Annotated in this window: 53 protein-coding genes and 2 tRNA genes (2 of these 55 only partly in view); 25 read left to right on the forward strand and 30 right to left on the reverse strand. The window is 24.5% G+C overall.

Going from position 1 to position 57,671, the window contains the following annotated elements:
- The 4 genes in view from metE to H0H66_RS02610 are tightly spaced (at most 52 nt apart) and all read right to left on the reverse strand, a layout consistent with a single transcriptional unit that may run on beyond the window.
- Window positions 1-1,663, reverse strand: partial view of a 5-methyltetrahydropteroyltriglutamate--homocysteine S-methyltransferase gene (gene metE, locus H0H66_RS02595; protein WP_185857879.1) — the 5' portion only. It extends 635 nt beyond the left edge of the window; 1,663 of the gene's 2,298 nt are visible here — the first part of the coding sequence; the start codon lies at window positions 1,661-1,663; its stop codon lies beyond the left edge, outside the window.
- A gap of 52 nt (window positions 1,664-1,715) precedes the next feature.
- A complete protein-coding gene (locus H0H66_RS02600; protein WP_185857880.1) occupies window positions 1,716-2,900 on the reverse strand; it encodes a putative sugar nucleotidyl transferase in 1,185 nt (394 codons plus the stop codon).
- A 6-nt stretch (window positions 2,901-2,906) separates the two neighbouring features.
- Entirely contained in the window at window positions 2,907-3,161 is a 255-nt protein-coding gene (locus H0H66_RS02605) for a type B 50S ribosomal protein L31 (RefSeq protein WP_185857881.1), read from the reverse strand.
- A 2-nt stretch (window positions 3,162-3,163) separates the two neighbouring features.
- Window positions 3,164-4,267 (reverse strand): 3-oxoacyl-ACP synthase III family protein, encoded by a 1,104-nt coding sequence (locus H0H66_RS02610; RefSeq protein ID WP_185858250.1) that lies wholly within the window; start codon window positions 4,265-4,267, stop codon window positions 3,164-3,166.
- Window positions 4,268-4,336: 69 nt separating this feature from the next.
- Between H0H66_RS02610 and H0H66_RS03125 the strand changes: the two genes are divergently transcribed.
- From H0H66_RS03125 to H0H66_RS02635, 6 genes are read left to right on the forward strand one after another with little or no spacing between them, the layout of a single operon-like run.
- Complete coding sequence (locus H0H66_RS03125; RefSeq protein WP_262887074.1) at window positions 4,337-4,513, forward strand: class I SAM-dependent methyltransferase; 177 nt, start codon at window positions 4,337-4,339, stop codon at window positions 4,511-4,513.
- 29 nt (window positions 4,514-4,542) lie between these two features.
- Window positions 4,543-5,076 (forward strand): ubiquinone/menaquinone biosynthesis methyltransferase, encoded by a 534-nt coding sequence (locus H0H66_RS02615; protein ID WP_262887077.1) that lies wholly within the window; start codon window positions 4,543-4,545, stop codon window positions 5,074-5,076.
- Window positions 5,077-5,098: 22 nt separating this feature from the next.
- Window positions 5,099-6,613, forward strand: coding sequence for a GH3 auxin-responsive promoter family protein (locus tag H0H66_RS02620; RefSeq protein WP_185857882.1), 1,515 nt, complete (start codon window positions 5,099-5,101; stop codon window positions 6,611-6,613).
- Window positions 6,614-6,660: 47 nt separating this feature from the next.
- Window positions 6,661-6,924, forward strand: coding sequence for a 30S ribosomal protein S15 (gene rpsO, locus H0H66_RS02625; protein WP_185857883.1), 264 nt, complete (start codon window positions 6,661-6,663; stop codon window positions 6,922-6,924).
- A gap of 50 nt (window positions 6,925-6,974) precedes the next feature.
- Entirely contained in the window at window positions 6,975-9,113 is a 2,139-nt protein-coding gene (locus H0H66_RS02630; RefSeq protein ID WP_185858251.1) for a polyribonucleotide nucleotidyltransferase, read from the forward strand.
- A 6-nt stretch (window positions 9,114-9,119) separates the two neighbouring features.
- Window positions 9,120-9,983, forward strand: coding sequence for a sigma-70 family RNA polymerase sigma factor (locus H0H66_RS02635; protein ID WP_185857884.1), 864 nt, complete (start codon window positions 9,120-9,122; stop codon window positions 9,981-9,983).
- Between the two features lie 2 nt (window positions 9,984-9,985).
- Here the strand turns inward: H0H66_RS02635 and H0H66_RS02640 are convergent.
- From H0H66_RS02640 to H0H66_RS02650, 3 genes are all read right to left on the reverse strand, one after another.
- A tRNA-Arg gene (locus tag H0H66_RS02640) sits at window positions 9,986-10,059 on the reverse strand.
- Window positions 10,060-10,076: 17 nt separating this feature from the next.
- On the reverse strand, window positions 10,077-10,838 hold the full coding sequence (tpiA, locus tag H0H66_RS02645; protein ID WP_185857885.1) for a triose-phosphate isomerase: 762 nt from the start codon (window positions 10,836-10,838) through the stop codon (window positions 10,077-10,079).
- A 64-nt stretch (window positions 10,839-10,902) separates the two neighbouring features.
- A complete protein-coding gene (locus H0H66_RS02650; protein ID WP_185857886.1) occupies window positions 10,903-11,382 on the reverse strand; it encodes a nucleotide modification associated domain-containing protein in 480 nt (159 codons plus the stop codon).
- 39 nt (window positions 11,383-11,421) lie between these two features.
- On the opposite strand from H0H66_RS02650, the gene folP reads away from it, so the two are divergent.
- From folP to H0H66_RS02675, 5 genes are all read left to right on the forward strand, one after another.
- Window positions 11,422-12,255, forward strand: coding sequence for a dihydropteroate synthase (folP, locus tag H0H66_RS02655; RefSeq protein WP_185857887.1), 834 nt, complete (start codon window positions 11,422-11,424; stop codon window positions 12,253-12,255).
- Between the two features lie 54 nt (window positions 12,256-12,309).
- Window positions 12,310-13,068 carry a diadenylate cyclase gene (locus H0H66_RS02660; protein WP_238785049.1) on the forward strand — a complete coding sequence of 253 codons (759 nt, stop codon included), beginning with the start codon at window positions 12,310-12,312 and terminating at the stop codon, window positions 13,066-13,068.
- A 32-nt stretch (window positions 13,069-13,100) separates the two neighbouring features.
- A complete protein-coding gene (locus tag H0H66_RS02665; RefSeq protein WP_185857889.1) occupies window positions 13,101-14,402 on the forward strand; it encodes a UDP-N-acetylmuramoyl-tripeptide--D-alanyl-D-alanine ligase in 1,302 nt (433 codons plus the stop codon).
- Between the two features lie 70 nt (window positions 14,403-14,472).
- Complete coding sequence (gene pdhA, locus H0H66_RS02670) at window positions 14,473-15,477, forward strand: pyruvate dehydrogenase (acetyl-transferring) E1 component subunit alpha (protein ID WP_185857890.1); 1,005 nt, start codon at window positions 14,473-14,475, stop codon at window positions 15,475-15,477.
- Between the two features lie 13 nt (window positions 15,478-15,490).
- A complete protein-coding gene (locus H0H66_RS02675; protein ID WP_185857891.1) occupies window positions 15,491-16,663 on the forward strand; it encodes a dihydrolipoamide acetyltransferase family protein in 1,173 nt (390 codons plus the stop codon).
- Here the strand turns inward: H0H66_RS02675 and H0H66_RS02680 are convergent.
- Together H0H66_RS02680 and H0H66_RS02685 are read right to left on the reverse strand one after the other, a co-directional pair.
- A complete protein-coding gene (locus H0H66_RS02680) occupies window positions 16,660-17,376 on the reverse strand; it encodes a DUF475 domain-containing protein (RefSeq protein WP_185857892.1) in 717 nt (238 codons plus the stop codon). The genes H0H66_RS02675 and H0H66_RS02680 overlap by 4 nt on opposite strands.
- Before the next feature lies 1 nt (window position 17,377).
- On the reverse strand, window positions 17,378-19,210 hold the full coding sequence (locus H0H66_RS02685) for an ABC transporter ATP-binding protein (RefSeq protein WP_185857893.1): 1,833 nt from the start codon (window positions 19,208-19,210) through the stop codon (window positions 17,378-17,380).
- A 123-nt stretch (window positions 19,211-19,333) separates the two neighbouring features.
- Here H0H66_RS02685 and secD point away from each other — a divergent pair, with 123 nt between their 5' ends.
- Window positions 19,334-22,099: a protein translocase subunit SecD gene (gene secD / locus H0H66_RS02690; protein WP_185857894.1), complete on the forward strand. Its 2,766-nt coding sequence runs from the start codon at window positions 19,334-19,336 to the stop codon at window positions 22,097-22,099.
- Window positions 22,096-22,362, forward strand: a complete 267-nt coding sequence (locus H0H66_RS02695; protein WP_185857895.1) for a Sec-independent protein translocase subunit TatA/TatB — start codon at window positions 22,096-22,098, stop codon at window positions 22,360-22,362. Before secD ends, H0H66_RS02695 begins: the two co-directional genes overlap by 4 nt.
- A gap of 3 nt (window positions 22,363-22,365) precedes the next feature.
- On the opposite strand, the gene H0H66_RS02700 is transcribed toward H0H66_RS02695, so the two are convergent.
- The 3 genes from H0H66_RS02700 to H0H66_RS02710 are packed head-to-tail and all read right to left on the reverse strand — an operon-like array spanning window position 22,366 to window position 26,142.
- On the reverse strand, window positions 22,366-24,495 hold the full coding sequence (locus tag H0H66_RS02700) for a peptidylprolyl isomerase (protein WP_185857896.1): 2,130 nt from the start codon (window positions 24,493-24,495) through the stop codon (window positions 22,366-22,368).
- Window positions 24,492-25,769: a hemolysin family protein gene (locus H0H66_RS02705; protein ID WP_185858252.1), complete on the reverse strand. Its 1,278-nt coding sequence runs from the start codon at window positions 25,767-25,769 to the stop codon at window positions 24,492-24,494. The genes H0H66_RS02700 and H0H66_RS02705 overlap by 4 nt, the downstream gene beginning before the upstream one ends.
- 1 nt (window position 25,770) lies before the next feature.
- Window positions 25,771-26,142, reverse strand: coding sequence for a hypothetical protein (locus tag H0H66_RS02710; protein WP_238785050.1), 372 nt, complete (start codon window positions 26,140-26,142; stop codon window positions 25,771-25,773).
- A gap of 203 nt (window positions 26,143-26,345) precedes the next feature.
- Here H0H66_RS02710 and H0H66_RS02715 point away from each other — a divergent pair.
- A tRNA-Phe gene (locus tag H0H66_RS02715) sits at window positions 26,346-26,418 on the forward strand.
- Between the two features lie 15 nt (window positions 26,419-26,433).
- Here H0H66_RS02715 and H0H66_RS02720 read toward each other — a convergent pair.
- Genes H0H66_RS02720 through H0H66_RS02735 form a run of 4 tightly spaced genes read right to left on the reverse strand, consistent with a single transcriptional unit; the run spans window position 26,434 to window position 31,147 of the window.
- Complete coding sequence (locus H0H66_RS02720; protein ID WP_185857897.1) at window positions 26,434-26,934, reverse strand: OmpH family outer membrane protein; 501 nt, start codon at window positions 26,932-26,934, stop codon at window positions 26,434-26,436.
- Between the two features lie 22 nt (window positions 26,935-26,956).
- Window positions 26,957-29,419, reverse strand: coding sequence for a BamA/OMP85 family outer membrane protein (locus tag H0H66_RS02725; protein ID WP_238785051.1), 2,463 nt, complete (start codon window positions 29,417-29,419; stop codon window positions 26,957-26,959).
- A gap of 60 nt (window positions 29,420-29,479) precedes the next feature.
- Window positions 29,480-30,211 (reverse strand): isoprenyl transferase, encoded by a 732-nt coding sequence (locus H0H66_RS02730; RefSeq protein WP_185857899.1) that lies wholly within the window; start codon window positions 30,209-30,211, stop codon window positions 29,480-29,482.
- Between the two features lie 48 nt (window positions 30,212-30,259).
- The gene (locus tag H0H66_RS02735) at window positions 30,260-31,147 is read right to left on the reverse strand and encodes an NAD kinase (RefSeq protein ID WP_185857900.1); all 888 of its coding nucleotides are present in this window, start codon (window positions 31,145-31,147) and stop codon (window positions 30,260-30,262) included.
- Window positions 31,148-31,276: 129 nt separating this feature from the next.
- Between H0H66_RS02735 and H0H66_RS03110 the strand changes: the two genes are divergently transcribed.
- The 4 genes from H0H66_RS03110 (at window position 31,277) to H0H66_RS02750 (ending at window position 33,352) form a co-directional block, all read left to right on the forward strand.
- Window positions 31,277-31,489 carry a hypothetical protein gene (locus H0H66_RS03110; protein WP_238785052.1) on the forward strand — a complete coding sequence of 71 codons (213 nt, stop codon included), beginning with the start codon at window positions 31,277-31,279 and terminating at the stop codon, window positions 31,487-31,489.
- 71 nt (window positions 31,490-31,560) lie between these two features.
- Window positions 31,561-32,196: a hypothetical protein gene (locus H0H66_RS02740; protein WP_238785053.1), complete on the forward strand. Its 636-nt coding sequence runs from the start codon at window positions 31,561-31,563 to the stop codon at window positions 32,194-32,196.
- Window positions 32,197-32,207: 11 nt separating this feature from the next.
- Window positions 32,208-32,912, forward strand: coding sequence for a pseudouridine synthase (locus H0H66_RS02745; RefSeq protein WP_185857901.1), 705 nt, complete (start codon window positions 32,208-32,210; stop codon window positions 32,910-32,912).
- A 17-nt stretch (window positions 32,913-32,929) separates the two neighbouring features.
- Window positions 32,930-33,352 (forward strand): type II 3-dehydroquinate dehydratase, encoded by a 423-nt coding sequence (locus tag H0H66_RS02750; protein ID WP_185857902.1) that lies wholly within the window; start codon window positions 32,930-32,932, stop codon window positions 33,350-33,352.
- Here the strand turns inward: H0H66_RS02750 and yihA are convergent.
- Genes yihA through H0H66_RS02775 form a run of 5 tightly spaced genes read right to left on the reverse strand, consistent with a single transcriptional unit; the run spans window position 33,333 to window position 37,040 of the window.
- Complete coding sequence (gene yihA / locus H0H66_RS02755; protein WP_238785054.1) at window positions 33,333-33,938, reverse strand: ribosome biogenesis GTP-binding protein YihA/YsxC; 606 nt, start codon at window positions 33,936-33,938, stop codon at window positions 33,333-33,335. The genes H0H66_RS02750 and yihA overlap by 20 nt on opposite strands.
- Window positions 33,913-34,707: an alpha/beta fold hydrolase gene (locus tag H0H66_RS02760; RefSeq protein ID WP_185857903.1), complete on the reverse strand. Its 795-nt coding sequence runs from the start codon at window positions 34,705-34,707 to the stop codon at window positions 33,913-33,915. The genes yihA and H0H66_RS02760 overlap by 26 nt, the downstream gene beginning before the upstream one ends.
- A gap of 48 nt (window positions 34,708-34,755) precedes the next feature.
- A complete protein-coding gene (locus H0H66_RS02765) occupies window positions 34,756-35,490 on the reverse strand; it encodes a ribonuclease III family protein (RefSeq protein ID WP_185857904.1) in 735 nt (244 codons plus the stop codon).
- On the reverse strand, window positions 35,480-36,739 hold the full coding sequence (gene fabF, locus H0H66_RS02770; protein WP_185857905.1) for a beta-ketoacyl-ACP synthase II: 1,260 nt from the start codon (window positions 36,737-36,739) through the stop codon (window positions 35,480-35,482). Before fabF ends, H0H66_RS02765 begins: the two co-directional genes overlap by 11 nt.
- A gap of 31 nt (window positions 36,740-36,770) precedes the next feature.
- Window positions 36,771-37,040, reverse strand: a complete 270-nt coding sequence (locus H0H66_RS02775; protein WP_185858254.1) for an acyl carrier protein — start codon at window positions 37,038-37,040, stop codon at window positions 36,771-36,773.
- A gap of 91 nt (window positions 37,041-37,131) precedes the next feature.
- Between H0H66_RS02775 and pckA the strand changes: the two genes are divergently transcribed.
- Window positions 37,132-38,715, forward strand: a complete 1,584-nt coding sequence (gene pckA / locus H0H66_RS02780) for a phosphoenolpyruvate carboxykinase (ATP) (RefSeq protein ID WP_185857906.1) — start codon at window positions 37,132-37,134, stop codon at window positions 38,713-38,715.
- Between the two features lie 8 nt (window positions 38,716-38,723).
- Here the strand turns inward: pckA and H0H66_RS02785 are convergent, their stop codons facing one another.
- Window positions 38,724-39,326 carry a riboflavin synthase gene (locus tag H0H66_RS02785; RefSeq protein WP_185857907.1) on the reverse strand — a complete coding sequence of 201 codons (603 nt, stop codon included), beginning with the start codon at window positions 39,324-39,326 and terminating at the stop codon, window positions 38,724-38,726.
- 46 nt (window positions 39,327-39,372) lie between these two features.
- On the opposite strand from H0H66_RS02785, the gene pdxA reads away from it, so the two are divergent.
- Window positions 39,373-40,413, forward strand: a complete 1,041-nt coding sequence (gene pdxA, locus H0H66_RS02790; RefSeq protein ID WP_185857908.1) for a 4-hydroxythreonine-4-phosphate dehydrogenase PdxA — start codon at window positions 39,373-39,375, stop codon at window positions 40,411-40,413.
- Here pdxA and H0H66_RS02795 read toward each other — a convergent pair.
- Both H0H66_RS02795 and atpD read right to left on the reverse strand, forming a co-directional pair.
- Entirely contained in the window at window positions 40,408-40,644 is a 237-nt protein-coding gene (locus tag H0H66_RS02795; RefSeq protein ID WP_185857909.1) for a F0F1 ATP synthase subunit epsilon, read from the reverse strand. The genes pdxA and H0H66_RS02795 overlap by 6 nt on opposite strands.
- A gap of 4 nt (window positions 40,645-40,648) precedes the next feature.
- The gene (atpD, locus tag H0H66_RS02800) at window positions 40,649-42,157 is read right to left on the reverse strand and encodes a F0F1 ATP synthase subunit beta (RefSeq protein ID WP_185858255.1); all 1,509 of its coding nucleotides are present in this window, start codon (window positions 42,155-42,157) and stop codon (window positions 40,649-40,651) included.
- Window positions 42,158-42,238: 81 nt separating this feature from the next.
- Between atpD and H0H66_RS02805 the strand changes: the two genes are divergently transcribed.
- Together H0H66_RS02805 and H0H66_RS02810 are read left to right on the forward strand one after the other, a co-directional pair.
- Window positions 42,239-43,180: a bifunctional riboflavin kinase/FAD synthetase gene (locus H0H66_RS02805; protein WP_185857910.1), complete on the forward strand. Its 942-nt coding sequence runs from the start codon at window positions 42,239-42,241 to the stop codon at window positions 43,178-43,180.
- Window positions 43,161-45,809, forward strand: a complete 2,649-nt coding sequence (locus H0H66_RS02810) for a PD-(D/E)XK nuclease family protein (RefSeq protein WP_185857911.1) — start codon at window positions 43,161-43,163, stop codon at window positions 45,807-45,809. Before H0H66_RS02805 ends, H0H66_RS02810 begins: the two co-directional genes overlap by 20 nt.
- On the opposite strand, the gene leuB is transcribed toward H0H66_RS02810, so the two are convergent.
- The 4 genes from leuB to H0H66_RS02830 are packed head-to-tail and all read right to left on the reverse strand — an operon-like array spanning window position 45,803 to window position 50,060.
- Window positions 45,803-46,867: a 3-isopropylmalate dehydrogenase gene (gene leuB / locus H0H66_RS02815; protein WP_185857912.1), complete on the reverse strand. Its 1,065-nt coding sequence runs from the start codon at window positions 46,865-46,867 to the stop codon at window positions 45,803-45,805. The genes H0H66_RS02810 and leuB overlap by 7 nt on opposite strands.
- The gene (gene leuD, locus H0H66_RS02820) at window positions 46,864-47,463 is read right to left on the reverse strand and encodes a 3-isopropylmalate dehydratase small subunit (RefSeq protein ID WP_185857913.1); all 600 of its coding nucleotides are present in this window, start codon (window positions 47,461-47,463) and stop codon (window positions 46,864-46,866) included. The genes leuB and leuD overlap by 4 nt, the downstream gene beginning before the upstream one ends.
- Window positions 47,438-48,832 (reverse strand): 3-isopropylmalate dehydratase large subunit, encoded by a 1,395-nt coding sequence (gene leuC, locus H0H66_RS02825; RefSeq protein ID WP_185857914.1) that lies wholly within the window; start codon window positions 48,830-48,832, stop codon window positions 47,438-47,440. Before leuC ends, leuD begins: the two co-directional genes overlap by 26 nt.
- A gap of 1 nt (window position 48,833) precedes the next feature.
- Entirely contained in the window at window positions 48,834-50,060 is a 1,227-nt protein-coding gene (locus H0H66_RS02830) for a 2-isopropylmalate synthase (RefSeq protein ID WP_185857915.1), read from the reverse strand.
- A gap of 146 nt (window positions 50,061-50,206) precedes the next feature.
- Here H0H66_RS02830 and H0H66_RS02835 point away from each other — a divergent pair, with 146 nt between their 5' ends.
- Window positions 50,207-51,808, forward strand: coding sequence for a hypothetical protein (locus H0H66_RS02835; protein WP_185857916.1), 1,602 nt, complete (start codon window positions 50,207-50,209; stop codon window positions 51,806-51,808).
- A 371-nt stretch (window positions 51,809-52,179) separates the two neighbouring features.
- Complete coding sequence (tyrS, locus tag H0H66_RS02840; RefSeq protein WP_185857917.1) at window positions 52,180-53,454, forward strand: tyrosine--tRNA ligase; 1,275 nt, start codon at window positions 52,180-52,182, stop codon at window positions 53,452-53,454.
- Window positions 53,455-53,456: 2 nt separating this feature from the next.
- On the opposite strand, the gene era is transcribed toward tyrS, so the two are convergent.
- Entirely contained in the window at window positions 53,457-54,347 is an 891-nt protein-coding gene (gene era, locus H0H66_RS02845; RefSeq protein ID WP_185857918.1) for a GTPase Era, read from the reverse strand.
- Between the two features lie 14 nt (window positions 54,348-54,361).
- Window positions 54,362-56,980, reverse strand: a complete 2,619-nt coding sequence (clpB, locus tag H0H66_RS02850) for an ATP-dependent chaperone ClpB (protein ID WP_185857919.1) — start codon at window positions 56,978-56,980, stop codon at window positions 54,362-54,364.
- 90 nt (window positions 56,981-57,070) lie between these two features.
- Here clpB and prfB point away from each other — a divergent pair, with 90 nt between their 5' ends.
- Window positions 57,071-57,671, forward strand: the 5' portion of a protein-coding gene (gene prfB / locus H0H66_RS02855; protein WP_185857920.1) for a peptide chain release factor 2. 506 nt of this gene lie beyond the right edge of the window; 601 of the gene's 1,107 nt are visible here — the first part of the coding sequence; it begins with the start codon at window positions 57,071-57,073; its stop codon lies beyond the right edge, outside the window.

Genomic DNA, 57,671 nt, shown 5'->3' on the forward strand with positions numbered 1-57,671 from the left:
TTAATTTTTTAGTTTTAGACTGAGCAAAACATATCCATTTAACAGTCATATCTTCAATACGAGTAACATCTCCATAAATAATAGGAGGTTTAACACATCGACTACCATAACTTTGAACCCATCCATTTTCAGTAGAAAGTATTCCTTTTAATTTATTGGAAAAATATTCAACCATATCAGTTCTTTCAAATTCTCCATGAACCAATACATCTAAATCTATTTCTTCTTGTTTTTGAATAACATCTATAATAAAATTTTTAATTTTTTCATCATATTTATCTCTACTCAATTCGTTGTTTCGAAATCTTTTTCGAAGATTACGTATTTCTTTTGTTTGAGGAAAAGATCCTATAGTAGTTGTAGGAAATAAAGGAAGATTAAATTTTTTTTTCTGTTTTTCTTGTCTAATATAAAAAGGATTATCTCTTTTTATGTCTTGGTCTTTTATTTGATTTGCTCTTTCTCTTATTTTTTGATCATAAAAAATATAAGAAGATTTTTCTAATAAATCAATATTGTTAAGTAATACACTTTTATCTCCTTTTACAATTTTTTCTAAATCATTTAATTCATAAATTTTTTGCCTAGCAAAAGACATTCTATTTTTGATATTTATCGGAATCGAATTCTCGTATTCAATATCTATAGGAACATGTAAAAGAGAACAATTAGGAGCAATCATAATTCTATTTTCTCCTATCATTTCAATCGATTTTTCTATCTTATTAATAGAATAAGCATAATTATTTTTCCATATATTTCTTCCATCAATAAGCCCTAAAGATAAAATCATTTTTGACTTTTTTGAAAAGAAAGAAAGTATTTTTTCCAACTGATTTGAATCTTCTACTAAATCTATATGTAAAGCTTGAACAGATATTTCTTGCAAAAGAGATATATTTTCTGATATTCCATCAAAATAAGAAGTTAACATAATATTAATTCCAGAACAAAATTTAGATATTTCTCCATAAGCATATTTAAAAACTTTTTTATCTTTTTCAGACATATCTAAAACTAAAATAGGTTCATCCAACTGAATCCAGTTGACTCCTTCATCTTTTAATTTTTTAATAATTTTTATATAAATAGGAATAATATTTTCTACTAAATCCATTCTATGAAAGGATTTTTCTTTTTCTTTTCCTAAAAATAAATAAGAAATAGGTCCAATTAATACAGGTTTAATTTTTTGTATAGATTTCAGTACTTTTTTAGATTCCTCTAATTCATCAAATATTTTATTAGAAAAAATAGAAAATTTATGATTTTTACTAAATTCTGGAACAATATAGTGATAATTGGTATTAAACCATTTTGTCATTTCCATGGCTTTAATATCCCATTCATTTTTTTGAAAACCTCTAGCCATAGAAAAATATAAATCAATATTATTATGAATAACTGGAATAGAAAGATAAGATTCTGGTATTACTCCTAATAATAAGGACATATCCAAAACATGATCATAAAAACTGAAATCATTGCATGGAATTAAATCTAATCCTGCTTTTTCTTGTATTTTCCAATTTTCTTTTCTTATATTTTTCCCTACTTGAAATAAAGTATGAGAATTAATTTTATTTGACCAATAAGCTTCACAAGCTTTTTTTAACTCTCTTCGTACCCCTATACGGGGATAACCCAAATTGTGTTTCAGCATAAAATAACTTTTATTAAAATTCAAATTTTATTTCCACTCACATTTAAATTAACTAAATATCCAACAACTGATATAAATATTCTAAAATTTTTTTGTCTAAAACAGAAAAGTTTATATTCCTTCTCTTCATCATAATTTCAGACGTTTCACAAATTTTATTAAAAGGAATTCTTTTTTTACTTTGAATCCCTCCGAAAGAAAAAGAAGGAATATACCTAGAAGGAAATCCGTATCCAAAAATGCTACCTCCTACACCTACAATCGTAGCTGTATTAAATTGAGTATTAATTGCTGATTTAGAATGATCACCCATTATGACTCCAATAAATCGTAAATCGATAGGAATAAAATCTTTTTTTTCATAATTCCAAACTGTCACTTTTCGATAATCATTTCTCAAATTAGAAATATTGGTTCCAGCTCCTAAATTACACCACTCTCCCAAGATAGAATTTCCTAAAAATCCATCATGAACTTTATTAGAATAGGAAAAAATAACAGAATTAAAAATTTCTCCTCCTACTTTACAAAAAGTTGAAATAGTTGTTCCTCCATATATTTTTGATCCAACATTCAACGTCGTGTTTTTTCCAATATATACTGGACCTCTGATTACAGATCCTTCCATAATTTGGACTCCTTTTTCAATATATATAGGCCCATATTGAGCATTTAATACAACATTATTCGTTTGTATATCCTCCTCCAAAAAAATTCTATCCCGACCAATAATATAATTTTTACCCAACAAAGAAAAAGATTTTTTTCCTTTTGTGAAAAACAAAAAATCTTTTTTTAGTACACTTTCATTATTTATAAATATATCCCATGGATATTGAATATGAATAACTTTTTTTATATGATATGTTTTTTTATACTTTTTTAAAGACAAAACATCTTCTTTTCCTAAAAGGAAATTTTTTTTTATAGCAATTATTTTTTCTTCAAAAAAAACAGTTTCATTTTCTTTTAAAGAAAAAAGAATTTGAATTAATTCTTCATTAGGGAGATATGAAGAATTAATTAACAATATATTCTTAAAATAGAAAGATTTTTTTTTTGAATATTTCTTGGAAAGAAATGGTTGTGTAATAACATGATCTACACTTTTTCCCAAATATTTTTCCCATCTCTCTTTTATTGTAAATAAACCCAATCGAATTTCCGATACAGGTCTAGTCAATGTAATGGGAAATAACTTTTTCCATTCTATTCCATCATATAGTATGAAATTCATAATTCACTATAATTTCTTATATTTTTCATATTTTTTCTTAAATTTTTCAGCTGGACCTGTTTTTCCCAAAAATTTTTTTTCTCCTGTAAAAAACGGATGCGAATAACTAGATATTTCCATTTTATATAATGGATAATCTATTCCATCTAAATGGATAGAATCTTTTGTTGTTACTGTAGATTTACAAATAATTATTTTCTCATTATTAATATCTTTAAAAACAACAGGTCTATAATTTTCTGGATGTATTTTTTTTTTCATATTTATTGTTTTTGTTTTGGAAAACGGTAAATCATTCCATTTATATTCATTCCAGCGCCTAAAGAAACCATAAGAATTCTATCTCCAGGTTCAATTTTATGAGGAGGCATTTTTCCTTTAAGAATTAAATCTAATAAAGTAGGAACTGTAGCAACAGAAGAGTTTCCAAATTTCTGGATTGTCATAGGCATAATTTTTGACAAAAAATCTTTATTTAAAGATGTATAATTGTATAATTTCAATAATCTTTTTAAAATTGCATAATCCATTTTAGCATTAGCTTGATGAATTAAAATTTTTTTTATCTCCTTGATATGTAAATTTGTATGATCTAGTATGTTTTTTATCATATTTGGAACTTCTGTTAATGCATATTCATAGATTCTTCTTCCATTCATTCTGATATTAACTAAAGATTTTTTATAATTGGGATTTAAAGAAGGTCCATTCATTAAATAATATAATTCTTCATCATTATTACATTGAGTATCATAATGAATGATTCCATAGTTTTTTTCTTCTGAATATTCTATAGCAGAGAGAACAGCAGCTCCTGCCCCATCAGAAAAAATCATTGCATTTCTATCATGTGGATCTATAACTTTAGATAAAGTTTCAGAACTTGTAATCAATATATTTTTAGCATATTTAGATCGTAAAAGCTGATCTGCAAGAATCATTCCTTCTATCCATCCTGTGCAACCAAAAATCATATCATATGGCCTACATTTTTTATTTTTTATTTTAAGTTTGTTTTTTACTCTAGCAGCTATAGAAGGCACCAAATCAGACTGACAAGAAATAGGATGAACATCTCCATAATTATGAGCTGATATAATATAATCTATTTTTTCTTTATAAAGTTTAGAACTTTTTAAAGCTATTTTTGCTGCAATAGCAGCAATGTCTGAATTTAATAATCCTTTATTTATGTATCTTCTTTCCTCTATTTCTGTTATTTTTTGAAATTTATTAATAATTTCTTCATTGGATTTTTTAATTTTTAATCCTTTTTTATCGTAAAATTTATGTTTCATAAAATGATCTCTTTTTATCACATTATTGGGTAAATAATGTCCTGTTCCTGTAATAATGGATCTAATCATTTCTATACTAATCATTTTAAAATTTAGAAAATAAATTTTTTTTAATTTAAAGGTAAATTCCCAAATATTATGAACAAATATTATCCTTCTTCAAAAGAAAAAAAACTAAAAGATATGTTTAATCATATTGCTAATAAGTACGATTTAATCAATCATATATTGTCTTTTGGGTTCGATTTTCTATGGAGAAAAAAAATAGTTCATTTATTATACAATTTTAGTAAAAAAAAAATTCTAAAATACTAGATTTAGCCACGGGAACTGGAGATTTAGCTATATTATTAGCTAATAGATTCCAACATGCTAATATTACAGGATTAGATCCATCTGATAAAATGCTGAAAATAGCGAAGAAAAAAATCAAAAACAATTTTTTTGAAAAAAGAATTCACATTATTCAAGGATATTCACAAAATATTCCATTTAAAAATGAAACTTTTGATATAGTTACCATTGCTTTCGGAATACGAAATTTTCAATATCTTCATCATTCTATTCGAGAAATATATAGAATTTTAAACCCTTCAGGAATTTTAGCAATTCTAGAATTTTCTAACCCTTCTAATTATTGGATAAAAAATATTTATCATTTATATTTTCACTTGATAAAAAAAATTGGGAATTTTATTTCCCATAATCGTTATGCTTACAATTATTTACAAGAATCCATATTTTCTTTTCCTTATTACAATAATAACATGAATAAACTTTTAAAAAATCATAAATTTAACCCAATTTATATACAAGAATTAACTTTTGGAATTGTTTCTATTTACATAGCCAAAAAAAATGAAAAAAATTTATTTTAATAAACTTTAATATTTTTTCATAATGATAAAGTATTTATCTGAATATTTTACATCTTTTTTTCTTAAAAAAAGAATGAAAAACATAGAATTTTTTATGCGTTATCCAGTAGAAATACAAAGTAAACTCATTCATCAATTGATTTTATATGCAAAAAACACAGAATTTGGAAAAAAATATGGATTTTGTGATATCAAAAAATATCAACAATTCTCTGAAAGAATTCCAATATTTAGATATTCTGATTTACAATCTTTTATATATAGAATTCGTAAAGGAGAAAAAAATATATTATGGCCAGGACAAGTAAAATGGTTTGCCAGATCTTCTGGAACAACAAATACAAGAAGTAAATACATACCCATCACAAAATTATCTATGAATACATGTCATTATAAAGCAGGAAAAGATATGTTATCCATATACATTCATAATCATCCTGAAACAAAAATTTTTTTAGGAAAAGCTGTTCGTTTAGGAGGAAGTTACAAATTACATAAAAAATATAACACATTTTATGGTGATTTATCTTCTATTTTAATTAAAAATATGCCTTTCTGGGTTGAAAATATTTGTGTTCCTGGAAAAAAAATAGCTTTAATGAGTGAATGGGAAAAAAAATTAGAAAACATAGTCAAAGAAACAGGACATCAAGATGTTAGGATTTTATTAGGGGTTTGTTCTTGGCTATTGATTTTTTTAAAAAAACTATTACAAGAATTTAATAAAAAAAAAATTGATGAAATATGGCCTAATATTGAGGTAATATTTCATGGAGGAGTAAGTTTGATCCCTTATATTTATCAATATAATAAATTATTTGAAAAATCTATCAATTATTACGATATATATAGTGCTTCAGAAGGTTTTTTCGCTATACAAGATCAAAAAAAGGATAAAGACCTCTTATTATTATTAAATCATGGTATATTTTACGAATTCATTCCAACAGAAGAAATAAATAACACAAATCCTAAAATATTTCCTATTGAAAAGGTAGAATTAAATAGAAATTACGCTCTTGTTATTTCTACTAATGCAGGATTATGGAGATACATAGTTGGAGATACTGTTAGATTTACTAGTTTATCTCCATACCGAATTTTGATTTCAGGAAGAACAACACATTATATTAATTCTTTTGGTGAAGAATTAATTGTTGAAAATGCAGAAAAAGCTTTAAATCAAGCTTGTATGAAAACAAATTCTATTATTCATGAATACACAGCAGGTCCAGTATATATGAATCAAAATAATTCTGGAGCTCATGAATGGATTATAGAATTTAAAAAGAAACCTCATGATTTAGGTATTTTTAAAAAAATTTTGGATAATGAATTAAAATATTTGAATTCAGATTACGAAATTAAACGATACAAAAATATTGTTTTAGGGCCTCCTATTATATATGTAGCTAGAAATGGTTTATTCTATGACTGGCTAAAAAAACATAAAAAATTAGGAGGTCAACACAAAATTCCTCGTTTATCCAATGATAGGAGATATATCGATTCTATTCTTAAAATGGAAAAAGAATAGAAATTAGTTTCAAAAAAATATTTTTATCTTTATAGTTTTATTTTATTATGACAGTAGAAAAAAAAAAAGAAATATTTAAAAGTTATGGAACATCTGTTTATGATACAGGTTCCTCTCAAGTTCAAGTAGCTTTGTTTACTTATCGGATCAATCATTTAAACCATCATCTAAAAAATAATAAAAAGGATTTTAATACAGAAAGAGCTTTAGTAAAAATGGTGGGTAAAAGAAAAAAATTGCTAAAATATATAGAAAAACATGATATTAATAATTACAAAAATATAATTAAACATTTAGGATTAAGAAAATAAAATCAATAAAATATTTCTTATATCAGTTATATTTTATGAAAAAAAAAAATATGCCAGATCTAATAAAAGAAACCATATCTATGGAAGATGGCCCCTCTATCATTATAGAAACAGGAAGATTAGCAAAACAAGCAGATGGAGCAGTTATTGTTCGCGCAAAAAATACAATGCTTTTATCAACTGTGGTCATTTCTAATGAAATAAAAAATGAAACCAATTTTTTACCTCTAACTGTAGATTATAGAGAAAAATATTCTGCTGGAGGTAAAATTCCCGGAGGTTTTATCAAAAGAGAAGGAAGACCTTCTGATGAAGAAATTTTAACAATGAGATTAGTGGATCGTGTTTTAAGACCAACATTTCCAGATTCTTTTAAAAAAGAAATACAAATTATGATTTCATTGCTTTCATATGATAAAACTGTTTTACCAGACGGTTTAGCTGGTTTAGCTGCATCAGCTGCTTTATCAGTGGCAGGTGTTCCTTTTAATGGCCCTATATCAGAAATTCGTATTATACGTTTAAATGGAAAATTTATTATTAATCCAGGGCTAGATCAGTTAAAAGAAGCAGATATAGATTTAATAGTAGGAGGATCCAATCATTCTGTTATTATGATAGAAGGGGAAATGAAGGAAATCAAAGAAAGTGAATTTTTGGAAACTGTAATAAAAGCCCATAAAGCTATAAAACCACAAATAGAAGCTCAAATCCGTTTAATTAATAAATTATCAAGAACCCGTGTTTTTTTTGATGATCAAAAATCAATAGATTCTGATCCAGAAAATGAAATGTTAAAAAAAGAACTTTTTTTATTTTCATATGAAAAAATTAAAAAAATTTATCAAAATTATATAAACAAAAAAACTAGATCTATTCAAGAAAAAATGGTACTAGATGATTTTAAAAAAAATTTTTTAACAGAAGAAAAAAAAGATAAAAAAGAACCGATCATTAACCAATTTTTTGAAGAAATTAGAAAAAATATAACTAGAGATTTAATTTTCAAAAAAGGAATTCGATTGGATGGTCGAACTGATAAACAAATACGTCCAATATCTAGTTTTGTTGATTATTTACCTGGAGTACACGGTTCTGCTTTATTTTCAAGAGGAGAAACTCAATCTTTAACGACAGTCACGTTAGGATCATCTTTAGATGCTAATAAAATTGATAATGTTATTATGGAAAATCAAGAAAAATTTTACTTACATTATAATTTTCCGCCTTTTTCAACAGGAGAAATACGTTCTATAAGAGGAGTTTCTAGACGTGAAGTAGGACATGGAAATTTAGCTCAACGTGCATTAAAAAATATTATTGTCAATAATCCATATACAATTCGTGTAGTTTCGGATATTTTAGAATCTAATGGATCATCTTCTATGGCAACAGTTTGTGCTGCAAGTTTAGCATTGATGGATGCTGGTATTCCTATAAAAAATCCTGTTTCTGGAATTGCTATGGGTTTGTTTATAGAAAATGAAAAAAAAATTATCATATCGGATATAACAGGAGAAGAAGATCATTTTGGAGATTTAGATTTCAAAATAACAGGAACTAAATGTGGAATGACAGCTTGTCAAATGGATGTGAAAACTATGGAAGGAGTAACATATGATTTAATGAATCAAATTTTAATGCAAGCTCTAGAAGGTCGTATTTTTATTTTAAAAAAAATGTTAGAAACTTTACCTAAATATAGACAAAAAAAGAAACCTAATGCTCCAAAAATATATACTTTCAATATTCCAAAAGATTTTATAGGTTCAGTTATAGGTACTGGGGGAAAAGTTATTCAAGAAATACAATCATGTACAAACACAAATATATTAATTGAAGAAAAAGGAGATTTAGGGTATATTGAAATCATTGGAAAAGATGATGAAAAAATAAAGGAAGCAATTAATAGAATTAAAGAAATTGCTTTTGTCCCTGAATTGGGAAAAGTATATAAAGCAAAAGTAAAATCTATAAAATATTTTGGTGCTTTCGTTGAAATTTCTAAAGGAGTAGAAGGTCTATTGCATATTTCGGAAATAGGATGGAAAAGATTGAATAATATAGAAGAAGAGTTGCATATAGGAGATATTATTGATGTTAAATTTATGGGAATGGATGAAAAAAATAAAAAAATGAAACTCTCTAGAAAAGTTCTTTTACCTCGTCCTGTAAAAAAAAATGAATAAAAAAAAATGAGACAACTTAAAATAACCAAACAAGTCACAAATCGAGAATCTGAATCATTAGATAAATATCTTCATGAAATAGGAAAAATACCATTATTAACTCCAGAAGAAGAAGTAGAATACGCTCGTCAAGCAAGAGAAGGAGACGCCTCTGCCATCAATAAACTAGTCAATGCAAATTTACGTTTTGTTGTTTCTGTAGCTAAACAATATCAAAATCAAGGATTAAGTTTATGCGATTTAATTAATGAAGGCAATTTAGGTTTGATAAAAGGGATATTACGTTTTGATGAAACTAGAGGTTTTAAATGCATTTCCTATGTTGTTTGGTGGATTAGACAAGCAATTTTACAAGCAATTGCTGAACAATCACGTTCTATTAGACAACCTACAAATAAATTAGCTTTATTAAATAAAATATTGAAAACTCTTGCTCAATTAGAACAAGAATTACAAAGAACTCCTTCTGCAAGAGAAATAGCAGAATATTTACATATGAATGAAAAAGATGTTGAAGAATCTATAAAAAATTCAGGAAGACATGTTTCAATGGATGCTCCATTAATAGAAGGAGAAGATTCTAATTTGTATGATTTAGTTCGATCCGATGAATCTCCTCGTCCAGATGAACATCTAGAAAAAGAATCTTTACGTAAAGATATAAAAAGAATTTTAGAGACTTTAAGTGAAAGAGAACGTCGTGTTATTATTTTGCATTTCGGATTAAATGGATCTCCTCCAATGACTTTAGAAGAAGTCGGACAATCTTGCGATTTAACAAGAGAACGTGTTCGACAAATTGAAAGTATAGCTTTAAAAAGATTAAAACATTCTTCTAGAAGTAAAATTTTAAAACCTTATTTGGGATAATACGACCTCGAAGGGATTCGAACCCATAACCTTCTGATCCGTAGTCAGATGCTCTATCCAATTAAGCTACGAGGCCAATATATAATAGTATTATTATGATTGGACTATTTTCAAAAATTTCTCCATTTCCAGAGAAGATCTACCTATAAGTCCACCATCTATATCTTTTTGATTAAAAAGGTCTTTTGCATTAAGTTCATTAATACTTCCTCCATATAAAATAGATATTTCATCAGAAATACTTTGACCATATTTATTAAAAAACAAAGAACGAATAAACTCATGCATTGTTTGAGCTTGTTCAATAGTAGCGGTTTTTCCTGTTCCAATCGCCCATATTGGTTCATATGCTATATAAAAATATTTCATTTCATCTGAAGAACAATGAAAAACAGTTTCTTTTAACTGACTTTTAATAACTTCAAATTGTTTATTTTTAGATCTTTCTAAAGAAGATTCTCCCACACAAAAAATAATATCTAAACTATATTTTAATGCCATTTTTATCTTTTTTGATAAAAGATCGTTTTTTTCAAAAAAAAATTTCCTACGTTCACTATGTCCTAAGATCACTTTTCGTATTCCTAGAGACTTCAGCATAAAAGCAGAGACTTCTCCTGTATAAGAACCTTTATCACTCTGATGAATATTTTGAGCCGCAATATTTAACGTTGTTCCTTGTAAAATTTGATTAGAAATGTGTAAAAAAGGAAAAGAAGGAGATAAAATAATTTCTTTATTATCATGATTAATTTTCCTTTCAAAAACAATTTTTAAAAAATTTCTAATAAAAGAAGTCGTTTCATGAAAATCATAATTCATTTTCCAATTTGCAATGACAACTTTTTTTCTCATTTTTTTACAAAAAAATTTTCATAAATATAAATAGAAAAAATTGTAATTTTAAATTCAAAGATGGTTATTCTAATAATAAAATGATTTGGGTTAGTATTTTAAAACAAAATTTTTCTAATTCTTTAATTTCTGGATTTTGTTTTAAAAATAAAATTTTATCTAAGAAATGATTTATAGAAAACTTATTTAAAATTTTGTTCATACAACAAAAATTGGTATAATTTTTTATTTGATCCCATTTTTTATTATAAATCGAAATCACATCATTATTTGATATTTTATGAAAATTAGATATGAAAAAAATATCCAGTTTTATTAATAGAATTAATAAATAATTTATTATATCTATATACGTATCTATAATTATTTCGTTTTTAACTTTTTGATATCCTTTTGATTCGATATTTTTGATACGAATTATTTTAATTAAAATTTGATCTATTATAGAATTATTATGAAAAAATTTCCATGATAATCCATAATCTTTTAATTTTTCCAAAAAAAGTTTTCTACATTTCTGAATAATAAAATCAATAGAATTCATATCATATAATTTTAGAACAAATTACAATAAAGTTGGGTTATGATAATTAATTGTGCAGGAACATTATTGCATTTAAAAGAACCAAAAATAATGGGAATAGTTAATTTAACTCCCGATTCATTTTATGATGGGGGAAAATTATATACTGAATATAGTGTATTACAACACGTCGAAATTTTATTAAATGAAGGTTCAGATTTTATAGATGTTGGAGGTTGTTCTACTCGACCCGGATCCAAATTTGTAACGGAAAAAGAAGAAATCAAAAGAATAACAAAACCTATTCGTGCAATTATAAAAAATTTCCCAAATGTTCAAATATCTATAGATACTTTTCGAAGTGAAGTAGCTAGAATAGCGGTAGAAGAAGGAGCTGTTATCATAAATGACATATCAGGAGGAAAATTAGATAAAAATATGTTTCCCTTGTTAGGAAAACTTAAAATTCCATATATATTAAATCATATGAAAGGAACCCCTGATAATATGCAAAAAAATCCATTTTATCATGAAAATATCATAACAGAAATAAATAATTTTTTCTCTGAAAAGATTTACTATTTAAAAAAATATGGAATTCAAGATGTAATTTTAGATCCTGGATTTGGTTTTGGAAAGACACTAGAACAAAATTTTAAATTATTAAAACATTTATCTTTATTAGGATTTCAAGATTATCCAATTTTAATTGGTATTTCCAGAAAATCGATGATGAAACTCATTTTAGATATCTCTTATGAAGAATTATTAAATGCAACTTCCATTATTCATACTATAGCACTTTTAAATGGAGCCAAATTTTTGCGAGTACATGATGTTAAAGAAGCTGTAGAATGCATAAAATTAGTACAATATTATAAAAAAATTTTATAATTCATTAATACTTGTATTATTTTTGCTTAAGTTCTTTTTTCATTGTTACATTTGTTGAAAATTTCTTTCATTGATATTTTAGACATTTTTTTGGTAACCATTATTTTATTTCAAGTATACAGACTGGTTTATAGAACTGCAGCTTTAAATATTTTTTATGGTATTATTGCTACTTTTATTTTTTGGAAAGTAGTCGAAATTTATAAAATGAGATTTCTTAGCGTTGTGATAAGTGCTTTTTTTAAAGGGGGTTTTTTAGCTTTAATCATTGTATTTCAACCGGAAATTAGAAAATTTTTACTCATAGTAGGAAGCCGAATATTTTTCAAAAAATTTATATTTTCTCTTTTTAACAAACCAGGAATATCGATTAAAACTGAAACGATAGATAGTATTGTAAATGCTTGTGCTATTTTTTCAGGAGATAAAACAGGAGGTTTAATAGTAATTCAATTACATCAAGATTTAAAAGAATTTATTCAAAATGGAGATGAAATGGACGCTAAAGTTAATATTTCTATTTTAGAAAGTATTTTCTATAAAAATAGTCCATTACATGATGGTGCTGTAGTGATTATAGGAAATAAAATAATAAAAACAAGAGCTATTCTTCCCGTTTCTTACAATAAAGAAATTCCATCTCGTTTAGGATTACGACATAGAGCTGCCATTGGTTTATCTGAAAAAACAGATGCTATATGTCTTGTGATATCCGAAGAAACAGGTTATATCTCTTACATTAAAGATCAAAAAAGAACGGTTATCACCAATATTAATAATTTAAAAATGAAACTTGAAGAAGACTTGCTTTAATGAGTTATTTAATTTTCAATTAATATGATTTTATGAAAATTCAAAATATATATAAATTATATACCACTTCTTCTGGGATAGAAATAAATAGTAAAAAAGTTAAAAAAGGATCCATTTTTATAGCGTTGAAAGGAAAAAATTTTGATGGGAATCAATTTGCAGATGAAGCAATTTCGAATGGAGCAATATTAGCTATAGTTGATAATAAAAAATTTGCTTCCTACAAAAAAAGAATTGTTTTTGTATGCAATACATTATATTTTTTACATGAGTTAGCAACTTACCATAGATATCAATTACATCACATTCCTATTATAGCTATAACTGGAAGTAATGGAAAAACGACAACAAAAGAACTTATTACATCCATTCTTTCTAAGAAATATCAAAAAGTACACTGTACTAAAAATAATTTTAATAATCATATAGGAATTCCATTAACTATACTTTCTATGCCTATGAATACACAAATATCAATTATGGAAATTGGAGCAAATCATGAAAAAGAGATAGAAAAAATGTGTAATATTATTAATCCAGATTATGGATATATTACAAATTTTGGAAAAGCTCATTTAGAAGGATTTAAAAGTATAGAAGGAATAATACGTAGTAAATTAGAATTATATGATTTTTTAAAAAAAAATAAAAAGATAGTGTTTATCAATGGAGATGATCCTATCCAATTATCTAATAGCATAGGAATGAATAGATATATTTTTTCAGGAGAGGAAAAAATAAAATCGAATATAAATGTTAAATACTTATATGTAAAAAATAATTTGAAATCTTCTTTATACATTAAAAATATCAAAATTATTTCCTCTTTAATCGGAAATTACAATTTATATAACATAGCTTCAGCTGTAACTATTGGAATATATTTCAAAGTTTCTTTAGAAAAAATAAAAAAAGCAGTAGAAGAATACGTTCCTAATAATTATCGTTCTCAAATTTTGAAAAAAAATAATGTAAAAATTATTATAGATTGTTATAACGCAAACCCAACTAGTATGATAAAAGCTCTTACTTTTTTTAATCATATTAAAGGATACAAAATAGTAATACTAGGGGATATGTTAGAATTAGGTTTTTTTTCTAATTATGAACATGAAAAAATTATTTCTTTTCTAAAAAAAAGTAGTATTAATATAGCTTTTTTAATTGGAGATATTTTTTTTAACACGAAAGAAACTTCCGATAAAATAAAAAAATTTATTAACAAAAAAAATTTTGTGAAATGTATGAAAAAATATTCTATTCGAAATACGGATTATATTCTTATTAAAGGATCTAGAAAGATTGCCTTAGAAAGCTTAATTTGTTTAATTTAAATTCTTTTTCTTTGTATTTTGAATCCTAAAGATTAAATTTGTATACAATAATTTCATAAAATTTTTTTTCATGAAAAAAATAACCACAGAAACCTATATAAAGTGGTTTAAAAATATGTATTTATGGAGAAAATTTGAAGATAAATGTCGTTCTTTATACTTAAAACAAAAAATCAGAGGATTTTTACATTTATATAATGGACAAGAAGCGGTTCCTGCTGGATTAACCCATGCAATGAATTTGTCTAAAGATAAAATTATAACCGCTTATAGATGTCATATTTTACCCATTTCAATGGGAGTTGATCCAAAAAAAGTCATGTCTGAACTTTTAGGGAAGAGAACAGGAACTTCTCGTGGAATGGGAGGATCTATGCATATTTTTAGCAAGAAACACCGATTTTATGGAGGACATGGAATTGTAGGAGGACAAATTCCATTGGGAGCTGGAATTGCTTTTGCTGACAAATATTTTAGTAGAGAAGCTGTCACTCTAACTATTATGGGAGATGGAGCAGTAAGACAAGGATCTTTACATGAAACATTTAATATGGCTATGATATGGAAACTCCCTGTTGTATTTATATGTGAAAATAATAAATATGCTATGGGAACTTCTGTCAAAAGAAGTAGCAATATAGAAGAAATTTATAAAATTGGAAAGGCTTATGGAATGCCTTCTTATCCTGTAGATGGAATGGATCCTGAAAAAATAGCACAATCTGCTTCTATAGCTATAGAAAAAGCTAGAAAAGGAGAAGGTCCTAGTTTTTTAGATGTTCAAACATATAGATATAGAGGTCATTCTATGTCGGACTCCGAATTATATCGGACTAAAGAAGAAGTTTATTTGTATAAAAAAAAAGATCCTATTTTAAAATTAAAAAATATGATCATACAAAATAAATGGGAAACTATCGAAAATTTGAATACAATAGAAAATGAGGTTAAAAAAAAGATAGAATCCTGTGTTGAATTTGCCGAAAGATCAGATTTTCCTTCGTTAGAAGAAATGTATGATGTAGTTTATTATGAAAAATGTTATCCTTTTTTAGATAAAGTTTTATCTTCATAAAAAATTTAAAATCATGGCAGAAATAATATCCATGCCCCAATTAAGTGATACTATGAAAGAGGGGACTGTAATTAAATGGAATAAAAAAATAGGAGATAAAGTTTCAGAAGGTGATATTTTAGCTGAAATCGAAACAGATAAAGCGACTCAAGATTTTGAAATAGATGTTAATGGCGTTTTACTTTTTATTGGAGTAAAAGAAGGAGAAACTACACATGTCAATGATATATTAGCTATTATAGGTCATGAAGGAGAAGATATTAGTCATATTATTTCAAAATACAAAAAAAAAGAACCGGAAAATAAGAAATTTGAACTTAAAGAAAATATTTTAGAAAAAGATAAAAGAATATTTATTTCTCCTGTAGCAAAAAAAATGGCTAAAAAAATAGGAATTTCTATCAATGATATTAAAGGAAGTGGAGAACATGGAAGAATCATTAAAAGAGATATAGAATCTTACAACAAGATTAACCTAGAAAAACTAGAAAAAAAGGAAGAAAAAACCATAACACCGGCTCATTCTTCTATAAGAAAAAAAATAGCTGAACATTTAACTTATTCTAAATTTTCAGCTCCTCATTATTATTTATTTAGTGAAATCAATGTGGATAACTTAATTGAGTTTAGAAAAAATTTAAATAATAAACTATCTTTAGAAAGTAAAATATCATTTAATGATATAATTATTAAAGCCGTTGCTCAATCTTTAAAAAAACATCCTGATATAAATGTATCATGGAGTGATGAAAAAGTCATAATGCATCCATATATTCATATTGGAGTAGCTGTATCTATAAAAGATGGATTGATCGTCCCAGTTATTAAAAACGCAGATCAAAAATCATTATTGCAAATTTCTAAAGAAATTAAAGATAAAGCATTTCGTTCAAAATCAAAAAAAATACAACCAGAAGAAATCGAAAATAGCACTTTTACTGTTTCCAATTTAGGAATGTATGGAATCGAATCTTTTACTTCGATTATTAATACACCTAATACATCCATATTATCTGTAGGATCGATTATGACACGTCCAGTCATTAAAAATTATAAAATTGAAATAGGAAATGTAATGAAAATTACATTATCTTGTGATCATAGAATTATAGATGGAGCTATAGGAAGTGAATATATTCATTCTCTTAGAAATTTTTTAGAAGATCCTATAACTCTATTATTTTAATTTTTATTTATTATTCTTTTAATCCATGAAAAAAAAATAGGCAATAAAAATACAGAAAAAGTAAATAAAGAAAACATTTTTTCTGAAAATAAAAATGAAAATGAATTAGGAATATATTTTTTTGAAAAAAAAACAAGTTTAATTCCGAGAATAATAATGACAAAAAAGGCTGAATGTTTCAATTCAGGATATTTTTCCATTAGTTGAACAAAAAATTTTGCAATCAATCTCATTGATAAAATACCTATACATACACCTAAAAAAATTAATATAAAGTTTTCTGATAAAGCAACAGAAGCAAAAATATTATCAATAGAAAAAGCTAAATCCATTATTTCTATCATAACAATGACTTTCCAAAAAGAATCTTGTGTTTTTCCTTTTTTGAAATGATTTGATGTATAATTTTTTTTGTAAAAAAAATGATTCAATCCAATGAAAATCAAGTATATCCCTCCTAATAGTTTTAACCACCATATTTGGATTAATATAGAACTAAATAATAGACATAAACTACGGAAAAAATAAGCACCAATAATTCCATATTTTATAGCTTTTTTTCTATATTCTTTTTTAATATTTATAATCATAGAAGCCAGCATAGCTGCATTATCTATAGACAAAATACTTTCTATTAGAAATAAATTTCCTATAATAGAAATTGATGAAACAGGATGGTTGATAATTTCTGTAAAATATTTTACAATATTCATTTTAAAAGCTTTGTAAAGCCATTAACTTACTATAAGTTCCTTTTTTTGAAATCAAAGTATCATGATTTCCTTGTTCTATGATTTTTCCTTTTTCTAACACAATAATATGATCTGCCTTTTTTATCAAGTAAGAAGATAATTTGTGAGCTATGACAAGGGATGTTTTATTTCTCATTATTTTATTTAATGTTTTTTGAACTTTAATTTCAGATTCTGTATCTAAGGAAGAAGTCGCTTCATCTAAAATCATAATTGGAGGATTTTTAAATACAACTCTAGCTATACTAATTCTTTGTTTTTGACCTAAGGATAATTTATTTCCATTGTAGCCTATAATTGTATCATACCCTTTTGGTAGTTTTTTTATAAAACAGTGTGCATTAGCAATTTTAGCTGCTTGTATAACGGAATTGGTTGATATTTTTTTTTCTTCTCCTAATGCTATATTATTGAAAATCGAATCATTAAAAAGAACTGGTTCTTGAGTTACAATACCCAATAATTTTCTGTAGTCTTTAATTTTTAAATATTTAATGTTAGTTCCATCTATCGTAATTTTTCCAGATGTTACATCATAAAAATTGGCTAATAAATTAGCAATAGTAGATTTCCCACTACCAGATCTCCCAACTAAAACTATACTTTTTCCTTTTTTTAAAGAAAAACTTAAATTTTTAATCAATATCAATTTTTTATAACTCAATGATACATTTTGAAATGAAATTTCATTTTTAAAATGAAAAATAGATTTATATCTAATTTCTTCATTTGAAATAGATTTAGTATTTAGTATTTCCACAATACGTTCTGCTGCTGCCCTTCCTTTTTGTATATTGGATATAGAATTTACCAAACTTTTCGCGGGGTTAATTATTTGAAAAAATAGACCTATAAAAGGAAAAAGTGTTTCTGGGGACATTCCTTTTTTTTCCAAAAAGAGTTTTCCTCCATACCAAATAATTAAAATCATTATAATCGAACCTAAAAATTCACTCATAGGGGAGGCTAATTCTTTTTTTCTATTAACACGAGCAGAAAGAATTTTTTGATATTCAGAAACATCTTCAAAACGTTTTTGCATTTTGTTTTCAGCGTTGAAAACATTTATAATTTTAGTAGAGTTTAAAGTTTCTTCTATAATAGAAAATAATCTACCCAATTGATTTTGAGCTCCTCTTGCATCTTCTTTTAAACTATTTCCTATAATAGATAAAAAAGCCCCCATTAAAGGAAGTAATAGAAAAACAAATAATGTTAATTGATAACTCATCAAAAATAAAGTTAGTAAATGAAAAGAAACCATAATAGGAGAACTAATTAAATTAGCCAAAGAACCAACAATAGAAACCTCTACTTCATTTACATCATTGGATAGTCTGGACATTAAGTCTCCATTTCTTTTATTTGATAAAAAAATTATGGGAATAGAAAGTATTTTTTTGTGAAAATCGTTTCGAATATTTCGAACAATAGAAGTTTTTATTCCTATTAAGAAATATTCCGCTAAATATCGAAAAATATTTCGAATTAAAAAAATAAAAATGATAAAAACACAAAGTATAGCTAAAGTATTTATTTTTCCATATTTATATGATAATATTTCTATATAACCATGAAAATAGTTGACTATAAAATCAAAAAATATATCAAAAGAATTAAAAAATGTTGTTTTATTTTTGTATTTAGAAGATTCAAGTAAAATACTCAATACGGGGGAAATTGATATGATAGATATAACTGAAAATAAAGAATATAGAAAATTACATAATATATTAATAATATAATGATATTTGTAGGGTTTTGAATAAGCTAAAATTTTTTTGAGTGCATTCATTCAATTTTCTTAATCCCAATGCAATAAAGATAAAAATAAAAATTTTTTAATCTATTAATAAAATAATAATTTCACATATTAATTTTATATTATTCCATTTTATGAAAATCGATAAAAATTAAAATGTCTGCAAGAAACTTTTTGACGATTTTTATAACCGCAATATTAACTGCTATTTGTTTGTATTACATATCCATAAATATCAAAAATTATACATTCAAAAAAAACAATAAAAAAACTTTAAATCTAGGATTAGATTTAAAAGGAGGAACCAGTATGGTTTTAGACATTTCTGAAAAAGATTTATTAAAAAAATTATCTGAAAATTCTCAAAATTCTGCTTTTTTAAAAGCATTAGAAAATGCAGATCATAAAAAAAAAGAAGAACCAAACAAAGATTATTTATCGCTTTTCATAAATTTCTTTCATCAAGAAATCATTAATAAAAAATTAAATATTAGTTTATCTTCTCAAAACTTATTTGGAAACAAATCAAATATTGAATACATTGATTCGAATAGTTCTGATTTTGAAGTAGAAAGATTTTTAAGAAAAAAAATAGAATCATCTATAATTTCTATTCAAAATATTTTAATATCCAGAATCGATAAATTTGGAATCATACAACCTAATATACAAAGAATTAAAAATTCAAACAGAATTTTAATAGAATTGTCTGAAATCAAAAATATAGATAGAATAAAAAATATTTTAGAAAAAAAAGCGGAATTACATTTTTTTGAAACTTATAGTTTACAAGAATTTATTTCACATTTTAATACAATAAACAAATTTTATGATAAAAAACATTATGAAATCAAAAAATCTTTTATAGATATTTTAAATATTCCTCTTATTAGACATTCAAATGCAGTTGGATTGGTTCATATTAAATATAAAAACATCATAACCCATTTTTTAAATTCTTCGGAATTTAAAAAATCTTTACCCTATCATTTACATGATGTAAAATTTTTGTGGGGATATAAAAAATTAAATAATTTTTTTCAATTATTTGCTGTAAAAATCAATCATAATGATGAAGAAAGATATTATTCTATAAACGGAGATATGGTCACTCGTGCTTACAAATCTTTTGGCCCTTTAAATGAAATATCTATAAATATCAAAATGAATACAGAAGGGACTAAAAAATGGAAAATATTTACAGAAAAAAATATCGGAAAAAGCATCGCAATAGTACTAGATAATTTAGTTTATGCGGTTCCTGTAGTAAAATCGGTCATTTCAAATGGAATGTCTCAAATATATGGACATTTTTCAATGCAAGAATCTAATGATTTGATTAATGTATTAAATACAGGAGAATTGCCAACTTCGGTAAAAGTTATTCAAACTGATATTATAGGTCCTTTTTTGGGACAAGAATCTATTCAAAAAGGAATCATTTCTTTTTTCATTGCCTTATTTTTTATATTTATTTGGATGTTTGTTTACTACTCTATTCCAGGATTATATGCTGGTATTATTTTACTGTTCAACATAATATTTATTTTTGGAATTATCATTTCTATGAATGCTGTATTGACTTTTCCAGGTATTGCAGGAATTATATTAACATTATCCATGTCTATGGATGCTAATATTCTTTTTTATGAAAAAATTAAAGAAAACATAAAAAATAAAATTTCTATATTGAGATCTATTCATAATAGTTATACCCTACAAGGAGCTTTATCGTCTATTATAGATGGACAAATCACTACTTTATTATGTGGAATTATTTTATTCTACTTTGGAGTGGGACCAATACGAGGTTTTTCTACTACATTAATTATTGGTATTATGGTATCTATGTTTACTTCCACTTGTTTAGGAAGATTATTTTTAGAATCGCATTTTAAAAAACATAAAATAATTATTTTTAGAAAAAAAATATTATTTTTTGTTTTGAATAAAATTCAAAATATACGATATGATTTTTTATCCAAAAGAAAATGGACTTATATGATTTCTTCTACAATGATCATTATTAGTATACTTTCTTTTTTTTTAAAAGGATTCAATCTTGGATTAGATTTTGTTGGAGGACGTTCTTACGTCATTCTTTTTGATCGTAAAATAGTTCCTGAAAAAATTTCAGAAATTTTGTCAAAAACATTTATAGAAAAAGGAAAACCTTCTTTTCCTAGGGTACAAACGTTTGGTCATGATAATCAATTAAAAATAGTAACAAAATATAAAATTTTGGAAGAAAATAATGAAGTTGACGAAATCATTTTAAAAAAAATTTTTTTAGCTTTAAAAAATTTTTTTCCTATTAATTTTGAGGATTTTAAAAACATTAAAAATAATAAATCATTAGGTATTTTATCTATTGAAAAAGTAGGACCTACAATGGCTAAAGATATGATCTATAAGGCTTTTATTTCCATTATATTATCTTTAATAGGAATTTTTACATATATCTTTATAAGATTCAAAAAATGGCAATTTGGATTAGGAGCAATAATTTCTTTAATTCATGATTCAATTATTGTACTTGGAGTGTTTTCTTTTTTTCATCAAAAATTTCCTATACTAGAAATAGATCAAACTTTTGTAGCCGCTTTATTAACAATAATTGGTTATTCTATTAATGATACCGTAATAGTTTATGATAAAATTCGAAAAATTTCAAAAAAAACATCATCTTTGATGTTGATGAAAGAAACCATAAATAAAGGTATTTCTAGTTCTCTTAATAGAACTATAAATACTTCTTTTATTACTTTATTAGTAGTTTTAATTATTTTTTTATTTGGTGGAAAAGTTCTTCATAGTTTAATGTTGGCTTTATTTATTGGAATTAGTGTTGGGACTTATTCTTCTATATTTATAGCTCCATCTATAGTATATGATTGTTGTAAAAAAAATATAACAAAATGAAAAATTTTTTATTTATTAGCATAGAAGAAAGTTTCTTTATTATTTTTATAGCTATACTTGTTTTTGGTCCTAAAAAAATACCGGATATAGCTCGTGGATTAGGAGAAGGAATACGATATTTAAAAAATGCTAAAACAAAAATTAAAGATGAGATTATTAAAAATACTCATAATAATGATCAACCCATAAAAAGAAAAAAAATTTCTAATTACAGAGAAAAAAAAATGAATACACCTCCTTATTCTATAAAACGAAATCATTAAATGTCATATATTTTTTCTATAATCTATAATATTAGATTTTTTTATTAATACATCTCCTATTTTTTCTAAAATATTTTTTCTTAAGTTGGCATTTAAAGATTCTATTTCTGAAGAAAAATAAGAAAGCTTTTTAGATGTATTAAAACGTTTTAATGGTCTTATAAAAAAAACACCTCTTTCTCCTAATATTGGGTTAGAAGTTTCATGTAATTTTGATGAAAAAGCATACCCCACTACTTTGGGGTCTTTATAATTTTCGATTATAGATTGATAAAAATTGATTTTATGAAATTTATTTATTTTTTTAGAAAAAAGAAATGCTATTTTTTCTAAATCCATGTGTTTATTTTTGATCATATTAGATAAATAACAATCTATTTTTTGATGAATAAGAAAAGGAATTATATTGTTTCTTATTTCCTCAATAGGATATCCTTTTTTTTGAATTTTAGATAAAAAAACTATGATATAGTCTTTATTTGAAGTGGAAAAAAGTTTTATATCTCCTTGTTTTCTATTTTTTTCATAAGACCAATTTATAATTTCCTTATCCAATTCAGTATTTAAATCCGGAATGTTCCATTGATAATTTTTTATTTCTTTTAAAAAAAGAGTTTCATATCTTTTTTTTCTTGCATTATTAATAAATGTATTTAGATTGGAATTTTTATTTTTTTTCATAAACTGAACAGTTTTTTGATAAAGTAAACCTTCCGTTTTTTTTGATGGAATTAGTGTCTTGATTATTATAGAAAATTGATAAACAGGTTTTATATCTTTTACATCATCAATTCTAATAATATGGTATCCAAATTTTGTTTCAGTTAAACCTATTGTTCCTTTTTTATTTTTTAAAGAAAAAAAATTAAATGACCCCTTCCCTTTAAATGCTTCATTTTGTTCTTCATATTTGATCCATCCTAAATTACCTTTATTTTTTTTTGCATTGATGACATCATCAGATTTTTCTATTGCTAAAGAACTGAATTGATATGGATTTTTAACGACAACATCATATATTTTATTTGCAATTTTTTTAGCTTGTTTTTTGGTCCTATTTTTAGAAAAATGTATAGATTTATTATGAGAAATCAATATATGACTGCATAAAACAGAATTATATACCATTTTCTTTCCAGTTAATTTAGCCATAATATAAATATTGTTATCTTTAACAGGACCAAACATACTCCCTACTTTATTATTATTTTTAACAAAATCTTGCAAAACAAGAGGAAGATGTTTTTTTGAATAAAAATTTGAATCAAAAGGTTTTTCAGAGTGATTAGAAACAATAGTGGAGTTATGATTAGAAAATTTAAATTTATTAAATAATTTTTGGATTTTGAAATCCATGTTTTTTTCATCATCTAATGATGGAACAGAGCGAAAAATTACAAAACTCAGATTTCTTAAATTTTCTTTTTTGTAAAGAAATTTATTTTTTTTAATAAAATTATAAATATCATGACTTTTGATAATGTGACATTTTTTATTTATTTCTGAATAAGGAATAAATATATAATCAATGACAGAAAATAAATTTTTATCTCTATAATTTAATAGAGCTTCAACAAAAGAAGTATTTAATCCATACATCAACATTTCTACATATTTTTTTGCAACAATTCTTTTTAGAATACTATTTTTTTCATAAGACCAAATATTTTTTTCTAATTCTATCTGAGGTGTTAAATTTGAAGGCAATTTTTCCAAATTTTTCAAATAAAACTTGAATTTTTTCATATTCATTTTTCCTTTTTCATTTTGAAAATCAACAATTTTACTATATATGGATTGTTGTTCTATTCCTTTCCAAAAATCTTTATTCGTACTTTTTATTCCTATTTTTTTTGCTTGTTGATTTAATACTTTTTCGTGAACTAATAATTTCCAAGCATCATTTTTTAAATAATGATCAGGTTCGTTTTCACGAAATCGTTTCAAAAATTGAAAAGAATCAAGATATTCTTTTAAATAAATATTGTCTTTATTTACTTTTCCAATAATATTCGGATTTTTAGTAAAAAATTTTAATAAAATATTAGGATCTAATATGAAAAATATTAAAGATATACTTATAAAAAGTAAAACTAACCATGTATTTTTTCTTATTTTTTCTAAAAAACTCATTTTAAAATTATTTTTTTAAGAAAAACTTCTTCTATTTTATTTTTAGATACCTTTCTAATTTCAATAAAAAAATTTTTATTCATAACAATTTTATCGCCATGTCTCGGAATATCTCCTATATAAGTGACAATCAACCCCCCTAAAGTTTCATACTTATCAGATTGAGGAAGATTCAAATCATATTTTGCATTAATAAAATCAATTTCTAAACGTGCAGAAAATAAAAATTCATTATCATTTAATTTATTATCTAATAATAAATTTTCATCATGTTCATCTTTAATATCTCCTAAAAATTCTTCTAATATATCTTCTATAGTTATCATTCCTGCAGTTCCACCATACTCATCTAATACTATAGCTATACTTCTTTTTTTTTTAATTAAAAGATCCATAATTTCTCTAACAGGAGTTGTAACATAAACTAATTCTACTGATCTAATTATAGAATCAATATTTTTTGGTTTTTTCAATAATTCTAAATAATGAATATAACCTATGATATTATCTATATTATTTTTATAAATTACTATTTTAGATAACCCACTATTAGTAAAAATATTTATGATCTTATCTATAGAAGAAAATACTAAATTGGAAGATACTATTTCTTTTCTAGGAACCATACATTCTCGTGCCTTTTTTTCTGAAAAATCCAAAGCCTTATGAAAAATTTCAATTTCTGATTCTACAAACCCTTTTCCTTTTACATTTTTTTCGATATTTTCTGATAAAAAATAGATTAAATCTTCTTTGTCAAAAAATTTTTTTTTATCATTTTCTTGTTCTCCTAAAATTTTTAAGAATACATTAGAAATACAAATAATAAAATTTGTAATAGGAGAAAGTATTTTATATATTACATACATAGGGACAATGAATAAACTCAACAATTCATTTGAATACACACTAAATATTATTTTGGGGATAAATTCTCCAATAATCAAAATAATAGTGGCAGAAAAAACTGTTTCTACAAAAATCATCCATAAAGAATTATCTAAAAATTCTTTTGGAAAAATAGATAAAAATAATTTCCCCATATAAATACCATATATTACTAAAGATATGGTATTTCCAATTAACATTGTAGTAATAAATTTTTTAGAATTACTAATACTTTTTGAAAGAAGTTTAGAATGAAAAGATCCTTTTTTATTTTCTTTTTCTAATTCTATTTGAAATAAACTAGACGAAATCAAAGCCATTTCCATTCCAGAAAAAAAAGCAGAGATAAGTATAGTAATAAAAACTACACTAATATGAAAAATTATGTTATTTAATAGGAAAAGTCCCACTAATATTTTTTAATATAATTTTTTTTAAATCTTCAGAAGCTTCTATTCCATTTGTTGCATGCAGTATAATTCCATCTGAATTGGATACGATTTTTGTATATTTTTCATTAAATATTTTTTGATTTTTACTATCCCAAAAAATTTCATCAGTTTTTAAAAAATCACCTTTATCATTCATAATGATAATATTTCCTTTAATGTGATAAAATATTTTATCAACTGACTTAACCCAATTTGCACTAAGATAAGTATATTTGTTTGTATTTTTTTTATCATAAATAAATAAATTCAAACCATTTGGAAACAAAGTATAAAGAGCATATTCTTTAATAATAGGAGAATAAATCAAAAATTTTAATATTCCTTCTTCTTTATAAAAAAGACTTGTTTTAATAAAAATATTTTTAGGCGTTTCTTTTCTATTTTTTTTTATTATTAAAGGTTCTTTAGTTTCTCTATTTACACAAGAAAATAGAACAATAAATAATAAAAAAATATAATAATAAAATTTACTACTGATTATTTTATTGTACTTTTGTTTTCATGTTTTTTGGTATCTTAGCTCAGTTGGTAGAGCAAAGGACTGAAAATCCTTGTGTCCCCGGTTCGATTCCGGGAGATACCACTAATTAACTTGTATTTAATTTAATCCTAATTCTCTTTTAACTGCTTCAGTAATATCTTCTCCTTTATTTAATAATACTCCTTTTCCAGGACTACAATCATCCACTCTTATAATATTTTTATCTTTATTTATAACTTTATGGATAGCGTTCTCTATTTTTTTATATATAGGATTTAATAGTTTATTTTGTTTTTTAGTTAAATCATCTGAAGCTGTTTTTTGGTAAGCATGAGCTCTTGCTTGCAAAATTTCTAGTTCTTTTTTAAGAATAGGGTTTTTATTTTTTTGAAATCTTTCTGCTTTTTTATGAAACTCTTTTGATAACTTGTTTAATATATTTTCATGAATTTTACTAATTCTATCTAATTCTTTTTGAGCTGTAGAAAATTCTGGCATTTTTTCGATCAAAGCCATGCTATTAAGACAAACTATTTTTTGATGACATTCCTCAGAATATGAATAATATCCAAATAAAAATAGAAATAATAAAAAATAAAAAATTGTATTTTTTTTCATATAATTTTTGTGTTTTTATTCGTTATAAATCTTTTCCTACTATAAAATGTGTTTTCCATTTTGTTTTATTGAAACCATTAACTATATCATGATCTATAGGATATCCGAAATCGATTCCTAATAAACCTATTGGAGTAAAAAATAAACGAAATCCAAATCCAAAAGATTTATTCATAACGATTGGATTAAATTTTTGATAAGAATCACTCACATTTCCTCCTTCTATAAAAAAATTTGTCCAAATTTTAAAACTAGATAAATTTTTTATTAAATAACGTATTTCAAAAATAAATTTATTATAGATCTTACCTCCATTGTTTAAAATGGAATTTTTATTAGAATATCCTCTTAATGGAATGTGATCTATATCATATAATTTTGATCCTAATAAATTATTAGGAATTCCACCCATATAAAATTTTTGAAACGAAAATAATTCTTTTGAATCATTATATTGGCCTAAATAACCCAATTCTCCCCCAGCTTTCAATATCATATTATCTATAATTTTTTGATAAAAGAATAAAATGATTTTTAATTTAAAATACTCCATCCAATCCTTATCTTTTTTATTAAAAATCGAAAATGGAAGTGTAAACATACTATCAAATTGTATTTGAGATCCTTGTAATGGAAAAAACATATCAGGTTTTATTGAAAGTCTTTGCAATGAAATTAGATAACTAAGTTTATGTAATTGACGTTTTTGATCTAACTTAGAGGAAGTTTCTTTATCAAAAAGATAATTTTCGTAATCTATAGACGTCAAAATTTTAGAAAATGGATCTAAAAAAATTAAATATTTGTTTAAATAAACGGAAATATCTTTTTTTTCTAAAAATTGTTTTTCTTCATGTAATATTTTAGGATCTTTATATATTTGAGACAAAAAATCTAAATCCTCTTCACTTCTTATTTTTTTGATGGAATATTGACTTTTCAAAGTAAGAGAAGTTGGATGATTCTTTTCGATCCAAGGTTCTGTAAAAGAAAATCCATAAGATGTAAAATCTTTTCCTAATTGACTATGAACAGTTAATTTTTGTCCATCTCCTTGAGGAATAGGATTCCAAAAATGACGATTCAAAATATTTTGAATAGAAAAATTTCCAAAATTTAACTTAAAATTTCCAATCAATTTTCTAAAATCTCTTCCTCCAAATCCTCCATGAAACTGGAATTCATTGGTATTTTTTTCTACAACATGCCATTCTATATCTATTAATCCATTATTTTCATGGGATTGAATTTTATGATATATTTTTTCAAAAAGATTTAAATTTTCTAAATGTAATAAACTATATTTAATTTGATCCATAGAAAAAAGATCTCCCGGAGAAGTTTTTAATTCTCTTCTAATAACATGATCTTTAGTTATTGAATTACCAAATATATAAACTTTATTTATGTATACAGGTTTATTTTCTTTTATTATAATTTCCAAATCTATTTTTTGATCTAAAATTCTTTTTTCTATAAAAGAAATATGAACAAATAAATAACCTAAATTTAAATAGTGATATAAAATACTATCAGGATAAGAAGAATTTAAAATATTTTTTTTAATTCCAATTGGATTATATACATCACCTGTTTTATACAAAAAAATTTTATTCAAAAAATCTTTTTTTAACTTATTATTTCCTAATATATTCACATTTCCTAAATAATATTTTTTTCCTTCTATAATTTTTATCTTGATTCCATAATTACCTGATTTTTTTTTCCATATAGAATCCAAATAAACTTTGACATCAATAAATCCCATGGATCTATATTTATCAATAATATTTTTTAAATATTCTTTTACATTTTCTTGAATAAAAAGAGGTTTTTTAATCATATAAATTATGTAAAAAAAATTTTTTTTACTCATTAATTCGATCAATTTCTTATCTTGAATTATTTGATTCCCATCAAATAATATTTCTTCTATTTTAATTTTTTTTCCTTTATTGACGGATAAATATAATATGTTCTTATTTTCATGATCCTTTTTCATTTCACTTTTTATATCTATTTCATGATATCCTTGTTTTGTATAATATTCTTGTATATTATTTTTAACAGTTTGAATCCAATCACCAGAAATTTTATCTCCAATTTTGATTTTTTGTATAATCGGAAATTTATCTTTTTGAATTCCTTTTACTTTGATTTCATGAATTTCTTCCAAATCTTCTAATTCAAAAAATAAGTCAATTTCATTTTTATATATATTTTTTTTATAAATAGATATATTTTTAAAAAAATTACTTTTCCACAATTTTCTTATAGCATCATCCGTTTTATAAACATTAACTGATTCTCCAGGAAAAATACCTGATAATTCAGAAATAAAACGACTATCATATTTTGTTTTTCCTATAATATGTATTTCTCTCACAATAAAAGGAACACTACTTTTATTTTTATGATGATAAAAATTATGATTAATAGAATAATTATCATGGTTTAATGAGTGTACTTTTTGAAAATGTTGCATAATTATTAATAAATAAAAAATGCAGCTTATAAAAATGTTTTTTTTCATGAATGTAAAAAATTATTTTACGTTTCCAAAACGACGTTTTCTTTTTTGATAATTTATTATAGCTTCGAAAAAATCTTTTTTCCTAAAATCTGGCCATAAAATATTTGTAAAATATAACTCTGCATAAGCAGACTGCCAAAGTAAAAAATTACTAATACGTTGCTCTCCACTTGTTCTAATAATTAAATCTACATCGGGTAAATCTTTAGTGTACAAATGGTTTTTAAAAAAAGAATAATCGATATCTTTTAGTGAAAACAAACCATTGCATATTTTTTTAGCAATGTTTTTTGTGGCTCTCAAAATTTCTTCTCTAGCACTATAACTCAATGCTAAAACGAGAGTTACAGATGTATTATGTTTCGTTTTTCTCATGAAAAAAAATAATTCTTTTTGAATAACTTCAGAAAATCTTTCAAGATCTCCTATAGTCATGATTTTTACATTTTTTTCATGGATTTCTTCCAAATTAACTTTTAAATTAGTATGAAATAAGTGCATTAAACTATCTATTTCCTGTTTAGGTCTATTCCAGTTTTCTGAAGAAAAAACATATAAAGTTATATAAGGGATTCCTAATTCTTTACATCCATTTATAGTATCAATCACAGATTGTATAGCTTTCTCGTGACCAAATGTTCTTAATTTACCTCTTTTTTCAGCCCATCTACCATTTCCATCCATAATAATAGCTACATGATGAGGTATATTGTTATAATCTATTTTTTCTAATAATTCTTTCATAAAATCATAAATACCCCTCTTACAAATATATAATAAGATTTTTGATATTTAATTTCTTTGATCCATCCCCCATAAAAGTTTTTCTCTCAATGTTTTATAATATGTATTTTTTCCTTCCTGAATAAGATATATATAAAAGGGAGCTTTTTGAATATATAATTCGTTTTTTTGATTCAAAGAAGTCAATCTTGTATCCATAGATAAAGAATAATATTTTACACGACTATGTATTTTTAAATAAATTTTTTGATGATCCGATATGATTAATGGACGTGAAAATAAATTATGTGGAGATATAGGTGTTAAAACAAAATTTTTATTTTCTGGACTAATAATAGGACCTCCACAACTTAAAGAATATCCGGTAGATCCAGTCGGTGTAGAAATAATTAATCCATCCGCCCAATAAGAAGTTAAAAATTCATTATCTATATAAACATCTATAGTGATCATCGAAACCATTTCTTTTCTAAGAATAACGATTTCGTTCAATGCAAAATTAAAAAATTTATTATAATTGGTTATAGAAGTTTCTAATGATAATAAACTTCTGGGCATAATATAAAGTTTTTTATTAAAGATTTGATCTATTTTTTTTATAAAAACATCTTTATTAAAAGTAGCTAAAAAACCTAAATTTCCTGTATTAACTCCAACTATAGGAATACCAGAATCTCTGATTAATGTAATAGCGGATAATATGGTTCCATCTCCACCGAAAGTAAACATCAAATTGAAGTCTTTAGTTGTTAATTCTTGATAATGAGAAAATACAGGAAAATTTAAATTTTTTAGTTCTTCAAAAGAAGATAAAACATTCAAAAATGATTTTTCAATATGAATTTCTATTGAATGACGATATGCATAGCCTATAAACTGATTCAAATATGGTATATTTTTTTTGGAAAATTGTTGTCCATATACGGCTATTTTCATTTTGAAATTTTCTTATAAAAAAAAACTATATAAAAACTGAAAATTACGAAATTAATTGTTTCATTATAAAATAATAAGTTTTTATTAAATTTGTGCTTCTCAAAATATGCTTATTAAAAATTAAAATATATGAAAAAATCTTCGTTTCCGGCAAAAATATTATTATTTGGAGAATACGGAATTTTGATAAACTCAAGTGGACTTTCGATCCCCCATAATATTTATAAAGGAACTTTAAAGATTCATTCTGAATTTAACAAAGATATTTTATATTCCAATTATGAAATTGGAAAATTTTATAATTTTTTATTCGAAAAAAAAAACAAATTTCAGCAAAACTAAATTTAAATAAACTATATAAAGATATACAAAAAGGAATATTTTTTCATTCAAATATTCCTAAAGGATATGGAGTGGGAAGTTCAGGAGCGTTAGTCGCTGCTATTTATGATAAATATGCAAAAAATAAGTTAAGAAAATGTTTCACAAAACATATCATAATATTAAAAAATATATTTAGTCAAATGGAATCTTTTTTTCACGGTCAAAGTTCTGGAATTGATCCTTTAATTTGTTATTTAAATAAACCTTTACTTATTCGATCTAAAACGGATATTTCCATAATAGATATTCCAAAAAAAAATCAAGGAAAAGGAGGTATTTTTTTATTAAATTCTGGAATTCCTAGTCAAACTAATTATATGATCAAATTTTTTTTTAGAAAACTAAAACATGATAAATTCAAAAAAACTATCATTGTCGAATTTTTAAAATATAATGAAAAATGTATTGAAGCTTTTTTAAAGAAAGATTTTCAAATTTTGTTGAAAAATATAAAACTATTATCCATTTGGATTTTTAATCATTTTCGATTTATGATTCCCCATAATTTTTTGAAAATATGGAAATATGGAATATATAATAATATTTATTATTTAAAACTATGTGGTTCTGGAGGAGGGGGATTTATTTTAGGTTTTACACCAAATTATGATTTATCTCGAAATAAATTGAAACAATATGCGATGGAAATACTTTTTCATTTTTAATTCATTTTTTTATGCATCACAAAATTAGATTAAACCATTACTTATCTAATGCAGGAATTTCTTCCAGAAGAAAAGCAGATCAATTAATTCAATCTGGAGCAATAGAAGTTAATGGTAAACCTGTTTTCAAATTAGGAACTGTTATTTCTACAAAGGATGTAGTTAGATATTTTGGATCCAAAATTAAATATCAAAATAAAATTTATTTATTGCTGAATAAACCTAAAGGTTTTATTACAACGACACGAGATCAATTTCACAGAAAAACAGTCATGGATTTAATTCCCTGTTTTTATGGATATAGAATTTTTCCTGTAGGAAGACTAGATAATTCTACCACAGGTGTTTTACTTCTAACAAATGATGGATATATAGCTGAAAAATTAACTCATCCTAAATATCGCATAAAAAAAATATATAATGTATCATTAAATAAAAAAATTAAAAATGAGGATTTAGATAAAATAAGAAAAGGAAAAATCTATCTAAAAGAAGGAAAAGTCAAAGTTATTTTTATAAAAAAAAACGCTTCTAATCAACTAGAAATCGGATTATACATAGGATGGAATCGGGTCATAAAACGAATATTTAAAAAACTCAATTATCAAGTCACTCGATTGGATCGAATTAATTTTGGCGGACTTTCCAAAAAAAATATTAAAATAGGAAACTGGTGTCTTTTGAAAAAAAAAGAAATAGAAAATATTACTAAATAAATAATAATAATTATTCCATGAAACAAATAACCATTATTAATGGTCCTAATTTAAACCTTTTAGGAATAAGAGAACCTGAATTATACGGAAATGAAAATTTCTTAGATTATCTTAATAAATTAAAAAAAAAACTTTCTTATGAAATAGATATTAGTTATTATCAAAGTAATAGTGAAGGAAAAATTATAGACATTCTACAAAATGTAGGATTTAAATCGGATGGAATTCTACTTAACGCAGGAGCTTACTCTCATACATCTATAGGAATTTCGGATGCTGTAAAATCCATTTCCATTCCTGTCATAGAAATCCATATTTCTAACATTTATTCTAGAGAATCTTTTAGAAAAAAATCGTATCTTTCTCCTGTTTGCAATGGTACTATTTTTGGTTTTGGATTAAAATCTTATGAATTAGGAATTATAAGTTTTTGTTTATGATATAAAGATCATTTAATTTTTTGATGTATCGAATTATCTCATTAATTCCATATTTATTTTTAACGGATACTGTAAACCACATAGGCATAAAACAACCATTTTTATTCATTTTATTAATATAAAAAGAAATATTTTTATTAAAAAGTCTATAATTTTTTAATTTATCTATTTTTGTAAACACAATACAAAAACGCATTTTTGTATCATTTAATTTTTGTATGAAATTTAAATCGATTTCTTGTATAAGAAATCGACAATCTATTAATAAAAATGAAAAAACAATATTTTTTTTATGAAAAATATAATCTGTAATTAATTTTTGTGTTTTTTTTTTATTTTTTTTTACATAAAAAAATCCATAACCTGGAAAATCTATTAAATACCATTTATGATTTATTAAAAAATAATTTATGCCTTGTGTTCTTCCAGGGCAAGAAGAAATCTTCGCTATTTTTTTTTTAGCTATGCTATTTATTAAACTAGATTTTCCGACATTAGAACGTCCCATAAAAGCATATTCTGGAATATGATGATTATGATTTATGTCTTTAAAACTGCCTTTAAATTTTACAGAAAAAATTTTCATGATTAAAATCAAATTTAGAAAGCCATTTTTCCAATATATTTATGAATATTTTGGGGTGTTCCATCATCGGAACATGTCCACATTTATCTATCCAATATAATTCTGAATGAGGTAGTAATCTATGAAATTCTTTCGCTACTTCTGGAGGCGTGACATGATCTTGTTTTCCCCAAATTAAACAAATAGGTTGATGAATCACAGATAAATCTTTAGACATATTATATTTCATTGCACTTTTTGCCATATATAAAGTTTTAATTCCTTTTTTTTTATCATTTACAATATGAAAGACTTCATCAACTAATTCTTTGGTAGCTATATTAGGATCATAAAATACTTCTTGTGATTTTTTCCTAATATATTCATAATTTTCTCTTTTCGGAAAAGCATCTCCAAAAGCTTTTTCGAACAAACCGGAACTTCCTGTTAAAACTACAGAATGTACTAAATCTATTCTTTTTTTTGCTATGATTAAAGCAATATGTCCACCAAGAGAATTTCCTATTAAAGTCGCTTTTTTAATTTCTATTGCCATTAAAAATTGAGTGATATATTTAGATATATTATAGATATTAGTCAAAAACAATGGCATATTATAAAGAGGCAATGAAGGAATGATGACTTGATAACCTTTTTTTGGAAAAAAATCCAAAATAGCTTTGAAATTGCTTAACCCCCCCATTAAACCATGAAGCAAAATCAAAGGGTGACCTTTTCCTTTCTTTATATGAGGAAACTTTTTTTCTTTATGATCAATAAGATTAAGCATAACATCATAGAATTTTCTTTTTCCTTATTTTTTTTTATGTTTATGTTTTTATTTTTGACATTGTTTCTGAACAATAAAATAAGCTTCTTTAGCCGCAATTTCTTCTGATTTTTTTTTAGAAGAACCCTTTCCTTTAGTTTGAATTCCACATTTTGATATTGTACATTCAGATAAATAAATAATTTTATTTTTACTTGAATCTTCTCTAAAAGTTTTAAAGTTTATAAAAAACTTATTTTTTTGAGACCATTCTATAATCCATACTTTATAACTAAAAATTTCATTTTGTAACTTATATATATTTACATGAATATGTAAAATTTTTTTATGTATAAAATTTTCACACGCTTGATATCCTAACTCCAAATAAATGAATCCTATTAAAGCTTCAAGTGTATTCCCCAGTATATTATTATCAAATATCATAGATTTATCGGAAAAAATATTATCAATAGATAATTTCCTAGAAATTTCATTTAAATTTCTTCTACATACAATTTGAGATCGTATTTGAGTTAATTCACCTTCTTTTTTTTCAGGAAATTTTTCATACAAAAAATGTGATATGATAGAATTTAATATAGAATCGCCCAAAAATTCTAATCTTTGAAAATTAATAGAATAACTTTGATTAAAGTTTCTTTTTTTTGTAGAAAAACTATATATAAATGTTTCCTTTAAAAATTTTGTATTTTTAGGACAAAAACCTAATATTTTTATCAATACACTAATTAATACAGAATCGTTTTTTTTTTCAAAAAAAGTGCTATTATCAGATAACATTTATTTTTTTAAATAAAATACAAACATTATGTCCTCCAAAACCGAAAGTATTGCATATACTAATTTTGACTTCTTTTTTTATTGCTTGATTTGGAGTTAAATTAATTTTGGGGTCTATATTTTCATCTACATGAAACAAGTTTATAGTTGGAGGAATAATCCCTTTTGTTAAAGGAAGAATAGAAGCGATTGCTTCTATTGCCCCAGCAGCCCCTAATAAATGTCCCGTCATAGACTTTGTTGAATTAATATTTATATTATATATATTTTCATGAAATACTTCTTGAATAGCTTTTATTTCTGCAATATCTCCTAATCTGGTAGATGTTCCATGAGAATTAATATGATCTACTTTTTTAGATTCAATATTGGCATCTTGAATCGCAGATTTCATAGCTAAAACAATTCCTTTTCCTTCCGGATGAGGAGCTGTAATGTGGTAAGCATCACCAGACATTCCTACTCCTCCTATTTCAGCATATATATTAGCTCCTCTTTCTTGAGCATGTTTATATTCTTCAAGAATAAGACATCCAGCTCCTTCTCCTAACACAAATCCATCTCTATTTTCATCAAAAGGACGTGATGCTGTTTGATAATCTTCATTTCTTGTAGATAAAGCATGTAAAGCATTAAAACCACCTACTCCACTTTGTGTAATAGCGGCTTCAGATCCTCCAGTAACCATAATATCAGCTTTTCCTAAACATATTAGATGGTAAGCATCTACAATTGCATTAGAAGATGATGCACAAGCAGATACCGTAGCATAGTTAGGACCATGAAGTCCATAATTCATAGAAATAAAACCAGCAGTAATATCTATAAGCATTTTTGGAATAAAAAACGGACTAAATCTAGGATATTTTCCACCATGTACATAATCGGAAATAGATTCTTCTAAATTCAAAAGACCTCCAATTCCAGACGCCCAAATAACTCCTATTCTTTCTTTTTTTTCTTTTGAAAAATTGATTCCACTATTTTTTATCGCTTCTTCAGAAGAAATAATGCCATATTGTGCACAAGGATCTAATTTTCGTATTTCTTTTTTATTGAAAAAAATACTGGGATTATAATTTTTTAATTCACAAGCAAATTTAGTCTTATATTTTTTAGTATCAAAATAAGTAATAGGAGCACAACCATTTTTTCCGTGAACAAGAGAACCCCAAAATTCTTCAACAGTATTTCCGATAGGAGTAATAGACCCAATTCCAGTAACGACTACTTTTTTTAATTCCTCCATATACATAATAAATACATAAAATGCATTTGTTTCAATCCGTTTTTTTTTCTTCTTCGCTATTTTTTTCCATTAAAAGACTTTCTATAGCGTGTACGGCTTCACCTACTGTTGTGATTTTTTCAGCCTTTTCATCCGAAATACTAATATTAAATTCTTTCTCAAACTCCATAATAAGTTCTACTATATCTAGAGAATCTGCTCCTAAATCGTTAGTAAAACTAGCATTAGGAGTTATATCATTTTCTTCTATACTTAATTTTTCTACAATAAGAGCATTTACTTTGGATGCAATATCAGACATAGATTCATAATTTTTTTTATGATACAAAATTAGTAAACTTTTGTAAATCATATATAAATTTGCTTTAATCGTAAATAGTACATGATATATTATGATCTCTTTGTCTCTAGAAAATTATGGAATTTTTAATTCTTTATACAATTGGCAATTAACGCCTCATAAATTACAAAAAATTATTCTTCATAATAAAATGGGAGTAGAAACTGAATCCGGAGTTTTATCCGTAAAAACAGGTTTCTTCACTGGAAGATCTCCCAAAGATCGATTTATTGTAAAAGATAATATTACAAAATCAACAATTTGGTGGGATGAAAAATTCAATCAATCTTTTGATTCAGAAAAATTTGATGGATTATATCAAAAAGTAACCCAATATTTATCAGGAAAAACATTATATGTTCGAGATGGATATCTTTGTTCCGATAAACGTTATCAATTGAATGTTCGTTCTATTAGTGAATATCCATGGTCTGATCTGTTTATTTATAATTTATTTTTAAGATTTGAAAAGTTAGAAAAAATTATACCAGATTGGTTATTATTATGTGCTCCAGGATTTTTAGCCAATCCTGTAAAAGATGGGACACGAAATAAAAATTTTTCTATATTAAATTTTTCTAAGAAAATAATCCTAATTGGAGGATCAGGATATACAGGTGAAATTAAAAAATCCATATTTTCTGTTTTAAATTTTATACTTCCTATGTATAAAAATGTTTTTCCGATGCATTGTTCTGTAAATGTGGGGAAACATAAAAAAGACACAGCTTTATTTTTTGGTTTATCTGGAACAGGAAAAACTACTATTTCTAATGACATAAATAGAAATTTGGTAGGAGATGATGAACATGGATGGACTTATGATAATATTGTATTTAATTTTGAAGGAGGGTGTTATGCTAAAATATTGGGTATTTCTAAACAAAATGAACCTATGATTTATCATGCTATAAAAAAAGGAGCTCTATTGGAAAACGTAATTTTCAAAAAAAACACTAGAAAAGTAGATTTTTCGAATGACGCCATTACTCAAAATATAAGAGTAAGTTACCCTATTTATTTTATAAATAATATAGAGAAAAAACTATTATCTTCCAATATTAAAAATATTTTTTTTCTCACATATGATGCTTTTGGAGTATTGCCACCTATATCTAAACTGAATAAAACGCAATCTTCTTATTATTTTTTATTAGGATATACTTCTAAAGTTGCTGGGACTGAATTAAATATTCAACAACCAAAAGCAACTTTTTCTTCTTGTTTTGGAGCTCCATTTATGCCTTTACATCCCGTTCATTATACAAAAATGTTTATGAAAAAATTAGAGAATACTGAAATAAATGTTTGGATGGTCAATACGGGATTGATATCGGGAGGATATTCATATGGATATAGAATAAAATTAGATGATACACGTAAAATAATTCAAAGTGCTTTGAATGGTTCTTTATCAGAAGTTTCTTACGAAAAATATCCTATTTTTAATTTTCAAATACCAAAATATTGTCCAGGTGTATCTTATAATATATTGAACCCTAAATTTTTATGGAAAAATGAAAAAACATATCAAAATAAAGTGAAAATACTGGCAGAAAAATTTATTCGACATTTTGATATATATAGACAATATATAGACGAAGATATTTTATCTGGAGGGCCTATTTTAGAATAAGTAAAATTTTAAGTTTTTTTACAATAATGTTGTATACGTTTTTGAACATATTTTCCTAAAATATCAAACTCTACGTTTACAACATCATCGATCTTATTTAAATGAAGATTGGTTTTTTCATAAGTATAAGGAATAATAGATACGTTAAATATATATTGAGTACATGTTACTATAGTCAGACTTATTCCATTAATAGCAATAGAACCTTTTTCTACAACTACATAATCCAATTTTTTTTTAGATTTAAAAAAAAATAACCAACTTCCATTTCTATTTTCAATCTTAATAATTTTAGCAATTGTATCGATATGTCCTTGAACTATATGTCCATTTAACCTTTCATGTAATATTATTCCTCTTTCTAAATTTATTTCATCTTGAATCTTTAAAAAATTTAAATTCGTACATAATAAAGTTTCTTCAGAAGCTATGACTGAATAAGTTTTTTTATTGATATTCATAACACTTAAACATATTCCATTGTGACAAATACTTTGATTGATTTTAATTTCGTTATTTAAAAATGGATTATTGAAAGTGATATATAGATTGTTTTTTTCACGATTTATTTGATGCACTTTTGTAGTACATTCTACGATGCCAGTAAACATAAATAAATATAAATCATTAATAATCTTTTAAAATTAATTATATAATATGAATTATAGAAAAAAAAAAATTAAAGTGGGATTCACTACAGGAGACATTAACGGAATAGGAATAGAGATTTTTTTAAAAGTATGTTGTAAAAAAAATATTTTAGATTTTTTTACTCCAATATTATTTGGATCTACTAAATTATGTTTTTTTTATAAAAAAATTTTAAATATGGAAATCAATAATATACGAGAAATAAAAAATTTTAAAGAAGTGTCTGATTATAAAATCAATGTATTTAACATATGGAAAGAAGACATCAAATTTGAATCTATAAGAATTAATCATCCTGAATCCGGAAAATATCCTATTTTATCCTTAAAAAAAGCTGTAAAAGCTTTAAAAGAAGGAAAAATAGATGTACTTGTAACAGCACCAGTCAATAAAAAATGCATGAATTTTAAAAATTTTTCATTTATAGGTCATACTGAGTATCTACAAAATGTTTTAGAAGGAGAATCATTAATGTTGATGATTCATGACATTTTAAAAATTGCCTTAGTCACCAATCATTTACCCTTAAAAAAGATAAGTTCAGAATTAAATATAAAAAAAATAATAAAATCAATTAAAATTTTACATCAATCTATGATCATTGATTTTTCTGTAGAAAAACCTAAAATTGCGGTTTTAGGATGCAATCCTCATTCAAGTGATAATGGACTAATAGGAAATGAAGAAAAAACAAAAATTAAACCCGCTATTGATAATTTGTTTCAAAAAAAAGGATGGTTAATTTTCGGACCTTATTCTTCGGATAGTTTTTTTGGAAATCAAAGTTATATAAATTTCGACGCTATTTTAGCTATGTATCATGATCAAGGATTAATTCCTTTTAAAACATTAACTTTTAATCAAGGAGTTAATTTTACAGCTGGACTTTCTCACATACGAACATCTCCCGATCATGGAGTTGCTTATGATATAGCTAAAAAAGGAATCGCTAATGAAAATTCATTCGAGGAAGCCATCTTTCATGCTATAAAAATATTCAAAAATAGAAAAGAATATATGAAATTGAGTTCATCCAAATTATCATAAAATTATAACAACCATATTTTTTTTTACTTGTAAAATACCACCTAATATTTGAATTTCCTTTTTTTTTTTATCTTTTTCTAATTGTAATTTTAAAAAACCATTTTTTAATATAGAAATAAATGGAGCATGATCTTTCAAGATTTGAAAATATCCATAATAGCCAGGTGCTATAATAGAAATTATATCTCCTTGATACAAAATTTTACGGGAACTAATAATTTTTATTTTCATAAATTTATATCGATAACATTTTTTTTCCGCTTTCTATAACTTGTTCAATGGTTCCTTTTAAATTAAAAGCAGCCTCTGGCATATCATCTAACTCTCCATTGATTATCATATTAAATCCTTTTATAGTATCTTCAATTTTTACAAATTCGCCTTTTATTCCCGTAAATTGTTTTGCTACATGAAACGGTTGAGATAAAAATCGTTGAACGCGTCTAGCTCTAGAAACTATGAGTTGATCTTCTTCACTTAATTCTTCTATCCCAAGTATTGCTATAATATCTTGTAAAGAATTATATTTTTGCAAAATTTTTTTCACTCTTTGCGCACAATCATAATGATTTTCATTTATTATATCGGGAGACAAAATACGTGAAGTAGAATCTAAAGGATCTACTGCAGGATAAATTCCTAAGGATGCTATTTTTCTGGAAAGAACGGTAGTTGCATCTAAATGCGAAAATGTAATAGCAGGAGCAGGATCTGTTAAGTCATCTGCAGGAACATAAACCGCTTGTACTGATGTGATAGATCCTCTTTTTGTAGAAGTTATTCTTTCCTGCATAGCCCCCATCTCAGAAGATAAAGTCGGTTGATATCCGACGGATGAAGGAATTCTTCCTAATAACGCTGAAACTTCTGATCCAGCTTGAGTAAAACGAAATATATTATCCAGGAAAAATAATACATCTTGTCCTTTTTTTCCTTCTAAATATTGATCTCTATAATATTCAGCTAATGTGAGTCCGGATAAAGCAACTCTTGCTCTAGCACCAGGAGGTTCATTCATTTGTCCAAAAACAAAAGTAGCTTTAGACTCCTTCAAAGATTCTTTATCTACTTTAGAAATATCCCAATACCCTTTTTTCATAGATTCCAAAAAAGACTTTCCGTATTTTATAATTCCAGATTCCAACATTTCTCTTAATAAATCATTTCCTTCTCGGGATCTTTCTCCTACTCCTGCAAAAACAGATCGTCCACCATGTCCTTTTGCTACATTATTTATCAATTCCTGTATCAATACAGTTTTACCTACTCCTGCTCCACCAAATAATCCAATTTTACCCCCTTTGGGGTAAGGTTCTATTAAATCTATCACTTTAATTCCTGTGTACAAAATCTCTGTATCAGTAGATAAATCTACAAATGGAGGAGATTCACTATGAATAGGTTTAGTTTCGGATCGATCTATGTCTCCTAATCCGTCTATACAATCTCCTAAAACATTAAAAACTCTACCATTAATAGATTTCCCAACAGGAATACAAATTGGTTTATCTAATGCATAAACTTCTTGACCTCTTTTTAATCCATCTGTCACTTCCATAGAGATGCAACGAACATTTCTATCTCCCATATGTTGTTGTACTTCCAACACTATTTTATTTTTGTTATACGAGTCTATTTCTAAAGCATCATAAATTTTAGGAATATAAGATCCTTCTTTAAAAGAAACATCAATTACTGGTCCTATAATTTGAGTAATAATTCCCTTAAATTTTTTTTTATACATCATCTAGTCTTTTCTTTTTTTTAAAACATTTCTACAATTATATTTGCAATTGTAAATGTAAGAGAAAAAAAGACAAAAATTTTGAAAATTTATTCATTGATTGATGAATTTTCTTCTTTTTATCCATGTGTATTTACGCTTGGAATTTTTGATGGAGTTCATATAGGTCATCAAAAAATTATTCAAAATTTAATTTTGAAATCTCAAAAAAAGTATTCTTCTGTTTTACTTACTTTTCATCCACATCCAAAAGAAATATTACATTCTGATAAAGAATTTTTTTACTTAAATACTCTATCTGAAAGAATATCTCATTTGAAAAACATCGGAATAGAACACTTGATTATTCATCCTTTTACTATAAATTTTTCAAGATTAAAAGCAGAATATTTTTTAAAAAAAATCTTACAACCCAAATATAAAATTAAACAAATTATTACTGGATACGATTCTCATATTGGAAAAAATCAAGATAATTTTTATGAAGAATTAAAAAAACGATCTCATCGTTATGGAGTGAAAGTTCATTCAGTCACTCCTTATAAATTGAAAAAAAAAATAGTCAGTTCGACTTACATACGTGAATCTCTTTTATTAGGGAATATACAATGGGCGAATCAAGCTTTGGGGTATTTTTATACATTGTCTGGAAATGTGATCAAAGGAAAAGGAATAGGAAGAATGATGAATTTTCCAACTGCAAATTTACAAGTAGATTCTAAAAAATTAATACCTAAAAAAGGTGTTTATGCGGTAAAAATTAATTATTTAAATAATATGTATTTTGGAATGCTAAATATAGGAATTAATCCTACCATAGAAAAAGAAAATAAAAAAACAAAGATCGAAGTACATATATTCGATTTTTTTGAAAATATATATGGAAAAAAAATCAAAATTTTAATGATTCAAATAATACGTGAAGAAAAAAAATTTAATTCTATACAAGAATTGAAAAAACAAATATGTATAGATAAAAAAAATATACAAAAAATTTTTTCTTTTGAAAAAAAAAATAGATAAAATATTTCATCAGTGTATCTTGAAAAAGATCAATCATAAAATAATTTTTTTATCGAAGACTTCTATTATTATAGAATATATCAATAATAAATATAGTTCGAAATTTAGTTCTCAAACTCAATTTTTTACAATAGAAAAATTTTTTGAATTAATTTCAAAATTAAAAATTTTAGATAATCATTCAACACTCCTTTACTTTTTTTCTCTTTTAAAAAAAGAAGATTTTATAGAAAAAAAATTTCATGATTTTTTTAATTGGGGACCTAAAATATTAAATGATTTTCATAATATAGATTTCAACATGATTAATGTTGAAAATTTTTTTTCTTCTATTATCTCTACAGAAAAAATTAACAAATGGAATCTTGATTATTTAAAACAGGAAAAATTATTCTTTTGGGAAAAAATTCGTGAGTATTATTATATTTTACAATCTAAACTTTTAAAAAGAGGAATTGCTTATCATGGAATGCTTTTTAAAATAGCTATCTCTTATTTAGATTCTTTTTTACATAAAAATTTAAATACAAAAATTATATTATTTATTGATGATATTGCATTTAATAAATGTGAAAAAGTTTTAGCTAAAAAAATTATTCAACAAGGATTAGTTTATAATTTATGTGAAAAAAATGTTTCATTTTCAACTTTAGAATCTATAAATAAGAACAGTAATTATGAAATGCATTTGCAATATAATAATTTAAAAATTATTGGTGTTTCAAAAGAAATAGAACAAGTAAAAACTGTAGAGAATATTATATGTAAGTTGATAAAAAAAAATCAAAAATACCACAAAATACTTTTAATCCCAGGAGATCAAAATTTGACAATTCCATTAGTACATACTATAAAAAAATTAGGAATTAATATATCTTTTAACATAAATTATTCATTCAATAATATTTCTATTTATTATACTTTTTATTTCATATTGCAATTACTATTCAAAAAAGATAAATTCAAAAAATTTACTAGACAAGATGTTATACAAGTATTATCTAATGGATATATACAAAAATTTTTTTTAAAAAAAGATTCAATTTTTTTTAAAAAATTGAATATAGAAAATGATTCTGATTTTATTTGTGAAAAAAAAATAAAAAAATATTTACATAAAAATGATTTATGGATAATTTTTCAAATTCAAACTAATAATATCAAAATGATTCTTACAAGTCTTATTAGTTTTATTAGAAAGTTGAAAAAATTTTTAATAACCAACATTAAAAAACATTTTTTGGAATTACAATTTATTTTTCAATTAGAAAGTTATATACAAAAATTAAAAATCATAGTTAGAAAAAATAAAAATTTATCTTTAAAAATCAATGATTTGTTGAATATATATGAACAATTTACTCAAACAGGAAATATACGATATATATATAAAAATAGAAGAGGATTATATGTAACGGGTTTTACTGATATTTTTTACAAAAATTTTGATGTTGTGATTATTACATCCTTTAATGAAGGAGTAATTCCTCCAAATCATAATCATAATTGTTCTTTCATTCCCTTTGATATAGGTCAAAAATTACAAATCAATAACACCAATGAAAATTTTTATTTTGATCATTTAACAAGAATTATTCAATTTTCAAAACAAATATATTTAATATATAAAGATCAACCGGATGAAATTAATTCTGGAGAAAAAAGTCGTTTTATTCATAGAATAGAAATAAATTCTAAAATTTCATCAAATTCATCCGAAAGAATCAAAAAAACATTTTTTCCTATAAGTTCTAAAAAATTACCTATTGTAATTCATAAAACAAAATCTATAATTCAATGTTTACATAAATTAATTCATACAGGGTTATCTCCTTCTTCTATTCATTTATACAATTATAATCCTATTTTATTTTATTATAAGAAAATACTAAAGTTAAATGAACCAGAAAAAACGTCTTACAAAAAAAAAGTAGGAAAAATTATCCATGAAATATTAAAAATATTATATGATCCTATAAGAGGAAATTTGATAACCATCGATTATATACATAAAATGAAAAAGAATTATGAATCTGTTATAAAAAATATTTTTTTAGAAAAAAAAGAAATTATTGAAGGAAATAATATGTTTTTTTATTATGTCATCAAAAATTATGTAGAAAATTTCATTTCATGGGATGAAAAATTTGTGAAAAACGGACATAAAATTATTCTAAAAGAAGTGGAAATAAAAGTATCTTCGATATTAAATATCGGATCAAAAAAGGTTAATTTACATGGGATTATAGATCGTATTGATGAATATGATGGGACTCCTCGTATTCTTGATTATAAAATAGGATTTTCAAAAATTAAAGAAATTAATATTTCTTTCAAAAATATTGATACCATTTTTTATGATCCATATTTTTCAAATACTATGCAATTACTTATTTATGTTTATTTATGGTTTCAATCATTTAAAGAAAGTAAAAAAAAATCTCCGATTATAGGCATCATTTCTCCCGAAATGAATGGAGATATATTACAAGTTCCTATAAATATTTTTTGTGTTCAAGAAAAAAATATCACATATGAAAATTATAAAACCAATGTTCTTCCATTTCTTATCAAAAGAATTTCTGATATATTAGATCCTAATATTCCTATTATAGAAAAAACTTATTGATTTGTAATATATCTATCTATATAATCACCTACTTCTTCAGTAGAAGAAGATGATTTTGAATCACTCATAATATCTAGTGTAGATACTTCTTTTTCAAGAGAACTTTTAACAGCTTCTTCTAAAAGTTTTTTTTCTTGATGCATTCCGAAATACTCTAACATCATAGAACCTGAAAGAATAGATCCTAAAGGATTTGCTATATTTTTTCCTTTTGCTTTAGGATAAGATCCATGTATAGGTTCAAACATCGATTTATCGTATCCTATAGAAGCTGAAGGTAATAATCCTAAAGAACTTGTTAAAACACTTGATTCATCTGAAATAATATCTCCAAACATATTATCCGTTAAAATAATATCAAATCTATTAGGATTCATAATAATTTGCATAGAGGCATTATCTATATACAAAAAATCTAGAAGAATATCTGGATAATCTAATGATATTTTTTTAATGACTTCTCTCCACAATCTAGAAGTTTCTAACACATTAGCTTTATCCACTAATGTTACTTTTTTCTTACGATAAATAGCGGCTTTAAAAGCCATTTCGCCAATTCTTTCAATTTCGGATTTAGAATATATACAATAATCATAAGCTTTTTCTTCATTTTTATAACGACCTTTTTTTCCAAAATAAATTCCTCCTGTTAATTCTCGATATATAATAAAATCAACTTGATTTAAAAATTCCTTTTTGATAGGAGATTTGTCTAATAATTTAGGATAAATTACTATAGGACGAATATTACAATATAAATTCATTTTTTTTCTGAGTTTCAATAAGCCATCTTCAGGTCTCATTCCTCTTGGATTATGATCATATTTAGGATCTCCTATACAACCAAATAAAACAGCATCTGTTTTTAAACAAGAATCTATAGTTTCTTTTGGCATAGGGTCTCCTAATTTTTTTATAGCTTCAGATCCAGCTAATATATATTTATAATGAAATTCATGTCCATATTTTCTAGCTATAGAATTTAAAACTTTTATGGTTTGTTTTATAACTTCAGGTCCAATTCCATCTCCTTCTATGACAGAAATATTTTTTATCATACTAAAAAAAATTTTCTATTTTTTTCAAAATTTTCTACATCATTTTTAATAGAAACTAAAAAATCTATATCATCATAACCATGGATGAAACAATTTTTCTTATATGGATGTATATAAAATGTATCAAATTCTCTTGTTTTTAATATTGTAACTTTTTGATTAATTAAATCAACTTTTATTTTAACTTTAGGATCTTTTTCAACTACGTTAAACAATTTTATTAAAAAACATTTGGATACTTCTACAGTTAATAATCCATTGTTTAATGCATTTTCCTTAAAAATATCAGCAAAAAAACTAGATATTATAACCCTAAATCCATAATCAAAAATAGACCATGCAGCATGTTCACGACTAGATCCACAACCAAAATTTCTTCCTGACAAAAGAATTTTTCCATGAAAATTAGAATTATTCAATATAAAATTTTTATTTAAAGAACCATCCTTTTGATAACGCCAATCCATAAAAAGATTTTTTCCACATTCTTTACGTTTAATTTCCTTTAAAAAACGAGCAGGTATAATTTGATCTGTATCAACATCTTCTATAAATAATGGAACAACCTGACTAATTAATATCGTAAACTTTTTCATGAATATATTTATTAACATCTACTATTTTACCTTCAATAGATATAATTGCAGCAGTCAAAGGACTAACCAATAAAGTACGAGATCCTGGTCCTTGTCTTCCTTCAAAATTTCTATTAGATGTGGAAACACAATATTCTCCTGCAGGAATTTTATCATCATTCATTCCTAAACAAGCAGAACACCCTGGTTGACGAAAATCAAATCCAGATTCTTTAAAAATTTTGTCTAATCCTTCTTTTTTCACTTGTCTTACAACTTGATTTGATCCAGGAACAACCATAACTTGTACATGATTTGCTTTTTTTTTTCCTTTTATTATAGAAGCGACCAATCTTAAATCTTCTATTCTAGAATTGGTACAACTTCCTATAAAAATATAATTAATGATTTTTCCTATCAAAAATTCGCCGGAAGAAAACCCCATGTAATTAAGAGATTTACAATCCTTCTTCAAATAAGGAATTCTTTCAAATATTTTTATGGACATTCCAGGATTTGTTCCATATGTAATCATAGGTTCAATATTTTCAGCATTTAATATATGTTCTTTGTCAAATATTTTATTCTTATCCGTTTTTAAAGATTTCCAATATTCTATAATATTCTTTTCTTTGACTCTTTTGAATTCTTTACATTTTTTTACATAATCAAAAGTGATTTGATCTGGAGATATCAATCCACCTTTTGCTCCCATTTCAATACTCATATTACAAATAGTCATTCTTCCTTCCATACTCATTTTTTTTATAGTGGAACCTGTGTATTCTATAAAATATCCAACTCCAGCATTCACTCCTAATTTTGATATTATATATAAAATAACATCTTTTGGAGTCACTCCTTTTTTTAAATTTCCATTTATTTGAATTCTCATTTGTTTAGGCTTGGATAATAATAAACATTGGCTAGCCATAACCATAGAAACTTGACTAGTTCCAATTCCAAAAGCTATACAACCAAATGCTCCATGTGTAGATGTATGACTATCTCCACAAACAATTGTCATACCAGGCATAGTATGTCCTAACTCAGGACCAATGACATGAACAATTCCATTATTTTTATCTCCTAATCCATATAATGTGATTCCAAATTTATTACAATTTTTTGTTAATAAGTTAATTTGTCTTTTAGATAAAGGATCTAAAATAGGTAAATGCTGACGAATTGTAGGAACGTTATGATCTGCTGTTGCTATAATTTGACGGGGTCTAAAAACAGATAAATTTCTTTTTTCTAACTCCATAAAAGCCTGAGGACTTGTTACTTCATGTATATAATGTCTATCTATATAAATAACATATATTTCATTTTCTAATTTTTTAACAATATGCGATTCCCAAATTTTATCAAATAATGATTTTAACATTTTATACTACATTGATTCTTATATTATTGCTATTTGTATTATTGGTATGTAAGACTTGATTATTTTTTTCCTTATTCAAATTCGCTTTTTTTAATATTGTTTTTAATTCCATATCAGTAATTTCTTTTTTTTTATCTGCATACTTTAAAAAAATAGAATAAACTAAATCTAAAGCATTTTGATTTAAAAAATACCCTAATTTTTTGTATCGATAAGCTAAAGCAGATCGACCACTTCTAGCTGTAAGAATTATTGAAGATTTATCTATTCCAACGTCTTTTGGATTAATACTTTCATAAGTCTCCCTTTTTTTAATGATTCCATCTTGATGTATTCCAGAAGAATGAGAAAAAGCGTTAATTCCTACTATAGCTTTATTAGCTTGAACTTTCATTCCCGTACATTCTGATACCAAATTGCTAATAGAAGCTATTAATTTTGTATTAATATTAGTAAATAAATTGAGATGAGAATTTTGTTTTATAATCATAACTATTTCTTCTAAAGAGGTATTTCCTGCTCTTTCTCCAATCCCATTAATTGTGCATTCGACTTGATTCGCTCCGTACATAATACCGGTTAATGAATTAGCTGTAGCTAATCCTAAATCATTATGACAATGAGTCGATAATATAATTTTATGAATTCCTTTCACATTTTCTTTTAAAAAACGTATTTTATTTCCATATTCTTCAGGTAAACAATATCCTGTAGTATCAGGTATATTAATTACAGTTGCTCCATATTTAATTACATTTTCACAAACTTTTGCCAGAAAAATATTTTCTGTACGACCTGCATCTTCGGCATAAAATTCAACATCTTCTACAAATTTTTTGGCATATTTAACCGCATGTATGGCTCTTTCTATAATTTTTTCTGGAGTGCTATTAAATTTATAACGAATATGACAATTTGAAGTTCCGATTCCAGTATGAATTCTTGGTCTTTTAGCCGATTGTAATGATAAGCCCGCTGTTTCTATATCCTTATCGACTGCTCTAGATAGAGCACAAATTATAGTATTGGAAACTGATTTACAAATTTCTTGAACAGATTGAAAATCTCCTGGACTTGAAGTAGGAAATCCAGCTTCTATAACGTCTACACCCAAAAGTTCCAATTTTTTGGCTATTATTACTTTTTCTTTAGTGTTTAATTTGCATCCTGGAACCTGTTCTCCGTCTCGCAAAGTTGTATCAAAAATTTGTATTCTTCTTTTTTCCATTTTCCATATTATTGGATGATTTTCATCAAAACTATTTTTTACAAAATAAAAATAGAAATAAATTATTATAATATTTACAATATATAATTGTTCAAATTATTTCATATTTTTCTATTAATCAAAGCAAATATCATCATTATACTACAATGCCTAGTTACAATAATAATCAATCAGATCATCTTTTTTTATTAATTCAAACTTTATCGAAATCTGAAAAAAGAAATTTTAAACTTTATACAAATCGTATAAAAAAAAATAAACATGCTAAATTCATAAAACTATTCGAAATCATGAACAAAATGAGTTCTTATAGCGAAAAAAAAATATTAGAAAATACCCCTATAAAAAAAGAACAATTATCTAATATGAAAGCTCATTTATATAAACAAATTTTAATTAGTCTTAAAAAATTACAACATACTGTAGAAAATCATGATATACAAATACGCGAATATTTAGATTTTTCTAAAATATTATACAATAAAGGTTTATATATACAAAGCTTAAAACTACTAGGAAAAGCAAAAATTATTGCTAGATATTATGAATCCAATACTATTCTTTTAGAATTAGTAGAATTTGAAAAAATGATAGAATCTCAACATATAACTAGAAGTAAAAGCCTTTATTCTAGATCTGAAGAATTATCCTCAGAATCAAAAGAATTAATTGAAAAAATTAAATGTAATGATGCGTTATCTAGTCTTTCTTTAGAATTATATGGTTTATATTTAAAAGTAGGATATGTAAGAAATGAAAAAGACAAAATATTTATAGAAACATATTTTCGTACAAATCTTCCAAAGTTTGATATGGATAAACTTAGTTTTTACGAAAAATTATTTTTATATCAAGCTCAAGTATGGTATCATTATATTCGACAAGATTTCATAATGTGTTATAGATCATCTTATAAATGGGTAGAGTTATTTCAAAATCATACGAAATCTAAAAAAATAGCTCCAGTAATCTATTTAAAAGGATATCATTATTTGTTAGATACCTTATTTTATTTAAATCATTATTCAAAATTTATTCATGTATTAAAAAAATTTGAACAAGAAGTACAAAATGGAGAAATATTAATAAATGGAAATACGAAAGTATTAATTTTTATGTATACATATACTAATCGTATTAATAAACATTATATGGAAGGAAGCTTTTCAGAAGGAGTTAAAAAAGTAATACCATCATTATTTATAGAATTTAATAAAATTTTTAATCGTTTAGATTCTCATTATATTATGATTCTTTATTATAAAATTGCTTGTTTATATTTTGGTAGTGGAGATAATAAAAATACAATTCGGTATTTGTCAAAAATTATAGAAAATAAAAAAAAAAATTTACGACAAGATTTACAATGTTTTGCTAGACTTTTACATTTAATTGCGTGTTACGAAAGTGGATTGGATGAAAATATGGATCAAAAAATTAAATCTACATATAAATTTTTTATTCAAATGGATGATTGGTATATTGTACAAAAAAAAATTATTCATTTTTTTCAAAATTTGGGAAATGTATATCCACATCAAATTAAAAACCAATTTAAAAAACTGAGAGATAAATTAGTTAAATATTACGATCATCCTTATGAAAAAAGAACTTTTTTGTATTTAGATATTATTTCTTGGATAAATTCAAAAATAGAAAACAAATCTGTAGAATCGATTATAAAAGAAAAATTTTTAAAAACAATCAAGAATAAAAAATTATTTAATTCAATAAAAATATCACTCTAAAAAAAAGAATCATAAAATATGAAAAAATAAAATGAATTAAAATTTTCCGTAAAAAAAATAAATTTAAAACATGATAACAATCAATAATAAAATAAAAAAAAATACAAATACTAAAAAATAATTTTAGTATACAACACAATATATAACTATATGTAGTATAGTTATATTTTGAAGCAAACAAAAAAAATACAAAAAACAGACTATTCATAGGTAATAATAAAATATATATTTTTAATACAAAAGGAAAATATGTTTTAAAAATATAATTGATGAAAATGAGATCAGTTAAACTAAATAAGAAAGTAAATAAATTGTATTTTACGATTTTTTTTATCATAATCTAATAATTTAAAATTACGATTATTTATCCTATGCAAAATATTATTGATGAACTCTCATGGAGAGGTTTGATAAAAAACAAAGTTCCTGGTATAGAAAATCAATTAAAAAAACCTACGACTATGTATATAGGTTTTGATCCGACATCTGATTCTTTACATTTAGGAAATCTTTTAGCTATTATTATATTAATTCATTTTCGAAGAAAGGGACATAAATCTTTAGCATTAATTGGTGGAGCAACAGGTTTGATAGGAGATCCTTCTGAAAAAAAAGATCAAAGAATCTTTTTAAGTAAAAAAATTTTGCATAAAAATACAGAATCTATCAAAAATCAAATATTAAAACTTTTTAGTTTTTATTCAGAAAAAATAGAATTGGTCAATAATTTTGATTGGATTCAAAATATTTATTTTATAGATTTTATTCGTGAAATAGGAAAATATTTTACTGTAAATAACATGATGTCTAAAGATTCTGTCAAAAAAAGAATTAATAACAAAAAAAATGGAATATCCTTCACGGAATTCTCTTATTCTATTATACAAGGATATGATTTTTTATATTTGAACCAAATAAAAAATTGTCAATTACAAGTTGGAGGATCTGATCAATGGGGCAATATCACTACAGGTATAGAATTAATTCGTAAAAAAATAGGAAAAAAAGCGTATGGTTTTACTTTTCCTTTAATCATAAAATCTAATGGAATTAAATTTGGAAAAAGCGAAAAAGGAGAAAATATATGGTTAGACAAAAAAAAAACATCTCCATACAAATTTTATCAATTTTGGATAAACATTTCTGATTTTGAAATTGAAAAATATATAAAAATATATACTTTTTTTTCTAAAGAAAAAATTGAAAATTTAATTTTAGAACATAGAAAACATCCCAATAAAAGATTATTGCAGAAAAAATTAGCCCATAAAATTACAGAATGGGTTCATGGAAGTGAAATTACCAAAAAAATTATAAAAATTACGAATATATTATTTGAAAAAAATAATGAAGCTTTTCAATTATGGGATGATAAGACTTTTATTTCTATATATAATCATATTCCACATATGCTTCTATATTATGAAGAATTTGAAAAAGGAATTTTTTTATTAGATCTTTTAAAAAAAAGTGGTTTTTTTTCTTCCAAAAGTGAAGCAAATCGTGCTTTAAAAACAAATTCAATTCATTTAAATCAAATTCTTGTGAAAGAAAATATTCTGATTCAAAAAGAAAACATAGTAGAAAAAAAATATATTTTATTAAAATTTGGAAAAAAAGAATTTTTTATTATAAAAATTGAATAAATTTAATATCCGAAATATTTTAATTTTTTATAATCATATCGCCAACTATTACAAACTTTTACAAAAAATTTTAATTTTATTTTTTTTTTGAAAAAAAATTCGATGCTTTTTATCGAAAAAAATTTCAATTTTTTAATAGCATTTCCTTTTTTTCCTATTAATATTCCTTTTTGAGAATCTCGCTCTACATATATATAAGATAATATATCTATAAAAGTATTTTTATCCTGAAAAAGTTTTGTGTGAATTTCTACGGAATAAGGAATTTCTTTTTGATAGAAAAAAAATATTTTTTCTCTAATGATTTCATTGACAAAAAAATATTCCGCTCTATTAGTTAAATAATCTTTTGGATAATAAGGAGGATGATTAGATAATAAAGATTTAATTTTGTTCATTAATAGATCTTGATTCATTCTTTTTAATGCAGATATTGGTAATATTTCTGAATCAGGGAATAATCTGTGCCAATAATTTACAGTATGAGATAATGAACATTTTCCATATTTTTTTTCTATTTTATCTATTTTATTAATCAATATAATAATGGGAACATTTTTGTTTTTTTTTTTGAAAATATAATTGAATATTGAAACATCTTCAAATTTTCCTATTTCTGTAGTTAATAAAATAATATCAGCATCTTCTAATGATTTTTCTACATATTGCATCATAATTTTTTGCATGGGATAAATAGGATCAATCATTCCTGGAGTATCTGAAAATATAATCTGAAAATTAAATTCATTAATAATTCCCAATATTCTATGACGAGTCGTTTGTGGTTTATTTGTGATGATAGAAAGTTTTTCTCCTACAAGAGAATTCATTAAAGTCGATTTTCCTACATTAGGAGCACCTATAATATTAACAAATCCGGATTTATGAATCACTTTATGTTATATATTTAAATATTTTCAATTTTTTCTGATTGTCTGAATACAATTCCTTGTTCTTTGAAATAATCTATTAAAATTCTATGATTTTTTTGTATTTTACCTTTTATAATCTCTTTAGATAGATTGTTTAAAATATCATGTTGAATTACTCTTTTTAAAGGTCTAGCTCCAAAATGAGGATCATACCCTTTTTCTGATAAATATTCTATAGCTTCATTAGTCAATTCTATATAAACATTTTTTTTATGATATAACAATTCTCCAAATTTTTTCATTTGTAATTTAACAATATCTTTTATCTCTTTTCTAGAAAGAGGTTTAAATAAAATGATCTCATCTATACGGTTAATAAATTCAGGTCTTACAATATTTTTTAACAAATCTATTAAAGCTTTTTTTGTTGCCGACATTCTATTATAAGAAATTTCTTGATCTAAATTTTCCTGTATTATATCTGATCCTATATTAGAAGTCATAATAATAATAGTATTTGTAAAATTAACTGTTCTTCCTTTATTATCAGTTAACCTCCCATCATCCAAAATTTGTAAAAGAATATTAAAAACATCTGAATGAGCTTTTTCGATTTCATCCAATAAAATGACACTATAAGGATGTCTACGTATCGCTTCTGTTAATTGACCACTTTCATCATAACCTATATATCCAGGAGGAGCCCCTATAAATCTACTTACAGAATGACGTTCTTGATATTCACTCATATCTATACGAACCATATTATTCTCATCATCGAATAAATATTCTGATAAAGTTTTAGCTAGTTCTGTTTTTCCCACTCCTGTGCTCCCCATAAAAAGAAAAGATCCTATAGGTTTTTTTTCATCTTGTAATCCTGCTCTAGAACGACGTATTGCGTTTGCTATAGATTGAATGGCATCATTTTGTCCAATAACTCTTTTATGTAATTCTTTTTCCAAAAATAATAATTTTTCTCTTTCACTTTTCAACATTTTAGTAACCGGAATTCCAGTCCATTTAGATACTACTTGGGCAATATCTTCTCTATAGACTTCTTCTTGTATCATTTTTTTTCCCTTATCTTCTTGTTTTTTTAATTCATTTTCTAATGCTTTAACTTTATTTTCTTCTTCTTTTATTTTACCATATCTTAATTCTGCTACTTTTCCATAATCCCCTGATCTTTCTGCTTGCTCCGATTCAAATTTATAATTTTCTATTTTATCTTTAGCTTTTTGAATTCTTTCCACTAAATCTTTTTCATTTTGCCACTGGTTTTGCAATTGCATTCTTTCTTCACTTAATTTAGATAATTCTTTTTTTAAAGGAATTAATTGTTTTTCATCATTTTCTCTTTTTAAAGCTTCTATTTGTATTTCCATATGCATAATTTTTCTATGCAAAACATCCAATTCTTCTGGTTTTGAATTTATCTCCATTCTCAACCTAGAAGCAGCTTCATCTACAAGATCAATGGCTTTATCTGGTAAAAAACGTTCATTAATATAACGTTTGGATAATTCTACAGCTGCTATAATGGATTCATCTTTTATTCTGACTTTATGATGACTTTCATATTTTTCTTTAATACCACGTAATATAGATATTGCATCATTGATAGATGGTTCGTCAACGTATACTTTTTGAAATCTTCTTTCTAAAGCTTTATCTATTCTGAAATATTTTTGATATTCATTTAAAGTTGTCGCTCCTATAGCTCTAAGTTCTCCTCTAGCTAATGCTGGTTTTAAAATATTAGCAGCATCCATAGCTCCTTCTCCTCCTCCTACTCCAACTAAAGTATGGATTTCATCAATAAATAAAATGATTTCTCCATTTGAGGAAGTAACTTCTTTGATTACAGCTTTAAGACGTTCTTCAAATTCTCCTTTATATTTAGCTCCTGCAATAATAGAAGCCATATCCAAAGAAAATACTTGTTTATTTTTTAAATTATCTGGAATATCTCCACTAATAATACGATGAGCTAACCCTTCAGCAATAGCGGTTTTACCCACTCCGGCTTCCCCAATCAATATTGGATTATTTTTTGTTCTTCTAGATAATATTTGCAAAACCCTGCGTATTTCTTCATCACGTCCAATAACAGGATCTAATTTTCCTTTATAGGCCCATTCATTTAGGTTTTTTGCATATTTATCTAAAGAATTATAGGAATTTTCTGCTGTAGAAGAAATTACTTTTCCATTTTTTTTTCTTATATTTTCAATAACTTCTTTTATTTTTTTTTCCGTTATTCCTTGGTTTCTTAATAATTGTGAAGTGTGGTCTAAAGTCATAAAAATTCCGTAAAAAATATGCTCGATAGAAATAAATTCATCCTTTAATGTATTTGCATAATTTTCTGCAATATTTAACATTTTTGTCACATATGAACTAAAATATTGAGTCAAAGGTTTACTAAGTATTTTGGGATAAGTAGAAATAATACGATCTAAACCTAGAATTATTGATTGACTATTTACTTTTAACTTTTTTAAAATAAAAGGAATGATATTTTCTTCAATTTTTAATACTGATTTTAAAATATGTGCATTTTCTATGGATTGTTGATTATTATTTAATGCAATATGTTGTGCTTCTTGTATTACTTCCTGTGATTTAATCGTAAACTTATTATAATTCATGTAAAAATGAAATTGTTATTTTCATAATATAAAAAAAATTTTGTGATCATAATAGTTGTAAAAACTAATTATTTCAAATATTTTCGCATTATGATAAAAAAAGAAGAAATACAATCTATTTCAGAAAGAATTCATAAAATTTATGATATTCTAAAAATAGATAAAATGAAAAAACATATAAATCAAGAGCAAGAAAAAATATCAAATCCTAATTTTTGGAAAAATTATAATGAAACATCTAAAAATTTTATCAAATCCATTCATAACATGAAAGAATGTATAAAAGATTTTACGGAATTAAAAAATGCTTTTGAAGAATTAAAAATGATATTTTCTTTCTCCCAAGAAGAAAATATAGAAAAAGAATTTAAAATTCAATTACAAAAAACTAAGAAATTACTTTCAAGTATAGAATTCAAAAATATTCTTTCAGAAAAGGAAGACTCTTTTAATGCTATATTGCAAATTTCTTCTGGAGCTGGAGGAACTGAAAGTTGTGATTGGACTTCTATGTTAATGAGAATGTATTCCATGTGGGCAGAAAAAAAAAATTTTTTTGTTAAAATAATACATCATGTATCTGGAGATATTACTGGAATCAAATCTGTTACTTTAGAAATCAATGGGCTTTATGCTTTTGGATATTTAAAAGGGGAAAATGGAGTACATAGATTAATTCGTATATCTCCGT

The organism is Blattabacterium cuenoti, assembly GCF_014251595.1.
GTDB lineage: Bacteria > Bacteroidota > Bacteroidia > Flavobacteriales > Blattabacteriaceae > Blattabacterium > Blattabacterium cuenoti_Q.

What these genes read in the sequence shown, in the direction of transcription:
- H0H66_RS02600 (WP_185857880.1), bottom strand. Translation starts at nt 2,900, where the DNA reads ATGAATTTCATACTATATGATGGAATAGAATGGAAAAAGTTATTTCCC.
- H0H66_RS02605 (WP_185857881.1), bottom strand. Translation starts at nt 3,161, where the DNA reads ATGAAAAAAAAAATACATCCAGAAAATTATAGACCTGTTGTTTTTAAA.
- H0H66_RS02610 (WP_185858250.1), bottom strand. Translation starts at nt 4,267, where the DNA reads ATGATTAGATCCATTATTACAGGAACAGGACATTATTTACCCAATAAT.
- H0H66_RS03125 (WP_262887074.1), top strand. Translation starts at nt 4,337, where the DNA reads ATGAACAAATATTATCCTTCTTCAAAAGAAAAAAAACTAAAAGATATG.
- H0H66_RS02620 (WP_185857882.1), top strand. Translation starts at nt 5,099, where the DNA reads ATGATAAAGTATTTATCTGAATATTTTACATCTTTTTTTCTTAAAAAA.
- rpsO (WP_185857883.1), top strand. Translation starts at nt 6,661, where the DNA reads ATGACAGTAGAAAAAAAAAAAGAAATATTTAAAAGTTATGGAACATCT.
- H0H66_RS02630 (WP_185858251.1), top strand. Translation starts at nt 6,975, where the DNA reads ATGCCAGATCTAATAAAAGAAACCATATCTATGGAAGATGGCCCCTCT.
- H0H66_RS02635 (WP_185857884.1), top strand. Translation starts at nt 9,120, where the DNA reads ATGAGACAACTTAAAATAACCAAACAAGTCACAAATCGAGAATCTGAA.
- tpiA (WP_185857885.1), bottom strand. Translation starts at nt 10,838, where the DNA reads ATGAGAAAAAAAGTTGTCATTGCAAATTGGAAAATGAATTATGATTTT.
- H0H66_RS02650 (WP_185857886.1), bottom strand. Translation starts at nt 11,382, where the DNA reads ATGAATTCTATTGATTTTATTATTCAGAAATGTAGAAAACTTTTTTTG.
- folP (WP_185857887.1), top strand. Translation starts at nt 11,422, where the DNA reads ATGATAATTAATTGTGCAGGAACATTATTGCATTTAAAAGAACCAAAA.
- H0H66_RS02665 (WP_185857889.1), top strand. Translation starts at nt 13,101, where the DNA reads ATGAAAATTCAAAATATATATAAATTATATACCACTTCTTCTGGGATA.
- pdhA (WP_185857890.1), top strand. Translation starts at nt 14,473, where the DNA reads ATGAAAAAAATAACCACAGAAACCTATATAAAGTGGTTTAAAAATATG.
- H0H66_RS02675 (WP_185857891.1), top strand. Translation starts at nt 15,491, where the DNA reads ATGGCAGAAATAATATCCATGCCCCAATTAAGTGATACTATGAAAGAG.
- H0H66_RS02680 (WP_185857892.1), bottom strand. Translation starts at nt 17,376, where the DNA reads ATGAATATTGTAAAATATTTTACAGAAATTATCAACCATCCTGTTTCA.
- H0H66_RS02685 (WP_185857893.1), bottom strand. Translation starts at nt 19,210, where the DNA reads ATGAATGCACTCAAAAAAATTTTAGCTTATTCAAAACCCTACAAATAT.
- secD (WP_185857894.1), top strand. Translation starts at nt 19,334, where the DNA reads ATGTCTGCAAGAAACTTTTTGACGATTTTTATAACCGCAATATTAACT.
- H0H66_RS02695 (WP_185857895.1), top strand. Translation starts at nt 22,096, where the DNA reads ATGAAAAATTTTTTATTTATTAGCATAGAAGAAAGTTTCTTTATTATT.
- H0H66_RS02700 (WP_185857896.1), bottom strand. Translation starts at nt 24,495, where the DNA reads ATGAGTTTTTTAGAAAAAATAAGAAAAAATACATGGTTAGTTTTACTT.
- H0H66_RS02720 (WP_185857897.1), bottom strand. Translation starts at nt 26,934, where the DNA reads ATGAAAAAAAATACAATTTTTTATTTTTTATTATTTCTATTTTTATTT.
- H0H66_RS02725 (WP_238785051.1), bottom strand. Translation starts at nt 29,419, where the DNA reads ATGCAACATTTTCAAAAAGTACACTCATTAAACCATGATAATTATTCT.
- H0H66_RS02730 (WP_185857899.1), bottom strand. Translation starts at nt 30,211, where the DNA reads ATGAAAGAATTATTAGAAAAAATAGATTATAACAATATACCTCATCAT.
- H0H66_RS02735 (WP_185857900.1), bottom strand. Translation starts at nt 31,147, where the DNA reads ATGAAAATAGCCGTATATGGACAACAATTTTCCAAAAAAAATATACCA.
- H0H66_RS03110 (WP_238785052.1), top strand. Translation starts at nt 31,277, where the DNA reads ATGAAAAAATCTTCGTTTCCGGCAAAAATATTATTATTTGGAGAATAC.
- H0H66_RS02745 (WP_185857901.1), top strand. Translation starts at nt 32,208, where the DNA reads ATGCATCACAAAATTAGATTAAACCATTACTTATCTAATGCAGGAATT.
- H0H66_RS02750 (WP_185857902.1), top strand. Translation starts at nt 32,930, where the DNA reads ATGAAACAAATAACCATTATTAATGGTCCTAATTTAAACCTTTTAGGA.
- yihA (WP_238785054.1), bottom strand. Translation starts at nt 33,938, where the DNA reads ATGAAAATTTTTTCTGTAAAATTTAAAGGCAGTTTTAAAGACATAAAT.
- H0H66_RS02760 (WP_185857903.1), bottom strand. Translation starts at nt 34,707, where the DNA reads ATGCTTAATCTTATTGATCATAAAGAAAAAAAGTTTCCTCATATAAAG.
- H0H66_RS02765 (WP_185857904.1), bottom strand. Translation starts at nt 35,490, where the DNA reads ATGTTATCTGATAATAGCACTTTTTTTGAAAAAAAAAACGATTCTGTA.
- fabF (WP_185857905.1), bottom strand. Translation starts at nt 36,739, where the DNA reads ATGGAGGAATTAAAAAAAGTAGTCGTTACTGGAATTGGGTCTATTACT.
- H0H66_RS02775 (WP_185858254.1), bottom strand. Translation starts at nt 37,040, where the DNA reads ATGTCTGATATTGCATCCAAAGTAAATGCTCTTATTGTAGAAAAATTA.
- pckA (WP_185857906.1), top strand. Translation starts at nt 37,132, where the DNA reads ATGATCTCTTTGTCTCTAGAAAATTATGGAATTTTTAATTCTTTATAC.
- H0H66_RS02785 (WP_185857907.1), bottom strand. Translation starts at nt 39,326, where the DNA reads ATGTTTACTGGCATCGTAGAATGTACTACAAAAGTGCATCAAATAAAT.
- pdxA (WP_185857908.1), top strand. Translation starts at nt 39,373, where the DNA reads ATGAATTATAGAAAAAAAAAAATTAAAGTGGGATTCACTACAGGAGAC.
- H0H66_RS02795 (WP_185857909.1), bottom strand. Translation starts at nt 40,644, where the DNA reads ATGAAAATAAAAATTATTAGTTCCCGTAAAATTTTGTATCAAGGAGAT.
- atpD (WP_185858255.1), bottom strand. Translation starts at nt 42,157, where the DNA reads ATGTATAAAAAAAAATTTAAGGGAATTATTACTCAAATTATAGGACCA.
- leuB (WP_185857912.1), bottom strand. Translation starts at nt 46,867, where the DNA reads ATGATAAAAAATATTTCTGTCATAGAAGGAGATGGAATTGGACCTGAA.
- leuD (WP_185857913.1), bottom strand. Translation starts at nt 47,463, where the DNA reads ATGAAAAAGTTTACGATATTAATTAGTCAGGTTGTTCCATTATTTATA.
- leuC (WP_185857914.1), bottom strand. Translation starts at nt 48,832, where the DNA reads ATGTTAAAATCATTATTTGATAAAATTTGGGAATCGCATATTGTTAAA.
- H0H66_RS02830 (WP_185857915.1), bottom strand. Translation starts at nt 50,060, where the DNA reads ATGGAAAAAAGAAGAATACAAATTTTTGATACAACTTTGCGAGACGGA.
- H0H66_RS02835 (WP_185857916.1), top strand. Translation starts at nt 50,207, where the DNA reads ATGCCTAGTTACAATAATAATCAATCAGATCATCTTTTTTTATTAATT.
- tyrS (WP_185857917.1), top strand. Translation starts at nt 52,180, where the DNA reads ATGCAAAATATTATTGATGAACTCTCATGGAGAGGTTTGATAAAAAAC.
- clpB (WP_185857919.1), bottom strand. Translation starts at nt 56,980, where the DNA reads ATGAATTATAATAAGTTTACGATTAAATCACAGGAAGTAATACAAGAA.